Raw genomic sequence first — 56,698 nt, forward strand, 5'->3', positions numbered from 1 at the left:
GCGCTGATCGCCGCCGGCGTGGCGCGCGTGGTCGCGGCGATGCGCGATCCGTTCGAACAGGTCGACGGCGCCGGTTTCGCCAAGTTGCAGGCGGCGGGCATCGCGGTCGAGAGCGGCCTGATGGAAACGCAGGCGCGCGCGCTCAATCGCGGTTTCCTGTCGCGGATCGAACGCGGGCGTCCGTGGCTGCGGGTCAAGCTGGCGTCGAGTCTGGACGGACGCAGCGCGATGGCCAGCGGCGAATCCAAGTGGATCAGCGGCGAAGCCTCGCGTCTGGACGTGCAGCACTGGCGCGCGCGCAGCGGCGCGATCGTGACCGGCGCCGGCACCGTGCTCGCCGACGATCCCTCGCTGACCGTGCGTCTGGGCGACGACACCGCGTTCGTCGCGCCGCTGCGGGTGGTGCTCGATCCGGGCCTGGCCACGGTCGCGCGCGGCCGCGTGCGCGAGGGCGATGCGCCGACCCTGTACCTGCACGCGCCCGACGCCAAGCCGTCGCGCTATTTCGACGCCGCGCATGCGGCGGTGCCGATGATCGAGGGCCGGATGGATCTGAGCGCGGTGCTCAGGCTGCTGGCCGAACGCGGCGTCAACGAAATCCAGCTCGAAGCCGGCGCGACCCTGGCCGGCGCGTTCCTGGCCCAGGGACTGGTCGACGAAGTGCTGCTGTACGTCGCGCCGGTGCTGCTGGGCGAAAACGCGCGGCCTTTGTTCGGCGGCCTGGGCATCGAGGCGATGACCAGCAAGCTGCAGCTGGACGTGATCGATGTGCGCCGGATTGGCGAGGATACGCGGGTTTTGTTGCGGCCTCGGAAGCAGGAGTGAGTGAAGAAGCAGGAATGAGTGAAGAGGAGTGAGCAACGAGTAGGGCATTCGACGGCGGTGTGTTCGCGCGCGCAGACCGATGCTCGACTCGGCAACCCTCACGCCCCCTTCGCCCACGCTTTTGCTCACTCCTCACTCTTCTCCACTCATTCCTCATCGATGTGCGCCGGATTGGCGAGGATACGCGGGTGTTGTTGCGGCCGAGCAAGCAGGAATGAGTGCAGAGGAGTGAGGAACGAGTAGGGCATTCGACGGCTGTGTGTTCGCGCGCGCAGACCGATGCTCGACCCGGCAACCTCACGCCCGCTTCGCTCCCGCTCTGACTCACTCCTCACTCCTCTGAACTCACTCCTCGCTCATGACTCAGAACGCCTTCAAGGACCATTTCTCCGCGATCGCCGGCGCTTACGCCGCCGCGCGTCCGGAGTATCCCGACGCGCTGTTCGACACCATCGCCGCGCAGGTGCCGGCCGATGCGACGGTGTGGGAACCCGGCTGCGGCAGCGGCCAGGCCACGCGCGGGCTGGCGGCGCGGTTCGCGCGGGTGCATGCGAGCGATCCCAGCGTCAAACAGCTCGAACAGCACTGGGCGCACGAGGCCTCGCTGCGCGGCGAAGGCACGGTCAGCCTGAGCGTCGCCCCGGGCGAACGCAGCGATCTGGCCGATGGCAGCGTGCAACTGATCGCGGTCGCGCAGGCCTTGCACTGGTTCGAGCGCGAACGGTTCTTCGCCGAATGCGAGCGCGTGCTCGCGCCCGGCGGGGTGTTGGCGGTATGGGCCTATGGCGATTTCCTGCCGCCGCCGGGGATGGAAGTGGCCGTCGCCGATTTTCGCGCCCGCATCGATCCGTTCTGGCAGCGCGAAAATGACGAAATCCGCGCTGGATATCCCGATTACCAATGGCCGCTCGAGGCCGTGCCCGCGCCGCCGTTGTTGTTGACCGCGGAGTGGGGGCTCGGGCGTTTTCTGGGTTATCTCAACAGTCTGTCCGCGACCGACCGCTGCCGCGCCGCGACCGGCGACGACCCGGTCGCGCTGAACCGCCCGGCGCTGTCGCAGGCCTGGGGCATGGCCGAGGACGTGCGCACGATTCAATGGCCGCTGACCTTGCATTTGCGGCGCAAGGCGGGTTGATGGGTGATTTGTGGCGGTGAGGGTGGTCGCGATGGGTCGCGGGGGCGGGAGCGATAGGGCGTGATAGGTCGCGCCGCTTGGGCGGCGGTCCACCGAATCTCACCAGAGCGTCATCCCCGCGAAGGCGGGGGTCCAGAGACTTCAGCGCTATTTCTCAAGATCGTCATTCCCGCGAACGCGGGCTCTGCTGTACTTCGGCGAAGCCGAACATCCAGCGACTTTCGTGCGAGAACGCTTGAAGTCACTGGATTCCCGCCTTCGCGGGAATGACGAGCAAAAGCAACGCCGGATGCTTTGTTGGGTTTGCCAACTTCGGCGATTTCTGGGTGCAACTCCCGAACTTCGAACTCCTAGTCCGAACCCCAATCCCCCCACCCACAGAACAAACCATCCACCCGCCCCCCATCCCAAGCCCCCAGCCGCCCAGCCCCCGGGTGGTAAACTCCCCGCGCCGGTTCGCCGGTACCACCAGTAACGTCTTCAGGGCGGGGCGAAACTCCCCACCGGCGGTAGGCGCGGCAACGCGCGAGCCCGCGAGCGCCTTGCGCGGCAGCCGAACCTCGGCCGCCAAGCGCAAGGGTCAGCAGATCCGGTCCAATGCCGGAGCCGACGGTCACAGTCCGGATGAAAGAAGACGGCTACGCGCGAGCCCTCCGCGAGGATGGGCGAGACGACTCCCGCGGCCCGGCCGCGCGTCGTGCGTTGTCTTCAAAGCCTTGAGGCGTTTTTCGCTCACTTCTTGCGGGAAACGTTTCATGACCCAGTTCAATCGCAACACCGGCGCGGGCTTGCGCCGTCGCGGTCTCCGTCAGGAGGTCCGCTGATGTTCACCGGCATCATCGAAGGCGTCGGCAGCATCGCCGACAAACGCGATCTCGGCGGCGACGTGCGCCTGCGCATCGCCACCGGCAGTCTGGATTTCACCGAACCCAAGCTGGGCGAAAGCATCGCGGTCAACGGCGTTTGTCTGACCGTGATCGAATTCGGCGCCGATTGGTTCGACGCCGACGCGTCCAACGAAACCCTGTCGCTGACCACGCTCGGCGCGCTCAAGCCCGCCGCGCGGGTCAACCTGGAACGCGCGATGCGGCCGAGCGACCGGCTCGGCGGGCACATGGTCAGCGGCCATGTCGACGGCGTCGGCGCGGTGCTGTCGATCCACGACGACGCGCGCGCGCAGCGCTGGCGTTTCAAGGCGCCGGCGCCGCTGCTGCGCTACATCGCCAAGAAAGGCTCGATCTGCGTCGACGGGGTCAGCCTCACCGTCAATGAGGTCGACGCCGAAGGTTTCGAGGTCGCGCTGATCCCGCACACCGTGCAGAACACCGCGTTCGCGCAGACCGGCATCGGCGACGCGATCAATCTGGAAATCGACTTGGTCGCCCGTTATGTCGAGCGTCTGCTCGGCGATCGCCAGACCGGAGGTGCGGCATGAGTTTCGCGAGCGTTCCCGAATTGCTGGAGGAAATCCGCGCCGGCCGCATGGTGGTGATCGTCGACGACGAAGACCGCGAAAACGAAGGCGACCTGATCATGGCCGCCGAGCTGGTGCGTCCGGCCGACATCAACTTCATGGTCACCCACGCGCGCGGCCTGGTGTGTCTGTCGCTGATGCGCGAGCGCTGTTTCCAATTGGGTCTCGGGCCGATGGTTCGCGACAACACCTCGCCGCACCACACCAACTTCACCGTCAGCATCGAAGCGGCTGAAGGCGTCACCACCGGCATCTCGGCCTACGATCGCGCCCACACCGTGCGCACCGCGGTGCGGCCCGATGCCAAGCCGTCCGACCTGGCCCAGCCCGGCCACATCTTCCCGCTGATGTCGCAGCCCGGCGGCGTGCTCAGCCGCGCCGGCCACACCGAGGCGGCGAGCGATCTGGCCCTGCTGGCCGGCCTGGAACCGGCCGGCGTGCTGGTCGAGGTGCTCAACGCCGACGGCAGCATGGCGCGGCGGCCCGAATTGGAGGCGTTCGCGGCCGAACACGGCTTGAAGATCGGTTCGATCGAGGAACTGATCCGCTATCGCCTTGCCACCGAGCACACCATCGAGCGGGTCGACGAGCGCGAGATCGAAACCGAGCACGGCCCGTTCCAGTTGCTGAGCTATCGCGACCGTCTGACCCACGCGCTGCATTTCGCGATGGTGCGCGGCCAGGCCGATGCGCAGATCCCGACCCTGGTGCGGGTGCATGTGCAGAACCCGCTGGCCGACGCGCTGCATTGGCGCCGGTCGGACTTCGGCCCGGCGGTCGGCGACGTGCTGGCCGCGATCGCCCGCGAAGGCCGCGGCGCGCTGGTGCTGCTGGCCGATCATGCCGACGCCGATGCGCTGCTGGCGCGGGTGCGTGGCGGAACCCAGGGGCACGACGCGGCCGAACACGCCGACAGCGAGCCGCCGAACGAGTCCAGCGGCCGGCAGGCCCTGGTCGAGTGGCGCAGGAACGGTGCCGGCGGACAAATTCTTGCCGACCTGGGTTTGGGCAAGTTGCGTGTCATGGGGACACCACGCAGGCAGATCGGCCTCGGCGGCTTCGGTCTGGAGGTCGTCGAGTACGTTTGAAGGCCCCGGACGGGCGGGTAGACTGCCCAACGACCCGCCCTCCGGCGCTGCCGCAAGTTCCTGCCGATCCGATGAAATTGCCCTGGAAATGGCTGCGTTCGCGCGGCGCGGACGCCGTATCTCCATTGACCGCGCAGATGCGCGAATCCTGGGATCGGGACGGCTTGCTGGTCCTGCCGGGCTTCTACAGCCCGGCCGAAGTGGATGAGGCCGAGGCCTCGCTGCGCGAGGCCTGGGAGCAGGGCGCGCCGCGGATCGTGGTCGACGACCTGGTCACCGGCGAACGCCTGCCGCTGGCGCGGGTGAGCGAGCAGGCGCGCCGCGAGCACCGCTTCAAGGTCAGCGACCTCTACCTGGAGCGGGAGGCCGTGCGCCGCCTGGCGCTGAACGAGCGCATCACTCCGATGGTGGCGGCCCTGCTCGGCCAGCCGCCGGTACTGTGCAACTCGCTGAGCTTCGAGCAGGGCAGCGCCCAGCCCGATCACGTCGATTCGCTGTACATGACCCCGCGCACGCCACACCACCTGGTCGCGATCTGGGTGGCGCTGGAGGACACCCACCCGGACGCCGGTCCGTTGCGCTACTACCCCGGCAGCCATAAAATTCCGCAGTACGTCTTCAGCAACGGCAGCCACCATTTCATTCAGGATGAAATGCCGTTGTGGGACAGGCACATGCGGGCGCAGGTCGAGGCCCTCAAGCTGCAACCCGAGGTGTTCCTGGCCCGCAAGGGCGACGTGTTCGTCTGGAGCGCCTATCTGCTGCACGGTGGCAGCGATATCCGCGATCCGGCCCGCACGCGCAAGAGCGTCGTGTTCCACTATCAGTCCAAGCAAGATTGTCTTGCCCATCGACTCGCCCTGGCGCCGGAAGGTCCAGGTTTCTGGCTCTACCGGCAGCATCCCGCCGTGCCAGGCGAGGACGATCCGGCCTGGCCGCCCTTGCCAGCCACTCCGCTCATAAGGCCGTAATCCATGCCCCATTTCGAAGGCGATCTGCGCAGCCCCCCGGGCGCGCGCTACGCCATCATCGCCAGCCGCTGGAACCCGCGCATCACCGACACCCTGGTGGCCGGCGCGCGCAAGACCTTCGCCGAACACGGCGTCGCCGAGGACGCCATCGACGTGATCCGCGTCCCCGGCGCCTGGGAACTGCCGGTCGTCGCCCGCCGCCTGGCCGTGGCCGGCCGTCACGCGGCGGTGGTCGCGCTGGGCTGCGTCGTGCGCGGCGACACCCGCCATTACGAACAAGTCGCCGACGGCTGCTCCGACGGCCTGATGCGCGTCTCGCTCGACCACGGCCTGGCGATCGCCAACGGCGTGCTCGCGGTCGAACGCCACGAAGACGCCGAGGCCCGCGCCGGCGGCAGCCACGGCAACAAGGGCGAGGAAGCCGCGCAGGCCGCCTTGGAAATGAGCCATTTGCTGGGACAACTGCCATGACCCGTCGCCGTCAGGATGGAATCGACCCGGTCGCGCGTTCGCGCGCCCGCCGCCGCGCGCTGCAGGCTGTGTACGCCTGGCAGATGTCCGGCTCCAAGGTCAACGAGGTGATCAGCCAGTTCGCCCACGAACAGGCCCACGAAGTCGCCGATCTGGAGTACTTCGAAGACCTGGTGCGCGGTGTCGACAAGCACCAGGAAGAGCTCGATACCGCGCTCGCGCCGTTCCTGGACCGCGACATCGAGCAGGTCGATCCGATCGAGCGCGCGACCTTGCGCATCGCCGCCTACGAACTGCGTCTGCGTCCGGACGTGCCGTACCGCGTGGTGATCAACGAGGCGATCGAGACGGTCAAGCGCTTCGGCGCCGAACACGGCCACACCTACGTCAACGGCGTGCTCGACCATGCCGCGGCGGACTGGCGCGCGGTCGAATTCGGCGCGTCGAAGAAGAAGTGATCGGTTCGCGTCGCGCCTGTGCGCGACGCGACGCGGTCGCTGCCTGCTCCCGCCGATAGCCCTTCCACCGATGATGCCGCCGCGATGAGCGCCGCCGAATTCGACCTGATCGCGCGCATCCGCGCGCGCGTGGGCAGCCGCGACGACGTGGTGCTCGGCATCGGCGACGATGCCGCGCTGCTGCAACCGCCGGCCGCCATGCAGCTCGTGGTCGCCACCGACACGCTCAACGGCGGCGTGCATTTCTTCGAAGACGCCGCACCGGGCGACATCGGCTGGAAATCGCTGGCGGTGAATCTGTCCGACCTCGCCGCGATGGGCGCGCTGCCGGCGTGGGCCACGCTGTCGTTGTCGCTGCCGGCGCAGCCGGGCGATGCGATGCAGGCGTTCGTCGACGGGTTTCTCGATGGCTTTCTGCAACTGGCCACGCAGCACCGCGTCGCCCTGGTCGGCGGCGACACCACGCGCGGGCCGTTGTCGGTGTGCGTGACCGCGATGGGTTTCGTCGAGGCCGGCGCTGCGTTGCGCCGCGATGCCGCGCAAGCCGGCGACGAGATCTGGATCACCGGCACGCCCGGCGATGCCGCCGGCGCGCTCGCCCTGGCCGGCGTCGCACCGTACCGCGACGCGCAAGTGCTTCGTTGCGCCGGCGATCCGCTCACCGATCACGCGCGTTTGTTCGAACGCCTGCAACGGCCGACGCCGCGGGTCGCCGCCGGCCGCGTGCTGGGTTCGCTCGCGCATGCCTGCATCGACGTGTCCGATGGCCTGCTCGCCGATCTGGGTCATGTCTGCGCGGCATCGAAGGTCGGCGCGCGTATCGATGCGGCCGCACTGCCGGTGTCGCCCGCGCTCGCGGCCGCCTGCGAGGGCGAATCGCGCTGGTCGCTGCAACTGGGCGGCGGCGACGATTACGAACTGTGCTTCACCGCCGCGCCGTCGCGGCGCGAGGAGATCGCTTCGGCGTTGCGCGCGGTCGATACGCCGGTTTGCGTGATCGGCCGGATCGAGGCCGAACCGGGCGTGCGGGTGTGGCGGGCCGATGGTTCGCAGTGGACGCCGCCGCGGCGCGGGTATCAGCATTTCGGCTGAGTTGTCGGCTGCGGCGCGGCTGCGAGTACGTCGCGAAGTTTCTACGTGCGGGGCGTAAACCCTGACGCTTCCGTTCCGATGAAGCGATCCGACCGAAGTGTCGTGGCCGATGCCTCCGCAAATGACCTGTCAGCCTCGTGTCGAGGGCTTGTGCTCGCACGAGTTGGCGCGATTGCTTACGACCACCCATGCCATCAGTTGGGTCGGACCAGCGCGAAAGTTCAGACCGCTTTCATTGCGCCGGTGCGAGCCTGATCCGACTTTCCCATCGCCTGCCGTCATGCGCCCAGCCGCGTCGATCCCCGCTACTTTCCATCGGCGTCGCATGAGCCGCGTGGCCATCGCTTGTGTCGTCGCCACGGTCGCTGGTGGATTGAGCGGTTGCGGCCCGATGCGCTCGTTGGTCGGGATCAATACCGTGCATCTGGGCGAGGCGCAGGTCAGCGCCATGCAGGTCGACATCGGCCCGGGCATCAACACCATCTGCCCGCGCCAGCCGGTGCAGATGCATGCGACGGTGACCGCGCAATTGCCGCGCGAAGCGGCGCCATCGACCTACGAAACCTGGCGCGGAGGCAACGGCACGCGCCGCAACGGCATGCTGGATTTTCGCAACTTCGCCTTCGCCAGCGCGCAGGGGCGGTTCGACGAACTGGGTTGGTTCGCGCCCGATCCCGATGTGCTGGCGACCGTCGACAGCGGTTTCGCGATCAGCGCGCAACTGCTGCACCCGCGCGCGCAACTGGCGCAAACCCTGCATTACGACCCCGATTATCGTTGCATCGTCAGTGCCGGCGCGCCCGGTGGACCGGGCGCGGACGGGCCCGACGGCGCCAGCGGTTACGGCGGCCACGATGGCCGCAACGGTTTCGACGGCCAGGACGGCGGCGACGGTGCGCGCGGCGGCGATGGCGCGCCGGGCGGCAACGGCTTCAACGGCCCGCATCTGCGCGTGTATGCCTCCTATGCGAGCACGCGGCTGTATCCGAAGCTGATCGTGGTGCGGGTGCTCGGCGATATCGAAGACCTCGTGCTCGCGCCGGCCGATCGTCCGCTGACCTTGATCGCCAGCGGCGGCCGCGGCGGTGCGGGCGGCGATGGCGGAAGCGGCGGCAGTGGTGGCGACGGTGGTCGCGGCGAAGGCGACAAGGAGCGCGCGGGGTACGGCGGCGATGGTGGTCACGGCGGCGACGGCGGCTTTGGTGGGCCGGGAGGTATCGGCGGCGACGGTGGCCGCATCGAATTGGTTTACGACCGGCGTTATCCGGAGCTCGCGCAGCTGCTGCGTTTCGATGTGTCGGGCGGCTCGCCGGGAGCCGGCGGCAATGGCGGCAGTGCCGGTTCGCGCGGCGATGGCGGCAACGGCGGCGCGGGTTCGGGTCGCGACGGGTACTCGGGCAACTACGGTGGATCGGCGCCCGAGGGCGGGTTCGGCCGGCCCGGCGATGCGGAGATGACGGCGGGCGAGGTGTCGGTGTATTTCCGCGATCTGCCGGGTGTGCGGGTGCTTTGAGTAGGGCGCCGCGAGCTGCATCGCAGGCTGACTTTTCAAGCGCGGACTGTCGATGTCGAGATGCTTTCGCCTTTTGAGAAAGGAGAGCAGGGGGATTTTCTCTTGCTCTGCAATGCACTGCATCGACCAAGGCAAAGTCAAAAGCTCAAATCCCCCGCGTCTGCTGCGCAGACGCCGCCCCCTTTTCTAAAGTGGGCAAAAGCAGATGCGCCGCTTTATTAGGATGCGCGCGCTGCGGTGAGTTACGGCGGACGCTCGTCCGGCGGCAGTTCACGACCAGTCGCTTCACCTCACTCGTCCGGCAGCAACTTGCCCGGATTGAGGATGCCGTCGGGGTCGAACACCGTCTTCAACTGACGCATGACCGCCAAGGTCTGCGCGCCCACCGCCTGCGGCATGAAGTCGCGCTTGGCCAGGCCGATGCCGTGTTCGCCCGACAAGGTGCCGCCCAATGCCAGCGCCAGTTCGAACACGCGGCCCATCGCGGCATGCGCGCGGTCGTTCTGCGAAGAGTCGGCGGGATCGTAGAGCAGGTTGACGTGCAGGTTGCCGTTGCCGGCATGGCCGAAGCACACGATCGGCAGGGCGAATTCTCGCGACAGCCCCTGCACGCCGTCGACCAGTTCGGGGATGCGCGACACCGGCACCACCACGTCTTCGTTGATCTTGCCCGGCGCCAGCGTGCGCAGCGACGGCGACAGCGCCTTGCGCGCGGCCCAGAGTTTTTCCCGCGCGGTTTCGTCGGCGGCATCGTCGAGCGAGAGCAGGCCGTCGCCGGACGCGGCTTGCTTCAAAGATTCGATTGCAAACGGTAGCGTCTGCGCATCGCCGTCGGCTTCGATCATCAGCAAGGCACCGGCCTCGTGCGGCAGATCGGCGCCGCCGACGTCGCGCGCCAATCGCACCGCGTCGCCGTCCATGAATTCCAGCATCGACGGCGTCACCGGTTGCGCCATCAGCCGCGCGACCGCGAGCGCGGCGGTGGAAACATCGCGATAGGTCGCGCGCAAGGCCGCGCGCGCCGGCGCGGTCGGGGTCAGGCGCAGGCTGGCTTCGACGATCAGCGCGAGCGTGCCTTCGCTGCCGACCAAGAGCCGATGCAAGTCGTAGCCCGTAGAGCCCTTGGTCGTAGCCGTACCGCACACGATCAATTCGCCCGCGCCGGTCACCGCGGTCAGCGCGAGCACGTTGTCGCGGCTGGCGCCGTATTTCACCGCGCGCGGGCCGCCGGCGTTGCAGGCCAGATTGCCGCCGACCGTGCTGAATGCGGCGCTGGTCGGGTCGGGCGGCCAGAACAGACCATGCGCTTTCAGCGCGGTCTGCAGATCGCCGTTGAGCATGCCGGGTTCGACGATCGCGCAACGATCGCCGGGGCGGATCTCGACGATGCGGTTCATGCGTTCGAACGAGACCACCACGCCGCCGGCGATCGGCACCGACGCGCCGGTGGTGTTGGTGCCGCGACCGCGCGCGACCAGCGGCACGCGATGGCGCCGGCATGCGCGCACCAGCGCCAGCACCTGCTCGCGCGACTGCGGCAGCGCGACCGCGTCGGGCAACGATTGCCGGCGCGAGTTGTCGTAGGCGTAGGCGAGGCGTTCGCCGGGATCGGTCAGCCAGCCGGCGCCGAACAGCGGCGCCATTTCCTCATGCAGCGCGGGCGGCAGGCCGATGGCGAACTCAGTGCGCATCGTGGCTCACCGCGCGCGCCGCGCCGCGCGTGCTGATGCGCCGCAACAGCGCGCCGACCGCGCCGAGCGCGAGCGCCGGCATCACCACCCAGCGCGCTTCCGACAGCAGCACTTCGACGCCGCGCATGCTGAAGAAACGCGCGCCGATCGGCGAGACCTCGATCGGCCGCCACGGCGCGAAGATGCGCGCGTCCGACCACGGCCAGTACAAGGCGACGCCGAGGCCGCCGTCGGTCAGGGCATCGAGCAAGGGGTGTGAGGCGGCGCAGACGAACAGCCACAATGCCGCGCGCCATGGCGGCACGCGCAGCCAGCGCGAGCACAAGGCGCCTAGCGCGGCGATCACTGCGGCGAATACGAACGAATGGCTGGCGCCGCGATGGCCGAAGTCGTCGGCGTAGGCGATGCCGAGCTTGAACGCGACCACGTCGGCATCGGGCAGCATCGCGGCGAGCGCGCCGGCCACGAGCAGTCGCGGCGGAATCGTGCGCGATCCGAGCGCCCATCCCAGGGCAAGCGGAACTACGGCATGGGTCATTACGGTAGGCATGGCCCATGGTATCGCCGCGAGGCGGCGGCCGCGCGTTCGCCGCGGATTTGAGTCGACGAAGCAAGCCAGTCTCATCGCGATAGGCGCGATACTTTTTTAGGTGGGGCTTAGGCCCGGCGCTTGCTCTGTTGCGATCGGTTCCGATGATCGGAACAAAGGCATCGGGGCCAGAGCCCTTCCCACAAGAGTGAAGGCTGCTCGCCACAGCCGAGTTGCGAGCGCTAGATATCGTCAGCGCGAAACGCATCGCGCAACCAGTTCAAGCCCGGCTGCGCCGGATCGCCATCGGCCTCGATCACGTCGAAGCGGCAGGGGCTATCGGCGTAACCCGGATGAGCGAGCAAAAAGGCCTGCGCGGCGAGCACCAGTTTGCGCCGCTTGCGCAGATCGACCGAGGCCGCGCCGCCGCCGAAGCGGTCGCTGCGCCGATAGCGCACTTCGACGAAGACGACGGTCGCGCCGTCGCGCATCACCAGGTCGAGTTCGCCGAAGCGGTAGTTCGCGTTCGCGGCGATCTCGCGCAGGCCGTGTTCGAGCAGATGGGCGCGCGCGGCGGCTTCGACCGCGGCGCCGCGGCTGCGGCGGTCCGACGCGCGCGGCGCCGGACCGTTATCGGGCTCAGCGGCGCGCGGCATCCGCCAGCGGCACCGGCACACCGCTGCTGAAGGTCGACCACGCCGGGGTGCGCAGCACCGAGCCGCCGCCGTCGATACGCAACACGCCGGTGGCGCCGTTGATGAACGCATCCGGGCGCGTGGCCAGCCGTTCCAGATACGCCGACAGCTGCCAGGCGTCGTAGCCGAACGCGAACAGGCGCGCCGCGCCGGGTCCGCGCGCGGTCGGCAGGGTCTGGGCGACGCCCACCGCCGGCGGCAGGCCGCGGATGCCGCCGCTGGTCCACGATTCCGACGGGAACGCGAGGCCGTCGAGCACGCGGTCCTGCTCCGGCTTGCCGGTGCCTGACAGCAGCTGCGAGGTCGCCACGCGCGGCTTGTCGGACAGACCGACGATCGCGAGCTTGGGAATCAGGGTGCGCGCCGCGCTGCCCTTGACCGCCAGAAACACCGCGTCGACGCCACCGGGCTTGGCCACGAACGGGCCCAGGTCGGCGGTGCCTTCGCCGATGGTGTCGCTGATCTGCGCGCCGCGTCCGGCCAGGCGCTCCTTGAGCGCGGCGATCGCGCGGCGCTGGCCGTCGTCGCTGCCGCCGATCGCGAGCACGCGCTTGGCGCCGCGATCGAGCAGGAAGTCGGCCGCGGCGATGCCTTCGTCCTCGGGCGTCAGCGAGAAGCTGACGTTGCCGCTGGGCGGGGCGACGTTGCCGCGGTTGAGCGCGAGCACCGGTACTGGCAGCGTGCCCTTGGCGAACACCGCACTGACTTCGTCGCGGCCGAGCGGGCCGATCACGAAGTCGTTGCCGTCGGCGACCGCCTTGTCGTACGCGGCCACCGCGCCGGCGGCGTTGCTGCCGGTGTCGTAGAACAGAATGTCCGGGCGACGCCGGCTTTCGCCGTAGTAAGCGCTGCTCAGGCCGTCGCGCACCGAGGCGCCGGCGACCGCGGAGGCGCCGGTTGCCGGCAGCAGCACCGCGAGTTTCATCGGCGGGCGGTAGCCGTCGGCTTCGGCCGGCGGGCGCTGGCCGGCGTTGAAATTCCAGTCGGAAGTGCGGTCGAACGGACGCGGCAGCGGCAGGCCGCGCTGCATCATCACCTTGCCCATGAAGTTGTAGAGCGGATCGCCGACCGGCAGCGCGGCGGCTTCGCGGCTCAGCGCGGCGTCGTCGAGCTGGCCGAGCAGGCGGTTGATCTGCTGTTCGTTGTCGCTGCGCGCCGCGCCGCTCAGGCCGGCGTGTTCGCGCGCGAGGTGCCCGGCCTGGGCGATCAGCGGATTGGAGGCGTTGGTCGCGGCGGTCGGGCGGGTTTCGACGCTGGCGCAGCCGCCGAGCACCGCGGTCGCCGCCAACAGGCCGATGAACGTCCATGTCAAAGCGGGCCGGTTTTTCTTATGAGTCATCGGCTTGCATTCGCCGCGCAGCGGCGTTCCTGTGGGACCGGTTAGGATTCTACCCGGCCTTGAACCCTGAGCACGATGCAGACCTTCGGCACCCTTCATATTGTCGCCACCCCGATCGGCAACCTCGGCGACCTGTCGCCGCGCGCGCTGGAAACCCTGCGCACGGTCGCGGCGATCTGCGCCGAGGACACCCGGCATACCCGCCAGCTGCTGTCGCATTTCGGCCTGGAACGCCCGCTGCTGGCGCTGCATCAGCACAACGAGGAGCAGCAGGCGGCGCAGTTGGTGGCGCGTCTGCAGGGCGGGGATTCGCTCGCCTTGGTGTCGGATGCGGGCACGCCCTTGGTCAGCGATCCGGGCTATCGCCTGGTCCGCGCCGCGCGCGCGGCCGGCATCCGGGTCTCGCCGGTGCCCGGCGCCTGCGCCGCGATCGCCGCGCTCAGCGTCGCCGGGCTGGCCTCGGACCGGTTCAGTTTCGAAGGTTTCCTGCCGGCCAAGACCTCGGCCCGGCGCGAACGCCTGACCCGGCTCGCGGCCGAGCCGCAGACCCTGTTGTTCTACGAATCCTCGCACCGGATCGAGGAAACCCTCGACGACATGATCGGCGCGTTCGGCCCGACGCGCCGCGCGGTGCTCGCGCGCGAGCTGACCAAGTTGTTCGAAACCGTGCTCGACGGGTCGCTCGAAGCGCTGGCGGCGCAGGTCAAGGCCGATCCGAATCAGCGCAAGGGCGAGTTCGTGGTCGTGGTCGAAGGCGCCGGCGACGACGCCGACGCCAAGGTGATCGAAGGCAAGCGGCTGTACGCCAAGCTCAGCGAGCATTTGCCGCCGTCGACGGCGGCGAAGTTGGCGGCGGAGTTGAGCGGGGCGCCGCGCAAGGCCTTGTATGGCAGCGATTGATGAAACGCAGCGGCAGACTAAAGAGCTTTGGTGGGTTGAATTTGCTCAAAAATATCGACCGGGCTCCGTTCCGGTCGGTAAGCCTGAGAGGTTGGAGCCGCCCGCTCCGGACGTAGTATTCAATACCGAGTCCGGTCGAATTGGCATTGAACTGTCTCAGATCGTTCCGAGGTCTTACGGGCGGTATAACGACCCTGAAATCGAGGCCGCGCAAAAGCGCGCCGTCAAAGAGGCTCAAGCTTTTTATTGGCGGCGTTATAAAGACGATTTATTCGTGAACTTCAATTTCTCACCGGGTGTTTTACCGGTCCGGCGAGAACTGGTCGCTGCCATGACCGAACTGGTGGCTAGGCATCGACCACCGGATACGGCGTCCTTTTCGGCGCTGCCGGGCAGTCGCAACGCATCGAAGCTCCTGCCGAGTTGGTTGCGCGGGTTGAGTATTTTTCATCAGCTCGACTACCTACGGATGGATTGGACCGGGGGATCGGTCTGGAGCACATCTACTCTTCGTTACGAACAAGTTGTCGAGCGAATTGGCGAGAAGGCCTCGAAACTCGCAGGCTATCGAGCCTTTGCGGACGAGGTTTGGCTGCTTTTGGTCTGCGATCAGTTTTCCATTTCCGCCAGCGTCTCCATTCCGCACGCGGCTGCGGAGTGGAAATTCCGGCACCCTTTCGATCGTGTAGTGCTGATGTCAATGCAAGAGTTCTTCATTTATTGAGAGCGGGCTGTGCGACAATGCCGACGCGAAGTAGGCCAGGCAGTCGCGTCATCGGGTCGCAAGATCCGGTGCCGAGGAAAGTCCGGGCTCCACAGGGCACGGTGCCAGGTAACGCCTGGGCGGCGCGAGCCGACGGAAAGTGCAACAGAGAGCAGACCGCCGAACGGCCCGCAAGGGTGCGTGGTAAGGGTGAAACGGTGCGGTAAGAGCGCACCGCGAGTCTGGCAACAGACCGGCACGGCAAACCCCACCGGGAGCAAAACCAAATAGGGAGACTATGTCGCGGCCCGCGATGTCTCCGGGTAGGTTGCTTGAGCGTAACGGTGACGTTGCGCCTAGAGGAATGACTGTCCACGACAGAACCCGGCTTATCGGCCTGCTTCGCGCTTTTCTTCGGCTGCGCCTTCGAAAAGCCCCAAAGTTTGCTTTGCAAACTTCGGGCCCCGCTATGCGCTTCCAAAACCCCGCCCCTTTGGGGCGCCCCCTTTACTAAAGGGGGCTCTCGTACTGGTGGGGCGTGGTTGGCGGGTGGTGGCGCAGCTTCTTTAGTTTCCGCTTTGTCCTTAGCCCTCTCCCGCTTGCGGGAGAGGGTTGGGTGAGGGCACGCGTCGCTGCAATAGCAGACATGAGCCTCAACTTTCCCTCATCCGGCCCTTCGGGCCACCTTCTCCCGCTTGCGGGGTGAGTGGGCGCCGCTCGCGAGCCATTGGCTCGCGCGCCCGCGAACGCCCAAACGCTATGCGTTTGGGCCGGGGCGAATGCCTGCGTGCTTACGGCGTCGCGCCGATCTGCTTCATGAAAGCCTGGTTGTCCCAGAACAGCCACTCCTCGACCATCACCCCGTCCTTCCAGCGGCCGATCGTGGTCATCTCGAGCTTGAACGGTTTGTTTGTCGGAGCCAGGGTCTTGCCGTCGGCCAGCGGCATCGGCTGGCTGAAGGTGCCTTCCATCACCCCCATCACCGCGGTCAGGTCGCCCTGGGCGATCTTGATCGGGTGCTGGCGGATCTTGGTGTCGGGGGCGAACACGAACTGCGGTTTGAGTTCGGCGATGTGCGCGTCCAGGCCGGTGGTGGTGTGGCCGTCGGGGTAGTGGACGACGATGTTCGGGGCGTGGCTCTTGTGGAAGTCCTGCCACTGCTGGCCGCTGTAGTGGACGAAATCGAGTTCGTCGAAGGTCTGCAGGTGCTGGTCCTCGCGGGCCTGCTCGGCCTGCCAGCGCTTGAGCAGTTCGGCATCCGCCGCCGCCGCGGTCAGGGGCGGCCGGTCGGGTTCGCCGCGGCCGCAGCCGGCCAGCAGGGCGACCGCCAGCAGGGCCGACGGCAGGCCGGCGCGCAAGGCGCGGCAGCCGGAAAGGGCGGGTGGGGACATCGGGTGGCTCCAGGGCGCAGGAAAACTTCACGCTAGGCGCGCCCACGTGAACCGGGTGTCGGAATGCGTCGCCCGGCGCCGCGTGCGCTTCTTCCCATGGACAGCGGCGATCGCGCCGTCTTTTTCGATCTTCTGCGCTGATCGGCGTTTCGTGTTGCCCCGCAACAACGACGCGGCAACTGTGACGGAGTTCGCGCGAGGGTCACTTTGTGACGTTCAGAGTCTCAAAATATGAGACGAAACAAAGGCTAGTGGATAAGTCTTGAATAAGACTCTGAAGTTCGCTGCAAGCCATTGATGTGCCTAGCGAAATTTACCCCGGAAAGTTGTTGACAACCCTGAGCACCCTGCTAATGTGGGCTTCCGAGGGAAAACCTGGGTTTTTGTGGGTTTTCGAAGGACTACCGCCCAGCCGGGTGAACGAACGAGGTGACCCGTCCGGTAGAGACGGGAACCCCAAAGGTGCGCAATGTTCCAGGGCGAAACCGCCATCACGATCGACGACAAGGGACGGCTGGCGGTACCCACCGCTTACCGCGATCTTGTCGCGCGCGAATGCGACAACCGCCTGGTCATCACCTACAACCCGTTCGAGTCGGGCTCGCTCTACCTGTATCCGCTGTCGATCTGGGAACGCGTCCGCGACCAGGTCAACAAGCTGCCCAAGGTCAAGCAGGTCAATCGCAACATGCAGCTCAAGCTGGTCGGCGCGGCCGCGTTCGTCGAACTCGACGGCAACGGCCGCATCACCGTGCCGGCCAGCCACCGCGCCGCGGTGGGCATCGAGAAGAAGGCGGTGCTGCTGGGCATGGGCGACAAATTCGAACTTTGGAGCGAGCAGGCGCACCACGCGCAGATCCGTCAGACCATCTCCGACGACGATCTGAGCGACGAACTGCTCGACCTGCAGCTATGACGGGCGGTGGCATGGATCGCACGCTGACGCGCTCCGGCCACCTTCCCGTGATGTACCGGCAGGTGCTCGACGGCCTGCGGGTACACGGGAATGGAGCCTATCTGGACGGAACGTTCGGACGCGGCGGGCATGCCCGCGGCGTGCTCTCGCAATTGCAGGCCGGAGGCCGACTGCTGGTGATGGACAAGGACCCCGAAGCGATCGCCGTGGCCGAACGCGAGTTCGGCGACGACGCGCGCGTGTCCATCTACCGCGGCAGCTTCGCCGACATGGCGAACTGGGACGCGACCGCGACCGGCCTGGACGGCGTGCTGCTCGACCTGGGCGTGTCCTCGCCGCAGCTCGACGTGGCCGAGCGCGGTTTCAGCTTCGGCAAGGACGGCCCGCTGGACATGCGCATGGACCCCGACAGCGGGCTCAGCGCGGCGCAGTGGCTGGCCACGGCCGGCGAGAAAGACATCGCCGACGTGCTGTGGACCTATGGCGAAGAGCGCCAGAGCCGCAAGATCGCCCGCGCCATCGTCGCCCGCCGCGACGCCCAGCCGCTGACCCGCACCGCCCAGCTCGCCGACCTGATCGCCTCGGTGATGCCGCGCGGCGACCAGAAGATCCATCCGGCGACCCGCAGCTTCCAGGCGATCCGCATCTTCATCAACCGCGAACTGGCCGATCTGGAACTCGGCCTGGACGCGGCGCTGTCGCGGCTCAAGCCCGGCGGCCGGCTGGCGGTGATCAGCTTCCATTCGCTGGAAGACCGCATCGTCAAGCAGTTCATTCTGCGTCACGCCAAGGCGCCGCCGGCCAACCGGCGCATGCCGGTCGAGGTCGCCTTCACCCCCGACCTGCTGATGATCGGCGGCGCGCAGAAGGCCGAGTACGACGAAACCTCCGAGAACCCGCGCGCGCGCAGCGCGGTGTTGCGGGTGGCTGAGAAGCTGGGATTCGGGATTCGGGATTCGGGATTCGATGAAACTTCGGACCCCGCGGCCTCGCTCGACCCAATCTCCAATCCCCAATCCCCAATCCCGGCGCCACCGCCAGGAGGCGCCCCGTGATGCGCCTGCTGCTGGCCCTGCTGATCGTCGCCAACGTCGTCTCGGCGCTGTTGGTGGTGTTCGCGCGCCATGAGCATCGGCAGCTGTTCGTGCAGCTCAACAAGCTGCAGCGCGAGCGCGACGAGCTCAATATCGAATTCGGCCGGCTGCAGCTGGAACAGGCGACCTGGGCCGAGAGCAACCGCATCGATCAGGTCGCGCGCGAGCGGATCGGGATGAAGTTCCCGGAAGGCGCCGAAACCGTGGTGATCCGGCCATGACCGGCCGCAAGAACAAGCGGCCCGGCCGCAGCGGTCCGCTCGATCGCGTGCTCGGCGAGCGCAGCCGTCACGGCGGCGGCTTCGACCGGCTGGTCGAAAACCTCGGCGAAGGGTTCGCGCGCCTGCGCGAGGACCGCGCGCGCGCCGGCAACAAGCCGCGCGGCCGCAGCGCCCAGTTCAACCTGCGCAACCGGCTGATCCTGGTCGGCGGCACGCTGGGCCTGTGCGCGGTCGCGCTGATCGGCCGCGCGCTCGACCTGCAGGTGATCCACAACGATTTCTATCGCCAGCAGGGCGACGCGCGCTCGCTGCGCGAAATCCCGATCCCGACCTCGCGCGGCATGATCACCGACCGCAACGGCGAACCGCTGGCGGTGTCGACGCCGGTCGAGTCGATCTGGGGCAATCCGAAGGAACTGGCCAAGAGCCCCGAGCGCCTGCCGGCCCTGGCCAAGGCCCTGGGCGTGGCGCCGGACGAACTGACCCGCAAGCTGTCGCAGCGTTCGGGCAAGGAGTTCATGTACCTCAAGCGCCGGATCAATCCGGATGAGGCCAAGCGGATCCTCGCCTACAAGATTCCCGGTGTGTTCTCGCAGCGCGAATTCCGTCGCTTCTACCCGCAGGGCGAGGCGATGTCGCACGTGTTGGGCTTCACCAACATCGACGACCGCGGCCAGGAAGGCCTGGAGCTCGCGTTCGATCACGAACTGCGCGGCAAGCCCGGGGTCAAGCGGGTGATCCGCGACGGCGCCGGCCGCATCGTCGAGAACGTCGATCTGGTCCAGACCGCCGAGCCGGGCAAGGACATCACGCTGACCTTGGATCGGCGCATCCAGTACCTGACTTACCGCGAACTGCGCCGCGCGCTGATCGACACCGGCGCGAGCAGCGCCTCGGCGGTGGTGCTCGATATCGAAACCGGCGAAGTGCTGGCGATGGCCAACCTGCCGACCTACAACCCGAACCTGCTCGGCGCGGGCAATCGCGATACCCATCGCAACCGCGCGATCACCGACGTGGTCGAGCCGGGCTCGACGATGAAGCCGATCACCGTCGCCGCCGCGCTGAATGCCGGCACGGTCAAGCCGACCACCCTGGTGCACACCGAGCCGGGCTGGATGCCCAATGGCCGGTATCGCATCACCGACACGCATAACAACGGCACCCTGACCGTCACCGGCGTGATCACCAAGAGTTCCAACGTCGGCGCGGCCAAGCTCGCGCTGCCGCTGCCGAACGATTACTACTACAAGTTCATCCAGGGCTTCGGTTACGGCCGCAAGCCCAACAGCGGTTTCCCGGGCGAGTCCTCGGGCCTGCTCGCGCCGCCGTCGCGCTGGAGCGGCACGACCAAGGCGACCATGTCCTACGGTTACGGTCTGTCGGCCACGCCGATGCAGATCGCGATGGCCTATGCGGCGATGGCCAACGGCGGCAAGTTGATCCAGCCGACCTTCGTCAAGGGCCAGCGCAACGAGCCGCAGCAGGTGCTCGATCCGGCCGTGGCCGGCCAAATCATGCACATGATGCAGACCGTGACCGAGCCGGGCGGCACCGCCAAGCAGGCCGCGATCCTGGGTTATCACGTCGCCGGCAAGACCGGCACCACGCGCAAGTTCAGCGCGACCGGCGGGTATTCGAAGAAGTACGTGTCGCTGTTCGCCGGCGTCGTGCCGGTGGAGAAGCCGCGCTTTTCGATGGTGGTGGTGGTCAGCGAACCCGATCCGACCAAGAAGGGTTATTACGGCGGTTCGGTGTCCGGCCCGGTGTTCCGCAACGTCATGGACGGCGCGTTGCGGCTGATGGACGTGGCGCCCGACGACATCGAAACCTGGCTCGCGGTGCAGGCCGCGGCCGAAGCCAAGCGACTCAAGCAGAACGGCGGCAAGCCGAGCGGTCCGGTGCTGCCGGCGGCAACCCAAGAAGCCGCGCCGCCACCGCCGATTGCGGCCGGCGCGCTGGCCCCGGGAGGCGTGCGATGAGCCGCCTGATGCCGTTGGCCGACCTGCTGCCCGACATCGCCGGCATCCCCGGCGATCTGCGCATTTCCGGTCTGGTGATGGACAGCCGCGCGGTGCGTCCGGGCGATGCGTTCGTGGCGATCGCCGGGTTCGGCGCGCACGGATTGAAATTCGTCGAGCAGGCGCGCGCGCAGGGCGCGGTCGCGATCCTGTTCGAACCGCCCGCGCCCGACGATCTGCCGGCGCCGGCCGATGCGATCGCGGTGCCGGGTCTGCGTTCGCGTCTGGGCGAAATGGGCGATGCCTTCCATGGCCGCGCGAGCGCGGCGATGACCGTGGTCGGCGTCACCGGCACCAACGGCAAGACCTCGACCGTGCAGCTGATCGCGCAGGCCTGGACCTTGCGCGGCATTCGCTGCGGCAGCGTCGGCACGCTCGGCGCGGGCCTGTACGGCGCAGTCGTGCCGAACGGCTTCACCACGCCGCTGGTGCTGCCGTTGCACGAATTGCTCGCCCACATGCGCGATGCCGGCGCGACCGCGGTGGCGATGGAAGTCAGCTCGCACGCGCTCGATCAGGGCCGCGTCGCCGGCGTGCATTTCGACGTCGGCGTGTTCACCAATCTGACCCGCGATCATCTCGATTACCACGGCGACATGGCGAGCTACGGCGCCGCGAAAGCGCGCTTGTTCGACTGGCCTGGCCTGCAGGCGGCGGCGATCAATCTCGACGACGAGTTCGGCCGCGAACTGATCGCGCAACTGCCCAAGGGCGTGCGTGCGATCGGGTTGAGCTCGCGTGGCCGCGACGGCGCCACCTTGCGCGCCGACGCGCTGAGTTTCGACAGCCGCGGCATCGGCTTCGATCTGGTCGTCGCCGGCAAGGCGCACCCGGTCGCTTCCAAGTTGCTCGGCCGTTTCAACGTCGACAACCTGCTCGCGGTGGCCGGCGCGCTGTACGCGCTCGACGAAGCACCGGCGCGGATCGCCGAAACCCTGTCGCAACTCGAACCGATCCACGGCCGCATGAACCGCCTCGGCGGCGACGGCGTGCTGCCGCTGGTGGTGATCGATTACGCGCACACCCCCGACGCGCTGGAGCAGGCGCTGGCCTCGCTGCGCGCGCATGCCAACGCGCGGCTGATCTGCGTGTTCGGCTGCGGCGGCGATCGCGATCGCGGCAAGCGTCCGCAGATGGCGGCGATCGCCGAACACGGCGCCGATCTGGTGATCGTCACCGACGACAACCCGCGCTTTGAAGACGGCGACGTCATCGTCGCCGACATTCTCGAAGGCCTGCGCGCGCCGCAGCGCGCGGTGGTGCTGCGCGACCGCCGCGCCGCGATCGAACATGCGATCGGCGAAGCCGGTCCCGACGACATCGTGCTGGTGGCCGGCAAGGGCCACGAGCCTTACCAGGAAATCCACGGCGTGCGCCATGCGTTCGACGACACCCTGATCGCGCAGGCGGCACTGGAGGCGCGCTCATGAGGCGTCTGATGCTGTCCGAAATCGCGCGCATGACCGGCGGCCGCCTGCACGGCGAGGACGCCGCGATCGACCTGCTGAGCACCGACAGCCGCGCGCTGCCGGAAAGCGGCGCGGCGCTGTTCGTCGCGCTCAAGGGCGAACGCTTCGATGGCCACGATCATGTCGCCAAGCTGCTCGGCACCAGCGTGGCCGGCGCGCTGGTCTCGCGCGAGATCGACACGGCCATGCCGCAGGTCATCGTCGCCAATACCGAGCGCGCGCTGGCGGATCTGGCCACCACCGTGCAGTCGACCCGCGACACCCGGGTGATCGCGATCACCGGCAGCAACGGCAAGACCAGCGTCAAGGCGCTGACCACCGCGATCCTGGAGCAGGCCGCGCCGGGCCGGACCTATTCGACCCCGGGCAACCGCAACAACGAAATCGGCCTGCCGCTGGCGGTGCTCGATGCGCCGGAAGACGCGTTGTTCGCGATCTACGAAATGGGCGCGGGCAAGCCCGGCGACATCGATTACCTGGTGCGCGTCGCGCGTCCGCAGGTCGCGGTCGTCAACAACATCGCCGCCGCGCATCTGGAGCGCATGGGCAGCCTGCTCGGCATCGCCGACACCAAGGGCGCGATCTACGACGCGCTGCCGTCGTACGGCGTGGCGGTGATCAATGCCGACGATGCGTTCGCGCCGTACTTCGACAATCGCGCCTCGGGCCGGCGGATCATCCGCTACGGCATCGACGCCAGCGCGGACGTGACCGCGAAGGACGTGCGCGTCGGCGCGGAGGGTTCCAGCTTCGTGCTGGTGACGCCGCAGGGCGAGGCACAAGTCGCGCTGAAGCTCAGCGGCCGCCACAACGTGCGCAATGCGCTGGCCGCCGCGGCGCTGGCGCTCGGCGCCGACGTGTCGCTCGCCGCGATCGCCGCCGGCCTCAACGCCGCGTTGCCGGTCGACGGCCGGCTGATCACCCATCGCCTCGACAACGGCGCGGTGCTGATCGACGACAGCTACAACGCCAATCCCGGTTCGACCGCCGCGGCGATCGACACCCTGGCCGAGATGGGCGGCGCGGACAAAACCTCGGAAAGCTGGCTGGTCCTCGGCGCGATGCGCGAGATCGGCCATGAAGAAGTCGCCATGCACGCCGACATTGGCCGCCGCGCCAAGGCCGCCGGCCTGCGTCGCTTGTTCGCGCTCGGCGAACTGCCGGCCGCCGCGGCCCAGGCTTTCGGCGACGGCGCACAGGTGTTCGACAGCCACGACGCGCTCGCGCGCGCGCTCAGCGAGCAGTTGCGCGAAGGCGTGCGGGTGTTGGTGAAAGGTTCGCACAGCAGTGCGATGGACAAGATCGTGACGGCGTTGCTGTCCGCGCATAAGCCCGCACAGGGGAAGGGGACCACGCATGCTGCTTGAACTCACTCGTTGGCTGGAGCAGTTGCAGAGCCTGTTCGGGCTGTTCGGCTATCTGACCTTTCGCGGCATCCTCAGCGCGTTGACCGCGCTCGCCCTGTCGTTGTGGTGGGGCCCGGCGGTGATCCGCAAGCTCGCCCAGTACAAGGGCGGCCAGCCGATCCGTCAGGACGGCCCGCAGACGCATTTCTCCAAGGCCGGCACGCCGACCATGGGCGGCGCGCTGATCCTGATGACGGTGCTGGCCTCGGTGCTGCTGTGGGGCGACCTGCGCAACAGGTATGTGTGGCTGGTGCTCGGGGTGATGCTGTGCTTCGGCGCGATCGGCTGGTACGACGACTGGATCAAGATCGTGCGCCGCGATCCCAACGGCCTGAAGTCGCGCTGGAAGTATCTGCTGCAGTCGATCTTCGGTCTGGCCGCGGGCGCCTTCCTGTACTTCACCGCCGATCCGGCGGTGGTCGCGAGCACGACGTTCTACGTGCCGCTGATCAAGGCGATCGCGATTCCGCTCGGCGCCGGCCTGATCGTGGTCGCGTACTTCTGGATCGTCGGCTTCTCCAACGCGGTCAATTTGACCGATGGTCTCGACGGGTTGGCGATCATGCCGACCGTGCTGGTCGCCTGCGCGCTGGGCGTGTTCGCCTACGCCTCGGGCCATGCCGAATTCTCCAAGTACCTGCAGATTCCGCAGGTGCCGGGCGCGGGCGAGCTGGTGATCATCTGCGCGGCGATCGCCGGCGCGGGCCTGGGCTTTTTGTGGTTCAACACCTATCCGGCGATGGTGTTCATGGGCGACATCGGCGCGCTGGCGCTGGGCGCGGTGCTCGGCACCATCGCGGTGATCGTGCGCCAGGAACTGGTGCTGGTGATCATGGGCGGCGTGTTCGTGATCGAAACCCTGTCGGTGATGATCCAGGTCGCCTCGTTCAAGCTCACCGGCAAGCGCGTGTTCCGCATGGCGCCGATTCATCACCACTTCGAACTCAAGGGCTGGCCCGAGCCGCGCGTGATCGTGCGTTTCTGGATCATCTCGGTCGTCCTCGTGCTGGTCGGTCTGGCCACTCTCAAGGTCCGTTGATGGAAAACTCCGCGCGCCAGGCAACCCGACTCGACGCCATCCACGGTCGCTACGACCCGTGGTTGTTGTTCGTGTCCATTGCCTTGGCCTGCACCGGCGTGGTCATGGTCGGCTCGGCCTCGCTCGGGGTCGCCGCGACCCACGAGGTCGACGCGTTCTACTTCCTGACCCGCCACCTGATCTTCCTCGGCGTCGGCCTGGGCATGGCGTTCTGGCTGATGCGCACCGAGCTCAAGACCATCGAACAGCACAACCAGTGGCTGCTGCTGGTCTGCATCGTGCTGCTGTTGCTGGTGTTCGTGCCGGTGATCGGCAAGCAGGTCAACGGCGCCAAGCGCTGGATCAATCTCGGCCCGGTCGGTTTTCAGGCGGTCGAGGCGGTCAAGCTGCTCTACATCGTCTGGCTGGCGAGCTACCTCAAGCGTTTCAGCGAAGACATCTCGGCGACCTGGGGCGCGATGCTCAAGCCGATCGGCGTGGCGACCGTGCTGGTCGGACTGTTGCTGATGCAGCCCGACTTCGGTTCGTCGTCGCTGCTGCTGGCGATCACCGCCGGCATGCTGGTGCTCGGCGGCGTCAACATGCCGCGCATGTTCGGACCCGTGCTGATCGGCCTGCCGATCCTGGCGGTGATCGCCATCGCCGAGCCGTACCGCGTGATCCGCCTGACGTCATTCATGAATCCGTGGAGCGATCCGTTCGGCACCGGTTACCAGCTGACCAATGCCTTGATGGCGGTCGGTCGCGGCGAATGGACCGGGGTCGGGCTGGGCGCGTCGGTGCAGAAGCTGTCGTACCTGCCCGAGGCGCATACCGACTTCATCATGGCGGTGATCGCCGAGGAATTCGGTTTCGCCGGCGTGTGCGCGGTGGTCGGCATGTACGCGCTGCTGACCGGGCGCGCGCTGTGGATCGGACTGAAGTGCGTGGAGATGCGTCGCCACTTCTCGGGCTACGTCGCGTTCGGCATCGCCTTGTGGATGGGGCTGCAGAGTTTCGTTTCGATCGGGGTCAACCTGGGCCTGTTGCCGACCAAGGGCCTGACCCTGCCGATGATTTCCTCCGGCGGCTCCAGCGTGCTGATGAGCTGCGCGGCGCTGGCGGTGTTGCTGCGCGTGTCCTACGAACTCGATCGCGCTCAGCGCCAGGTCGCGCGTCTGCGCGGTGAAGCGGCGCAGGCCGGCGCGCCGGCCGCGAGCGGCGCGCCTTCGACCGCGACGCCGACGCCCGCGGCTGCCGGCGTTGCTCGCAACAGCGACGCCGCGCGCGGCACCAGCCGTCTGCGCGAACGCGTCGAGCCGTCGTTCGGGAGGTCCGCATGAGCGAGCTTCGTACGAATGATCGGCCGGTGATGATTCTCGCCGGCGGCACCGGCGGGCATATCTTCCCGGGGCTGGCGGTGGCCAAGGCCCTGCTGTCCCGCAACGTGCCGGTGTCGTGGCTCGGCGCCGACGGCGGCATGGAAACGCGGCTGGTGCCGCAGCACGGCATCGAGATCGACACCATCGCGATCAGCGGCGTGCGCGGCAAGGGCTTGGCGACGCTGTTGCGCGCGCCGTTCCGGCTGGCCGCGTCGGTGCGCGCCGCGCAGCGCGTGCTGCGCGCGCGTCAGCCGCGCGCGGTGATCAGCTTCGGCGGCTACGCGGCCGGTCCCGGCGGCCTGGCCGCGCGACTGGCCGGTGTGCCGCTGATCGTGCACGAACAAAATCGCGCCCCGGGCATGACCAACCGCGTGCTATCGCGTTTCGCGCGCCGCGTGCTGACCGGCTTTCCGGACACCTTCGCCGGTGGCCAGGAAGAAGTGGTCGGCAACCCGGTGCGCGCCGAGATCGCCGCGGTCGCGCCGCCCGCGCAGCGTTTCGCCGAACGTGGCGGTCCGTTGCGCTTGCTGGTGCTCGGCGGCAGCCAGGGCGCGCGCGCCCTGAATCAGGCCGTGCCGGCCGCGATCGCCGGCCTGCGCGGCCGCGTGCCCTGCGAAGTGCGGCATCAAAGCGGCGAGAAGCTGCGCGCCGACGCCGAACAGGCGTATGCGAACGCCGACGTGATCGCCTCGGTCGAACCGTTCATCGCCGACATGGCCGCCGCCTATGCCTGGGCCGACTTGGTCGTATGCCGCTCCGGCGCACTGACGCTCGCCGAACTGTGCGCGGCCGGCGTCGGCAGCGTGCTGGTGCCGTTCCCGCAGGCGGTCGACGACCACCAGACCAAGAACGCGCGTTTCCTGGTCGATCGCGGCGCCGCGCAATTGCTGCCGCAGGCCGGCGACGACCTCGGCGCGCGCCTGTCGGCGACCATCGAGATCCTCGCCGAACGCGGCGTGCTGCTGCAGATGGCCGAAGCGGCGCGAAGCATTGCAAAACCCGACGCGGCCGATCGGGTCGCGCAGATTGTGTTGGAGGTAGCGCGATGAAGGCCGGGATTCGGGATTGGGGATTCGGGATTCGCAACGGCGAGTTCGGTCAACGCCCAGTCGATTCGCTGGTTGCTGCCGTGTCTTCATCGAAATTCCGGAAGTCCGTAGTGCCGCAGTCGCTTTTTGATTTTTCCAATCCCCAATCCCCAATCCCGAATCCCGGACGTCAAGCATGAGCACCGCACTCCGCCGCCGACTGCAGCACACCGGCGATCTGGCCAAGGCGTTTCCGCGCGTGCATTTCGTCGGCATCGGCGGCACCGGCATGAGCGGCATCGCCGAAGTGATGTGCACGCTCGGCTATCAGGTGTCGGGTTCGGATACGGCCGACAACGCCGTCACCCGTCGCTTGACCGCGATGGGCGCCAACGTGCATCGCGGCCACGCCGCGTCGAACGTGCTCGGCGCCGACTGCGTGGTAGTGTCGAGCGCGATCAAGCGCGACAACCCCGAATTGATGGAAGCGCGCGCGCAGCGCATCCCGGTGGTGCCGCGCGCGGAAATGCTGGCCGAGCTGATGCGTTTCCGCCGCGGGATCGCGGTGGCCGGCACCCACGGCAAGACCACGACGACCTCGCTGGCCGCGAGCGTGCTGGCCGAAGGCGGCATCGATCCGACCTTTGTGATCGGCGGCAAGCTGCTGGCGGCCGGCGCGAACGCCGGGCTCGGCGGCGGCCAGTGGCTGGTGGCCGAGGCCGACGAGAGCGACGGCAGCTTCCTGCGCCTGAATCCGCAGATCGCCATCGTCACCAACATCGACGCCGATCACCTGGAAAACTACGGCGGCGATTTCGCCAAGGTCCAGGCCGCGTTCGAGGAATTCCTGCACCGGCTGCCGTTCTACGGCTTGGCGGTGCTGTGCATCGACGACCCCAACGTCGCCAAGCTCGCCGCGGAAACCCCGCGCCATGTGATGACCTACGGCTTCGACGAAACCGCCGACGTGCGCGCCGAAGACGTCAGCCAGAGCGGCGGCGCGATGCATTTCACCCTGTGCCTGCCCGATGCGACCCGCACCGCGGTGACCTTGGCGCTGCCGGGCCGGCACAACGTGCAGAACGCGTTGGCGGCGTGCGCGGTCGCCTGGCAACTCGGCGTGCAGCCCGACGCGATCGCGCGCGCGCTGGAAAAATTCGAAGGCATCGGCCGTCGCTTCAATCTGCTGGCGCAGCTGCAGACCGACAAGGGCGCGACCGTGCAACTGGTCGACGACTACGGCCATCACCCGAAAGAGCTCGAGGCGGTGTTCGCCGCGGCGCGCGGCGGTTGGCCGGACAAGCGGTTGGTGGTCGCGTTCCAGCCGCATCGCTACAGCCGCACGCGCGATCTGTTCGACGATTTCGCCGCGGTGCTGTCGTCGGTGGATGCGCTGGTGCTGACCGAGGTGTATCCGGCCGGCGAAGCGCCGATCGCCGGCGCCGACGCCAAGTCGCTGGCGCGCGCGATCCGCGCGCGCGGCCGCATCGACCCGGTGGTGGTCGGCGGCGCGGGCGATCTCGCCGGCGTGTTGCCGGACGTATTGAACGACGGCGATCTGCTGTTGCTGATGGGCGCCGGCGATATCGGCGCGGCGGCGCAGCAGCTCGCCAGCCAGGGTTTCCAGGGAGAATCGAAGTGAGTCTGCAGTTTGCCCCGCTCCGCGTCACCGATCCGGCCGTGTTCGGCCGCGTCGCCGTGCTGATGGGCGGCACCAGCGCCGAGCGCGAGGTGTCGCTGGATTCCGGTCGCGGCGTGCTCGAAGCGTTGCGTTCGCGCGGCGTCGACGCGTTCGCGGTCGACGGCATTCCGGCGCTGATCGAAGCCATTCGCGCGGGCAGTGTCGATCGCGTGTTCAACATCCTGCACGGCAACAAGGGCGGCGGCGAAGACGGCGTGCTGCAGGGCGTGCTGGAAGCGCTCGGCGTTCCCTACACCGGCTCGGACGTGCTCGGCTCGGCCCTGGCGATGGACAAGATCCGCACCAAGCAGGTGTGGATGGCGGCCGGCCTGCCGACTCCGCGCTATCGCCGCATCGCCAAGGGCGACGACGTGCATGCCGCGGCCCAGGCGATCGGCCTGCCGGTGATCATCAAGCCGTCCAGCGAAGGCTCCAGCGTCGGCGTGTCGCGCGTGCTCAAGGACGCGGACATCGACGAAGCGGTCGAACTGGCCGCGCGCTATCCCGGCGAAATGCTGATGGAGCAGATGGTGATCGGCGACGAACTCACCGTCGCGGTGCTGATCAACGGCGACGGCTACAGCGCGCTGCCGTCGATCCGGATCGTGCCGAAGGGCGAGTGGTACGACTATCACGCCAAGTACATCGCCGATGACACTCAATATCTGTGTCCCGGCCTGGAAGGCGTCGACGAAGCCGAAATCCGCCGCATGGCGATGGAAGCCTTCGTCGCCGCCGGCTGCAAGGGTTGGGGCCGGGTCGACGTGATGCGCGACCGCGACAGCGGCCAGTTGTATCTGATCGAGGTCAACACTGCGCCGGGCATGACCAGCCATTCGCTGGTGCCCAAGGCCGCGCGCCAGATCGGGATCGAATACGACGAACTGTGCTGGCGCGTGCTCGAAGCAACCGTGGTCATGCCGTCCGCGACCGATACGGCCGCGGTAGGAGGTGCGACGGCGTGAACGCCATGCTCCGCCTCGTCGGATGGTTGCTTGCGCTGGCCCTGGTCGCGCTGCCGGTCGTCGCCGTGCTCAACGGCTGGATCGGCGCGAACCAGTGGCCGCTCAAGCGCCTGCGCGTGACCGGCGAGTTCGAGCGGGTGGATGCGACGGCGTTGCGCAAGACCTTGCTGCCGTATGCGCAGCGCGGCTTCTTCGCGGTCGATCTGGCGTCGGCGCAGGTCGCGGTCGCCAAGCTGCCGTGGGTCGGTCACGCCGAAGTGCGCAAGCGCTGGCCCGATGTGCTGGAAGTGACCGTGATCGAGCACAAGCCGTTCGCGCGCTGGGGCCAGGATCGTTTGTTGTCGGAGCAGGGACGTCTGTTTCCGACCGCCAACATCCAGGTGCCGGCCAACCTGCCGCAGTTCGCCGGGCCGGAAAGCCGGATCAAGGACGTGGTGGCGCTTTACAACGAATCGCGCGAGTTGTTCGCGCCGGTGGGACTGGACGTGCGTCAGGTCGAAGTCGACCAGCGCGGCAGCTGGACCCTCGGCCTGGCCAACGGCGCGCAGATCGTGGTCGGCCGCAACGAGGCGCGCGCGCGCCTGAGCCGCTTCGTCAAGCTGCTGCCGCAGTTGATGGCGCAGCGGGTGCAGGTGCTGGCGCGCGCCGACCTTCGTTACACCAATGGTTTTTCGCTGTCGTGGGCGCCCGTACAGGCGCCCGCGGCCGCACCGAAACAGCAGCAAGGACAGTCATGAACCGCAAAGGCGACAAGTCGCTGATCGTTGGCCTCGACATCGGCACCTCCAAGGTGGTGGCGCTGGTGGGCGAGTATTCGCCTGGCAACCCCATCGAAGTCATCGGCATCGGCTCGCACGAATCGCGCGGGCTCAAGCGCGGCGTGGTCGTCGACATCGAGTCGACCGTGCAGTCGATCCAGCGCGCGATCGAGGAAGCCGAGCTGATGGCCGGCTGCGAAATCCGCTCGGTCTACGCCTCGATTTCCGGCAATCACATCCAGTGCCGCAACTCGCAGGGCATCGCCCCGATCCGCGACGGCGAGGTCACCTACGGCGATCTCGACCGGGTGCTGGACGCGGCCAAGGCGGTGGCGATCCCGGCCGACCAGAAGATCCTGCACGCGATCCCGCGCGACTACGTGCTCGACGATTCGCAGGAAGGCATCCGCAATCCGGTCGGCATGACCGGCGTGCGCCTGGAGGTGCATGCGCATCTGGTGGTGTGCGCGCAATCGGCCGCGGCCAACATCAGCAAGTGCGTGCAGCGCTGCGGGTTGCAGGTCGACGATCTGATCCTCGGCGTGCTGGCCTCCAGCAACGCCGTGTTGACCAACGACGAACGCGAGCTGGGCGTGGTGCTGGTCGATATCGGCGCGGGCACCACCGACATCTCGGTGTTCGTGCAGGGCGCGATCGCGCACAGCGCGTCGTTGCCGATCGCCGGCGACAAGGTCACCGAAGACATCGCCCACATGCTGCGCACGCCCACGCCGGAAGCCGAACAGATCAAGGTGCGTTACGCCTGCGCGCTGGCGCAGATGGCGACCGCCGAGGAATCGATCCAGGTGCCGAGCGTCGGCGATCGCCCGCCGCGGCGCATGCCGCGTCACTCGCTGGCGCAGGCGGTGCAGGCGCGTTACGAAGAAATCTTCGAAATGATCCAGGCCGAACTGCGCCGTTCGGGCTTCGAACATCACGTTCGCGCCGGCATGGTCCTGACCGGAGGCGCGGCCAAGATGGAAGGCGTGGTCGAACTGGCCGAGGAAATGCTGCAGATGCCGGTGCGCGTGGGCATCCCGCAGCACGTCACCGGCCTGGGCGAAGTGGTCGGCAACCCGGTTCACGCCACCGGCGTGGGTCTGTTGCTGATGGGCAGCCAGATCGAAAACCCGCGTCGCCCGGTGATCTCCACCGGCCGCGCCGGCAGCTTCTTCAACAAGATCAAGAACTGGTATCGCGGCGAATTCTGACGGCCGGGATTCGGGATTTGGGATTCGAGATTAGTAACAGCAAGAGCAACAGCAAGAGCGTTAGCAACAGCACTGGCAGGTTGTGGCAGCGGCAACGGCAACACATAGCAACTTAAAACCAAAAACGTCGAAGACGAGGGTATCGAGACAGGGACGGAGCGCTTTTCCGAATCCCAAATCCCGAATCCCAAATCCCGGCACTTATAAGAGGACGAGAACATGGCACATTTCGAATTGGTTGAAAAAATGGCCCCGAACGCGGTCATCAAGGTCGTTGGCGTGGGCGGCGGCGGCGGCAACGCCGTGGCGCACATGGTCAGCGGTAATGTCGATGGCGTGGAATTCATCACCGCCAATACCGACGCGCAGGCGATCAAGAACTGCGGCGCCAAGCTGCAGCTGCAGCTCGGCAGCAACGTCACCAAGGGCCTGGGCGCCGGCGCGAATCCGGAAGTCGGCCGTCAGGCGGCGCTAGAAGATCGCGAACGCATCATGGACGCGCTGACCGGCGCCGACATGGTGTTCATCACCGCCGGCATGGGCGGCGGCACCGGCACCGGCGCGGCGCCGGTCGTCGCGCAACTCGCGAAAGAGATGGGCATCCTGACCGTCGCGGTCGTGACCAAGCCGTTCCCGTTCGAAGGCCGCCGCCGCATGCAGGTCGCGCTCAAGGGCATCGAGGAGCTGTCGCACCACTGCGATTCGCTGATCACGATCCCCAACGAGAAGCTGATCACCGTGCTCGGCCGCAACGCGACCATGATCCAGGCCTTCCGCGCCGCTAACGACGTGTTGCTCGGCGCGGTGCAGGGCATCGCCGATCTGATCGTGCGTCCGGGTTTGATCAACGTCGACTTCGCCGACGTGCGCACGGTCATGAGCGAGATGGGCCTGGCGATGATGGGCACCGGCGCGGCACGCGGCGACGATCGCGCGCAGGCCGCGGCCGAGTCGGCGATCCAGAACCCGCTGCTCGACGACGTCAACCTGGCCGGCGCCAACGGCATCCTGGTCAACATCACCGCCGGCCCGGACTTCACCATGGCCGAGTTCGACGAAGTGGGCCGCACCATCGAAGGCTTCGCTTCCGAAGACGCGACCGTGGTCATCGGCACCGTGCTCGATCCGGACATGCAGGACGAAGTCCGCGTCACCGTGGTCGCCACCGGCCTCAACCGTGTCGCCACCAAGCAGTCGGTGCGCGGTTCGGGTTACGAGCGCGAATCGCAGCGCGCGCCGATCCAGCTGGTGCGCAACGCGACCACCGGTCAGCCCGAGTTCGGCGCGATGGACGACGTCGGCCATGCGCCGATGCCGAGCTTCGGCGGCAGCCTGCGCGGCAGCTCGCGCCAGGAACCGACCGGCCCGGCCGTGGCCGATTTCGGCAGCGACAACAGCTACCTGGATATCCCGGCGTTCCTGCGCCGCCAGGCGGACTGAAAATCAGGAACGAGTAGGGAAGAGTGAGAAACGAGTAGAAGCCTCGCTCCTACTCACTCCTCACTCCTCTGAACTCGTTTCTGCTGTAAAGCACCAAGGGCCGGACTCGTCCCCGGCCCGAGGCATCTTGCCCCGGCGTAAGCGCGGGGCCTTGGGCCGGTCGGCCCGACCCGTAAAGGCGGGCCGACCGGTCAGTTTGACGAGCGCTGTTGACAACGGCGGGACGCTGTGTCCTTTTCGTTCAGGTTCAGCTACCCCCGTGCTAATCTTGCGCGGTTTCGTGCCCGTCCCCATTAGCTATCCGTCCGTCCGGACCGGTTTCGGCCGTCGGTCGGCCAGCCAGCAGAACCAGAACACTCGCGGAAGAAGTCCCCACGACCATGCTGCGTCAGCGCACCCTCAAGAACGTGATCCGCGCCACCGGCGTGGGCCTGCACAGCGGCGACAAGGTGTTCCTCACCCTGCGCCCGGCCCCGGTGGACACCGGCATCGTGTTTCGCCGCACCGACCTCGACCCCGTGGTCGAGATGCCCGCGCGCGCCGACCTGGTCACCGAAACCACTTTGTGCACCGGTCTGACCTACGGCGTCGGCAAGGTCATGACGGTCGAGCATCTGCTCTCGGCCATGGCCGGCCTGGGCATCGACAACTGCATCGTCGAGCTGTCCGCGCCGGAAGTGCCGATCATGGACGGCTCGGCCGGTCCGTTCGTATTCCTGCTGCAGTCCGCCGGCATCGCCGAGCAGGACGCGCCGAAGCGGTTCATCCGTATCAAGCATCCGGTGGAAGTGCGCGAAGGCGACAAGGTCGCGCGTTTCGAGCCCTTCGACGGCTTCCGCCTGGGCTTCACCGTGGTCTTCGACCATCCGGCGATCCCGGCCTCGCAGTCGCGCGCTGAAGTGCGGTTCTCCACCGAGAACTACATCCGCGAAGTCAGCCGCGCCCGCACCTTCGGTTTCATGCGCGATCTGGAATACATGCGCGAACGCAACCTCGGCCTGGGCGGCTCGATGGACAACGCGATCGTGCTCGACGAATTTCGCGTGCTCAACGACGACGGCCTGCGTTACGCCGACGAATTCGTCCGTCACAAGATCCTCGATGCGGTCGGCGACCTGTACCTGGCCGGCCACGCCATCATCGGCGCCTACGAGGGCTACAAGTCCGGCCACGCGCTCAATAACAAGTTGGTGCGCGCCCTGCTGGCCGAGCGTTCGGCCTGGGAACTGGTCAGCTACAGCGGCTCCGAGCCGGTGCCTGTGGCTTACGGCGAGCCGGCGCTCGCCTGAGCAAGAAAAGAGTGCAGAGGAGTGAGGAGTGAGTAAGAGCCACGCGGCTCTACTCGTTCCTCACTCCTCTGCACTCGTTTCTCCAGGCCGCCCCGCGTCCGCCCAACCTGAACGCGCACCCCCAGCGGCCTGTGACGCCTGCCCGGGAAAGTCAGGAACGTTAACTCGATCACACTCGTGAACGGTACGTGACGACTTAACTAATTTCTAACGAAACTTTTCCGGAAAGCTAGTGAAGGCTTAACAAAACCCCCGGGTTGGGCCAGTAGGATGCCCCGACCCCGACACTCGGACCCCCGTCGGTACGCATCCCACCATGCGGCCCTACCGAGTGTCAGCCGGCATCGCTGGACCCCGACGGATCGGGTTTCTTCAGCGATGCCAGCGCGGCCTGCAGCGACATGAGCGTCGCGGCCGACATGGGTTTGGCCTTCCGTACCGGTGCTGCCACCGGGTTCGGGATCGTCGTCTTGACGACGAATTCGGCCGCGTCCAGTCCGATGGATCGGGCTGCGTCGAGCAGTTCCGGAGCCGCGAGCCGCAACTTGGCCCGCCACACCGGAGCATCGACGACAAACACGAGCCTGCCGCGTTCGAAGTTGGCCAGCCGCGCATGCGCGGCGAGCGAAGGCGGCAGGTAGGGGCGTAACCGACGGTCCAATCCTTCCAGCCACAGCGCTCGGCGGATCGGGTTGTTGCCAGCGGGATCTTCGAGCAAGGCATCCATGGCGATGCGCGGCGTCGAGGACTTCCGCGGCGGCGACTTCGGCTTGGGCTTGTAATCAGACATCGGACACATGACCTATCAATCCATCGTAAACAACACGCGCGCCAGGCTGGACCATCTGTTCCAGCAGGCCGGCCGGATCGGCGCCCGCCGTCCCGCCCTCGCCATGGCGCTGCTGCTCGGCACCGGCGTCGCGGTCGGTGCCGGCGCCGGCCTCGCCGACAACCGCATGCTACGCGCCGAACTGGCCCAGCAGCACGCGCAGATCGCCGCCACCAAGCTCGACGCGCAACGCGAGATCAACGCCCTGGCCGCGCGCATGGGCGAACTGCAGGCCGAGGCCAACCGCCTCAACGCGCTCGGCGAACGCCTGACCCGCATCGGCCAGCTGCAGGACGGCGAATTCGATTTCGACAAGCCGGTCGGCGTCGGTGGCGCGGGCCCGGTCCGCGACATGGCCAAGCCCGAGCTCAACGCCGGCATGGACAAGCTCGCCAGCCAGTTCAAGGCCTCCGGCGAACAGCTCTCGGTGCTCGAGTCGCTGCTGTTCAACCGCCAGATCGATATGAACGCGGTGCCTTCGCGCGCTCCGATCGCCAACAGCTACATCACCTCCGGCTTCGGCGGCCGCGCCGATCCGTTCAACGGCGGCGCCGCCTTCCACAAGGGCATCGATTTCGAAGCCGACGTCGGCGACCCGGTGCTGGCCGTGGCCGACGGCGTGGTCAGCTACTCGGGCGTGCGCTCGGGCTACGGCAACGTGGTCGAGATCGATCACGGCAACGGCTACGTGACCCGCTACGCGCACAACTCGCGCCTGCTGATGAAGGTCGGCGAACTGGCGCGCGCGGGCCAGGAGATCGCCAAGGCCGGCTCCAGCGGCCGTTCCACTGGCGCCCACGTGCATTTCGAAGTCTGGGAAAGCGGCCGCGTGGTCAATCCGGTCAAGTTCCTCAATCAGCAGTCGCCGCTTAAGGGGTGAAACGGGGCGCTCGCGAGCCACTGGCTCGCGCCCCGTTGAACGACCGCCGCACCGCGGCGGGCCGGGGTCGCAGTTCCAAGCTCGCCGGCCAGCCGGCGACCCGACGCACCCAAACGCCGTAAAAGCAGCAGCGGGCTAGAACGACCGCCGCACTGCGGCGGGCTGGGTGAAGCGGGCTTGCTTGCGAGCCACTGGCTCGCAGCCCGTTGAACGACCGCCGCACTGCGGCGGGCCGGAAGCACACTCCCAATTTCGCCGGCCAGCCGGCGACCCGACGCACCCAAACGCCGGAAAAAGCCGCAGCGGGCTAGAACGACCGCCGCACCGCGGCGGGCCGGGCGCACACTCCCAATCTCGCGGCCAGCCGGCGACCTGACGCACCCAAACGCGGCAAACGCAGCAGCGGGCTAGAACGACCGCCGCCAGCAGCGCGTCACGGCCACGATCCCAAGCTGATCAGCAGCCGGCTGCCCTAGCCGTAAGCCGCCAAGCAAGCGACCTCAACGCCCCGCCGTCCGGATACCCCAAGCCCCAAACTGTGGAATCGGGCAAAGTCCCACATTCGATCGGCGCACATCCCCCTTGATACCGTTCAGCACGCCCCCCACGCTAGAATGCGTGTGGCCAAAGACCAGGCTCGATCCGATCGGGGGCGCACGGCGCCCCTGATTTCGTTTTGCTGATTTCGTTTGGGGACACCGAAGCGAACGGATCGAGCCGGTTGTCTGGATTCCCTGGGAACTTGCCGGCGCAGACGCGCTCTTAAGCGTCCCGCCTGTGCAATCCCCGTTCGCTTTACACGGACCCGTTCATGCTCAACAGCTTGCTTACCCGCGTTTTCGGCAGCCGCAACGATCGCCTGCTGCGTCAACTGCAACGATCCGTCGTCAAGATCAATGCGCTCGAGCCGGAGATGGAAAAACTCTCCGACGCGCAGCTGCAGGCCAAGACCCCGGAGTTCCAGCAGCGCATCGCCGACGGCGAGTCGCTCGACAAGCTGCTGCCGGAGGCGTTCGCGGTCTGCCGCGAAGCGTCCAAGCGCGTGCTCGGCATGCGTCACTACGACGTGCAGCTGATCGGCGGCATGGTCCTGCACCTGGGCAAGATCGCCGAGATGCGCACCGGCGAAGGCAAGACCCTGGTCGGTACGCTGCCGGTGTATCTCAACGCGCTCGAATCCAAGGGCGTCCACGTGGTCACGGTCAACGACTACCTGGCGCGTCGCGACTCGGCGTGGATGGGCAAGCTGTACAACTGGCTGGGCCTGAGCGTCGGCGTGGTCTATCCGGGCATGCAGCACAGCGACAAGCATGCCGCCTATGCCAGCGACATCACCTACGGCACCAACAACGAATTCGGCTTCGACTACCTGCGCGACAACATGGCGCTGTCGAAGGACGACCGCTTCCAGCGCGGTCTGCATTACGCGATCGTCGACGAAGTCGACTCGATCCTGATCGACGAAGCGCGCACCCCGCTGATCATTTCCGGCCCGGCCGACGAGTCGCCGGAGCTGTACATCAAGGTCAACCGCATCGTTCCCTCGCTGACCCGCCAGGAAAAGGAAGACGGCGACGGCGATTACTGGGTCGACGAGAAGGGCAAGCAGGTCTATCTGTCGGAAGCCGGCCAGGAACACGCCGAGGAACTGCTGCGCAAGGCCGGCATCCTGTCGGAAGACGACGATTCGCTGTACGCCGGCCACAACATCTCGGTGGTCCATCACCTCAACGCGGCGCTGCGCGCGCATGCGATCTATCAGCGCGATGTCGATTACATCGTGCGCGACGGCGAAGTGGTGATCGTCGACGAATTCACCGGCCGCACCCTGCAGGGTCGCCGCTGGTCCGACGGCCTGCATCAGGCGGTCGAAGCGAAGGAAGGCGTGCCGGTCCAGCGCGAGAACCAGACGCTGGCCTCGATCACCTTCCAGAACCTGTTCCGCATGTACAAGAAGCTGTCCGGCATGACCGGCACGGCCGATACCGAAGCCTACGAATTCCAGAGCATCTATGGCCTGGAAGTGATCGTGATCCCGACCAACCGGCCGATGCAGCGCAAGGATCACTCCGACCAGGTGTTCCTCAACCGCCCGGGCAAGTACCGCGCGGTGCTCGGCGAGATCAAGGCCGCGCACGAACGCGGGCAGCCGGTGCTGGTCGGCACGACCTCGATCGAAGTGTCGGAGATGCTCAGCCAGCAGCTCACCGAGGCCGGCGTCGCGCACGAAGTGCTCAACGCCAAGCAGCACGAGCGCGAGGCGAACATCATCGCCCAGGCCGGTCGTCCGGGCGCGATCACCATCGCCACCAACATGGCCGGCCGCGGCACCGACATCGTGCTCGGCGGTTCGCTGGAAAGCGAACTGGCCGAACTGGCCGCGCAGAACAACGGCGAGCCGGTCGACGAAGTCACCCACCAGCGCCTGAAGGCGGCATGGCAGGAACGTCACGACGCGGTCAAGGCGTCCGGCGGTCTGCACATCGTCGGCACCGAGCGCCACGAATCGCGCCGCATCGACAATCAGCTGCGCGGTCGTGCCGGCCGTCAGGGCGACCCGGGCTCCTCGCGCTTCTATCTGTCGCTCGAAGACAACCTGATGCGCATCTTCGCGGCCGACTGGGTGCAGCGAGTGATGGCGCGCATGGGCCTGAAGGAAGACGACATCATCGAAAGCCCGCTGGTGACCAAGCAGATCGCCAACGCGCAGCGCAAGGTCGAGGCGCATAACTTCGACATCCGCAAGAACCTGCTCGATTTCGACGACGTCAACAACGATCAGCGCAAGGTGATCTACGGCCAGCGCGACGAATTGCTGGAAGCCGAAAGCGTCAACGAGAACGTCGAGGGCATCCGCGCCGACGTGGTCGCCGACATGGTCCAGCGCCACGTGCCGGCCAATTCGGTCGACGAGCAGTGGGACCTGCCGGGCCTGGAGGCGACCATCGCTCAGGAGTTCAACGTGCAGGTGCCGCTGGTCGAGATGGCGAGCAAGGCCGAGGAGCTCGACGCCGAGTCGATCGCCGCCAAGGTCCAGGACGCCGTCGCCGAGCATTTCGCCGCGCGCGAGGTCCAGCTCGGCAGCGAAACCATGCGCATGCTCGAAAAGCACATCATGCTCAACGTGCTCGACCAGAACTGGAAGGAGCATCTGGCGCGCATGGACTACCTGCGCCAGGGCATCCACCTGCGCGGTTATGCGCAAAAGCAGCCCAAGCAGGAATACAAGAAGGAAGCCTTCGAGTTGTTCTCGGAGATGCTCGACAAGGTCAAGCGCGAGGTGGTGACCCTGCTGGCGCGCGTGCGCATCCAGAGCGAAGAGGAAGTCGCCGCGCTGGAAGCCCAGGAACGCGCCCAGGCCGAGGCGCAGTTGCAGCAGATGCAGTTCCAGCATGCGAGCGCCGGCGGTTTCGGCGCCGACGAGGAAGCCGCGGAAGTGTCCGAGGAAGCCTTCGCCAATGTCGGCCGCAACGACGCCTGCCCGTGCGGCAGCGGCAAGAAGTACAAGCATTGCCATGGGCAGTTGGGCTGAGGAAACCGGGAGTCGGGAATCGGGAGTCGGGAATGGCAAGGCGAAAGCCGAGTCGGTCCCGACGGATAACGCGGCCGCGGCCACCGAATCCCGAATCGCGAGTCCCAAATCCCGGGTAGTGCATGTCGTCGCGGGCGTGATCCGCGACGCGCGCGGGCGCATCCTGCTCGCGCGCCGCACCGAAGGGCGCGATCTGGCCGGGCTGTGGGAGTTTCCCGGCGGCAAGTGCGAGCCCGGCGAGACGCCGCAGGCGGCGTTGTCGCGCGAGCTGCATGAAGAACTCGGCATCGAGGCCGAGGTGGGCGCGCAGATCATCTGCGTGCCGCAGGCCTATTCCGACAAGCGACTGATTCTGGACGTGCGCGAGATCCGCGCCTGGCGCGGCAGCGCGCGCGGCCTCGAAGGCCAGGCTCTGGCCTGGGTGCCGTCGCACAAGCTCGCCAGCTATGCGATGCCGCCGGCCGATCGGCCGGTGGTAGCGGCATTGGGGCAGCCCGAGCACTACCTGGTCACGCCCGAGCCCGGCGACAGCGACGATGCGTGGCTGGCGGCGCTGTCGCGTTCGCTGGCCGCCGGTGTGCGGCGCGTGCAGCTGCGCGCGCCGGGTATGGTCGAAGATCGCTGGCAGGGTCTGGCGGCCGCGGCGGTCAAGCGTTGCCGTGCTGCGAAGGCCGAGGTGCTGATCAACGGCGATATCGCGTTGGCCCAGCGCCTGGGTGTCGGCCTGCATCTGCGCGCCGCGCAACTGCGCGATTTGCGCGAACGTCCCGTCGCCGCGGAACTGCCGCTGGCCGCGTCCTGCCACGATGCCGACGAGTTGCGCGCGGCGCAGCAACTGGGCTGCGATTTCGTCGTGGTCGGTTCGATCAAGCCCACGCCGAGCCACCCGAGCGTGCTGGGGATCGGCTGGGAGGCCTTCGCGGCATTGCGCGAGTCGGTTTCGCTGCCGATCTATGCGATCGGCGGATTGGGGCCTGAGGATCTGGGCGAGGCTCGCCGGCACGGAGCGCAGGGTATCGCGGCGATCCGGAGTCTGTGGGCGAACGCCTGAGTCGGGCCGGGTAGGGCGCGATCCGGGATCGGAGCGCATCGGGCTTCAAGACGGTTTTGCTGGATCGTCAAAGCGCCGAAGGCTGCGTCGTGAAGTTCTTGCCGGAGCGTCTTGAGGCCTTGTTGGTACCGGCCCGATCCACTCGCATCCTAGGCCCGCGGACTTGCCGCCAATGCGCGATAGCGCCGATCCAGCGCCTCGACTTGAGCCTGCAGCGCCTCTAGCGCCCCGTCGTTGACGATCACATCGTCGGCGATCGCCAGCCGCGCCTCGCGCGTGGCCTGTGCGTCGATCATGCGCTGGGCCAGCTCGGCATCGATGCCGTCGCGACGCATAACCCGTGCCTGCTGCACCGCCACCGGCACGTCGACCACCAGACAGCGATCCAGCCACGGATAAGCCTCGCGTCCGCCGCCCTCGGCCAGCAGCGGGATCGCCGCGATCGCATACGCGCCGGCCGCGGCCGCGCATTGCTCGCGCAGCATGGCGCGCACCAGTGGATGGACGATGGCTTCCAGACGTTTGCGCGCGGCCGGGTCGGCGAACACGATCCGGCGCATTGCGGCGCGATCGAGCGCGCCTTGCGGGTCCAGGATGTCGCTGCCGAACGCCGCGACCACCTGGGCCAGGCCCTCGCTGCCGCCGGCGACCGCGGCGCGCGCGGCCAGATCGGCATCGGCGACGACAATGCCGAGCGTTTCGAAACGACGGGTGACCTCGCTCTTGCCCGAGGCGACACCGCCGGTGACGCCGACGCAGAATCCCGCCATGGCTCAGCCGAGCCCGGAAAACCGCAGGTAAGCCTGAAGCAGGGATTCGCCCCAGAAAAACACGATCCAGCCGGCGATGGCGAGATACGGTCCGAATGGAATCGGGATGCCCATGTCGCGGCCTTTCACCGCCAGCCAGATCGAACCGATCACCGCGCCGACCAGGGACGACATCAGGATCGCCGGCAGCACGCCCTTGAGCCCGACCCAGGCGCCGATCGCCGCGAGCAACTTGAAGTCGCCCTGGCCCATGCCTTCCTGCGGGTCCTTGACCCGTCGCACGACCACTTGGTACTGCTTGTAGATCCAGTTGACCAGCCACAGGCTCATGTACCCGGCGATCGCGCCGAGCACCGCCGGTTTGACCTGGAAATACAGGTTGTCGCTGGCGGCGATGATGCCCAGCCACATCAGTGGCAGGGTCAGGCTGTCCGGCAACAGCTGCGTGCGCAGGTCGATGCCCGACAGGATGATCAGGAAGCTGGTGAACACCATCGCGCCGAACCCCTGCCAGCCGAAGCCGAAGCGGGCCACGCAGGCGACCATCAGCAGCATGGTCAGCAGTTCGACCGCAGGGTATTGGATCGAGATCGGCGCCTTGCAGTGGCGGCACTTGCCGCCCAGCACCAGATAGCTGAATACCGGGATGTTCTCGTACCAGGACAACTGGTGCTTGCAGTGCGGGCAGTGCGAGCGTTCGACCGCGATCCCTGGCGGTGGCGGATCGTAGATCTCCGGCAGATCAAGCGCGTCGCGCGCGTCCTTCTTCCACTCCCACTCCAGCCGCTTGGGCAGACGCAGGATCACCACGTTGTAGAAGCTGCCGAGCAACAAGCCGAGACCGGCCGCGAGCGGATACCCGAGGCCGGGGTTCTGATCTAGAAATGCCATTGGATGAGAATACTTCGCCGATCAGATGGTCGCAGCAAGTTTGAAGATCGGCAGATACATGGCGATGACCATGCCGCCGACGATGACGCCGAGGATGACCATGATCAACGGCTCCAGCAGGCTCGACAGCGCGTCGACCGCGTTGTTGACTTCCTGTTCGTAGAACTCGGCGACCTTGACCAGCATGGTGTCGAGCGCGCCGGCCTCTTCGCCGATCGCGGTCATCTGCACCACCATGTGCGGGAACAGATTGACCTGCTTCATCGCCATGTTGACCTGATAGCCGACCGAGACGTCGTCGCGGATGCGGTAGACCGCCTTTTCGTAGACCACGTTGCCGGTCGCGCCGGCGACGGTATCGAGCGCTTCGACCAGCGGCACGCCGGCGCGGAAGGTCACCGCCAGGGTGCGGGCGAAACGGGCGATCGCGGCGTTGTGCAGGATCTGCCCGACGACCGGAATCTTGAGCATGGCCCGGTCGAGGAAGTGGGCGAAGGCCGGCGAGCGGTTCTTGGCCATGATGAAGGCGACCACCGCGCCGATCACCAGCGCCAGCACCGCCCACCACCACTTGATCATGAAGTCGCTCATGCCGATCACCATCAAGGTGAAGGCCGGCAGGTCGGCGCCGAAGCTCTTGAAGGTGGCCTGGAACTGCGGGACCACGAAGATCAGCAGGATGGCGCTGACCAGGATCGCCACGGCCACGACCGTGGCCGGGTAGAACAGCGCCTTCTTGATCTTGCCCTTGAGGGTTTCGATGTTTTCCTTGTAGTTCGCGACCGTGTCGAGCACGGTCTCGAGCACGCCGGCCGATTCGCCGGCCTTGACCAGGTTGCGGTAGAGCTCGTCGAACTGGACCGGGTGCTTGGACATGGCCTCGTGCAGGGACGAGCCGCTTTCCAGGTCGGCGCGAACAGTATTCAGCAGCTTCTTCATGCGCGGGTTCTTGTGCCCTTCGCCGATGATCTCCAGCGAGGTCACGATCGGCACGCCCGACTTCATCATCGTCGCGATCTGACGGCTGAAGATGGCGATTTCACCGGGGGTGATCCGCTTGCCGGCGGCGCCGAACAGCGGCTTGCCCTTGGGCTTGACCACGGTCGGGGTAATGCCCTGGCGACGCAGTTCGGCGCGCAGCATGTTGGCGTTCTTGGCCGCCTGCTCGCCCTTCATGGTGATGCCGCGCTTGTCGGTGCCTTGCCAGACGAAGACGTCCAGGGGATTGGCGCGGCGTACCGAGGCGGGGGTTTTGGTGGCGGATCGAGTCGCGGACATGGGTTAGTCCTTGGTTACGCGGTTGATTTCGGCCAGGCCGGTGACGCCGTTCATCACCTTGATCAGCGCGGAGCGACGCAGATCGGGCACGCCCGATCGGATCGCGGCGGCGGCGATCTGCATCGCATTGCCGCCTTCGAGCACGATGGCCTGGATTTCGTCGGTCATGGGCATGACCTGATAGATGCCGGTACGTCCCTTGTAGCCTTCGGTGCAGTCCGGACATCCGACCGGCTCGTACAACTTGAATCCCGACGCGATCTCCTCGTGGGTGAACCCCTCGGCGAGCAGCGCGTGTTCGGGCAGATGCACTTCGCGCTTGCAGTCGTGCAGACGGCGGGCGAGGCGCTGTGCGATCACCAGGGTGACCGACGAGGTGATGTTGTACGGCGCCACGCCCATGTTCATCAGGCGGGCGATGGTCTGCGGCGCGTCGTTGGTGTGCAGGGTCGACAGCACCATGTGGCCGGTCTGGGCGGCCTTGATCGCGATCTCGGCGGTCTCGAGGTCGCGGATTTCGCCGACCATGATCACGTCCGGATCCTGGCGCAGGAAGCTGCGCAGTGCGGCGGCGAACGTCATGCCGCGCTTGACGTTCATCTGCACCTGATTGATGCCCGGCACGCGGATTTCGACCGGGTCCTCGACCGTGGAGATGTTGCGTTGTTCGTCGTTGAGGATGTTCAGCGCGGTGTACAGCGACACGGTCTTGCCCGAGCCGGTCGGGCCGGTGACCAGCACCATGCCGTAAGGCTTGACCACCGCGTTGACGAACAATTCCTTCTGATAGTCCTCGTAACCGAGCTTCTCGATGCCGAGCCGGGCCGCGCTGCCGTCGAGGATACGCAGCACGATCTTCTCGCCGAACAGGGTCGGCAAGGTGCTCATGCGGAAGTCGATCTGCTTGGTCTTGGACAGGTTGAGCTTGATGCGCCCGTCCTGCGGCACCCGCTTCTCGGCGATGTCGAGCTGCGCCATGACCTTCAGGCGCGCGGCGATGCGCGGGTGCAGCTTGTTGGGCACCTTGGCGACCTGCTTGAGCAGGCCGTCGATGCGCAGGCGCACCCGGTAGTCGGTTTCGTAGGGTTCGAAATGGATGTCGGACGCGCCGCGACGGATCGCGTCGACCAGCACCTTGTTGATGAACTTGACCACCGGGGTGTCGTCGCCCTTGGCGTCGATACCGGTGTCGCTGGTGGCGCTGAGGTCGTCGTCCTTGCCGATCTCCAGGTTGTCCAGGCCCTCGCCGTCGCCGACCGCGTCGCCGAGCGCGTCGGAGGTCTCCAGCCAGCGGTCCAAGGTGCGGCGGATCAGTTCCTCATCGACCAGGATCGCCTCGACCGCGGCATTGGTCTGGAACTTGATCTCGTCCAGGGCCTTGGTGTTGGTCGGATCGGCCAGGCCGATGAACAGCTTGTTGCCGCGCTTGAACAGCGGCAAGGCGTTGTGCTTGCGGATCAACTCTTCGCTGATGGCGCGGATCGGGGCCTGGCCCGGGTCCATGGTGCTCGGGTCGAACAGCGGCACGCCGAACTCGATCGAGTTGGCGGCGGCAAGCTGGGCCGAGGTGGCCAGGCGGTGTTCGGCCAGATAGGAGGCCAGCGGCTTGCGTTCGGCGCTGGCGGCGGCCATGGCTTCGCGCGCCTTGACCTCGTCCAGAGCCCCATCCATGACCAAACGCCGGGCAATGCCGGTGATTCCCACCAAGTTGGCGGTCGCGACAGTGGACATTACATCCCTCAGTTTTCCCCACCCTGACTTTACCTCAATCTCAGCTCTTGGCGAGCTGACCGCTGTCGCTATTCCGCGGATGGGCGGTGTCGACTGCGTTGAGGACAGGCTATTCTGCGCTCCCGGGGAGGTGGCATGCACGTATCAATTGTTTTACCGGCCAAGAACGAGTCGGAGGGGCTCCGGCGCACATTGCCGGCATTGCGTCAGGCATTTCCGTCGGCCGAGGTCATCGTGGTCGACGACGGCTCGACCGACGACACCGCTGCGATCGCGGCCGAACTGGGCGCCCGCGTGCTCTCGTCGCCGTACTCGATGGGCAATGGCGCGGCGATCAAGCGCGGTGCGCGAGCGGCCTCGGGCGAGGTCATCGTGTTCATGGATGCCGATGGCCAGCACGACCCGGCCCATATTTCCCTGCTGCTGGAACGGCTCGACCATGGCTACGACATGGCCGTGGGCGCCCGCAACGCGGGCGGTCAGGCCAGCGTCGGCCGCGGCGCGGCCAATGCGCTCTATAACCGGCTGGCCAGCTGGATGACCGGGCACAAGGTCCAGGACCTGACCTCGGGCTTCCGCGCCGTGCGCGCATCCAAGTTCCGCGAGTTCCTGCATCTGTTGCCGAACGGTTTCAGCTACCCCACGACCAGCACGATGGCGTTCTTTCGCAGCGCCTATCCGGTGACCTACGTGCCGATCGAGGTCTCTCGCCGGGTCGGTACCAACAGCCATATCCGTCCCCTGCGCGACGGTGTGCGTTTTTTGTTGATCATCTTCAAGATCGCCACGTTGTATTCGCCGCTCAAGCTGTTCGCGCCGACCGCGGTCGGCTTTGCGTTGCTGGGGTTTGGGCATTACGCGTGGACGTTCGCGACCGAGGGGCGATTCACCAATATGAGCGCATTGATGCTCAGCGCGGCGGTGATCGTGTTTCTGATCGGTCTGGTATCCGAGCAGATCACCGGCTTGACCTACCTGCATGGGCGGGATGCCGGGATTGATCCGGACGAGAAGCCGGAATGGCGCTAGGCGCGGGCAACGGCGGACTGCGTGACCGTTTCAGGGGCTATTCCGGCGCGCGCCCCGATGTCGTTCGACTGCTTCCCGCCGAGGCGCGGCGCGTGCTGGACGTGGGATGCGGCGCGGGCATGACCGCGACGCTGATCCGAGAACGTTGCCCCGAGGCGCATGTAATCGGCCTTGAGCCGTCCCAGGAACTCGCAGCCCACGCGGCAAAGCAAGTCGACGAAATCATCGTTGGCCGGGTCGACGACGATTCCGTCCTTGGTGCTCTCGCGGCCCAGGCGCCTTTCGACGTGATCATCTGCGCCGATGTGCTTGAGCACTTGGCCGAACCGTTGCCGGTGTTGCAGGCCCTGGTTGGACGGTTGTCGCCCGGCGGCTGCTTGATCACCAGCATCCCCAACGTACGGCACCTTTCCACGTTCATTGCATTGGGTTTGCTTGGAACTTGGCCGGCGCGCGATCGCGGCATCCACGATCGCACCCATCTGCGATTTTTCGCGCGACGCGACATCCTGCGGCTGGGCGCCGAGGCTGGATTGAAACCGAGTTGCGAGCGGCGCAACGTCCGACTGATCGAGTCCAAGGCGTGGACCCTTGTGCTGGCCAAGCTCATGGATTTCTGGCCCATGCGCGGCTTTGTCACCTTCCAGTATCTGCACCGGTGGACGCGGACTGTCGACGAACGTGGCGCCTGACCGAAAAACATGGTGGCGGTTGGTGGCGGGTTATGTGCTGGCCTTGTTGGTCCTGGCTTGTGCAATTCACTACCTGGGAGTGCAAAGCGACCGCTTCGCCTCTGCCTTGGGCGCTCTTTCCATCGAGAGGGTGGTGTTTGCGCTGCTGTTGTTCGCGTTGACGCTGGCCATCAATGCAACAGCGTTCGTATTCGCGAACCGCGCCTTCGGCATCGCGGCTGGCGGCCTTGCCTTGTATGGCGCGTGGTTGGCGACCTTGCTGGCGAAGTACGTTCCAGTCGGTATCGGCCATGTACTGGGCCGTGGATTTGTACTGTCGAGTTACGGCGTGTCTTCGCGCGCGACCGTAGTCGTCGGCCTGCTGGAGCAAGTAGTTTCGCTGGGACTTTGCGTCGCGATCGCCTTGTTGGCGTTCGCATGCCGAAGTGACGCGGCGATGCCGGGTTGGCTCTTGCTCAGCTTGGTCATCGTGATGGCGGTCGGCGCTGTCATTGTGCTGCGCAAGTATGCAGCGGTGAAGGCGGGGGCTTTGCTTGCATCGTTGGCAGGCTATGCGGCCGCAATGCTGCCGTATTGCGGCGCTTACTTGGTTCTGGTCGATCCGGCAGAGCCTGTTCGCTTCGTCCAGGCATTGTTCGCCGGGACGGTCGCTGGCGTGCTGGCGATATTGGTTCCTGGTGGGGTAGGTATTCGTGAGTCGGTTACGGCTGCGTTATCTGGTGGCGAAAACGCCGAGACGGTATTGGCCGGTGTGGTGGCGGCCAGGGCTTTGATCCTCGCGTCCGAAGTTCTGGCTTCGATCTTCGGTCACTGGTGTTTACGGCGAGCACGCGCGGCATATGAGAATTGAACGGCTAATCGTCGCGGGCTTGCGTGCTTCCGGGTCGGGCTATCCGAATGCCGATCAAACGCTGAAATTGTTGAGCGACGATGGCCAGGTCGCTGTTTGTGATCTGGGAAAGCCGCTTCCGCCCGATCTGCATCTGTGGACGTTGCGCACGCTGCCCACGCGTAAGAAGATGCTTGCTTTGGTCAAGTTGGGTTTGGGCAATCTGCTCAGCCTGATTCGCGTGATCGGCGCCACGCGTAGCCGGAAAGACCCGGTATATGTTCCGTACCCGAGTCTTTTCTTCATGTGGCTGGCATCATGGATGCCTGCCTCGATACGGCCGCATTGCATCGTCGATGCCTATATCTCGGTATGGGACACGATGTTCAGAGATCGTAGCCGTGCCCTGGAGCGTTCGCTTGCATCGCGCTGGGTCAAGCGCATTGAAGCGCGGGCCTTGCGCGCCGCCACGCTGGTTCTTGTCGACACGCAGGCTAATCGAGCCTGCCTGATTGACGACTTTGGACTCGACCCCGAGCGTGTGCGTTCGTTGCCTCTGGCCATTGATGAAGACGTCTTTCTGGTGGTGCCATCGCGCCCAGCGGCGAACGGTGACGATGTCGTGCGCGTGTTGTTCGTGGGCACTCTGATTCCATTGCACGGCGTTTCCGTCATCCTCGCCGCGACGCGGCAATTGCTGGACGATCCATCGCGGCGTGACCGGTTTCACTTTCGCTTTATCGGCGATGGGCAGCTAGGCTCTTTGCTGGAAGAGTTCGTAGCTCACCATGATGCTCGCCACGTGAGTTGGGTGCGCGAGTGGCACCCACTTCAGGCCATCGCAAGCGAGATTGAAGGTTCTGACATTTGCCTGGGCGTATTCGGCGGCGCGGGCAAGGCGGCCCGGGTGCTCCCGTTCAAGCTCTATATGTATATGGCCGCGGGTCGAGCGATCATCAGCCAGACTGCGATGTCGTTGCCGGCCAATGCGCCGATGCCGCCCGTCGTGCTTGTCGAGCCGACTGACGAAGCTGCATTGGTCGATGCACTGACTGCACTGGCCACGGATCGGGAGCGTCGCCATCGTTTGGCGGAAGACGGACGAGCCTACTATCTAAATTGGCTCAGCGGCGAACGTGTGCTCGATGCTTGGCGACAGAATCTTTCGTAGTGAAATTGTCCTGCGAGTGCCGGGCGACGACCTATGGCGGGGTTTTCCGCAAGGTGCACTGCGGCTTTACGGATCGCCAGCCGGCGTGCGCATCTGGTCGATGAGTTTGCGAGCCTGATCGGCCTGCCTGCGCGCAGATACATCGCTTGCGCGCAGGTTTCGCTGCACCTCATCCAGCGTCTTCGTGGCTGCGGAAAGATCGCCGCTCTTGGCGTACGCCTTGGACAGGAATATGCCAACGTCCGCCGTCTTTCCCGATTGCCAGGCGATCGTCGCCTGATGGATCGCCGCATCCCATTGTTTCGCTCGGTTATGAACGATCGCGGTGAGGAAGCGGAACTGTTGCTTCGGCAGAGCGGTTTCGGGTTGCGACATGGCTATTCGCAGTTGGCGCTCCATGGATGCAGCGATGGCCGCATCGGTCAGTGGCGCACAGCCACCGTTGCGATTGGACTGGAACAAGACGTTGAATGCCTGGAGTTCGCCGACGGTGATCTTGGCTTGCGCATCGGCCAATGTTTTCTCGAAGTAGTCGATTGGCACGCCGCGGGAGGAGACGCAATTCACCGTGGCCAAGTCGATCTTGGCTTGAAAACGGTGGCGAGGACGGTCTCCCGAGGCGATATGGCTAAGTATCGCAATACTGTCGTCTGTCATGCCGGCGTTGAGTTCGCGCATGGCCTTGGTCTGGCTGGCGCGCAGCGAATCGGGGTGATGTTTCAGGGCCAGGTCGACGATCGCATCCTTGTCCCTCCACACCGCAGCCCGTCCCCATGTGAGCCATCCCGAGGTCAGTGTCAGAGCGACCGCCGCGGCGACAATGATTCGGCGCGCCATCCGCGCCTCGCTCCGGGCCGCGATCGCAACCGCGCTGAATACGGCGAGAAACAATCCGATCGACGGCAGATAGTTGCGATGCTCGTAGTAAAGCTCCAGCGGCAGAATTGTGGACTCGATGCAGTGCGAAAGCAGGAAAAACAGCCAGCCAGCGACCAGGCTCGGCCAGCGCTTGCGCAACGCTATCGCGGCGCCGGTGATAGCAGCCAGGGCTGCGATGCTGACGACGGTGGTATGCGGGGAAAACAGACCGGTCGAAGCCCTGAAATCGTCGGTGTACAGGCTCATCTCGGCGGTGCGCGGCAGCAGTAACTGGCCGAGGTAGTCCATGACTACGCGCGATTGAGTCAGCAGTCGTTGCCCCGGGCCGAAGTCCAGGACCGCGTAACCGCCGAGCGGGCGCTCGGGGAAAAAGATAAAGGTCGCTGCGACCAGAAGCGCGGGAATCGCGAGAAACAGTGCGTAGAACGCGGTGAGAATGCGCCTGCTTCGGTCATCTCGGCGATGATAGGCCAGCTCGAATACCGCGCATAAGGCCGGGGTGACGGCCGCGTTTTCCTTGCTCAGCAGTCCGGCCACGAGTAGCGCAGGGAACCAGAAAAACAGTTTAATCGTCGCGGCTTTTACATCGCCGGACGACAGTTGTTGCCGAGCGTCCAGGTAAACCAGGATCGGGCCCAACGTGAACAAGGTGCTGAGCTGTGCCATGCGCTGCACCGCGTATAAAACCGTGCTGGCGTGCAATGGGTGCAACAGCCACACAGACGCGATTGCGACCGCGACCACGTCCGCGTGCGCGGACAGGCGAGAATCGAGGGCAAGCACACGTCGCATCACCTGCCACACGAGCCAGCCACAGGCCAGGTGCGTCAGCAGGTTTCCAAGTTTGAATGTGAACGGGTCGTTGCCGAGCGGGCCGGAGGTGAGCAGAAAACTGGCCATCGAAACGGGTCGGCCGAGCGCTCCGGAATAGTTGCCGAACACGGCTTCGTGCCAGGACACACGACCATGCGCCCATTGCTGTACAGGGCCCAGGTTGGCCAGATCATCCAGCAGGAATGGGCCGTCGAGACCAGCCCAGTACACGATGACCGTGATGACCAGACTTGCGATCATCAAGTGTTTGGCTTGCATCGTCATTGTATTCTCAATCGGCCAGTCGGGAGCCTGCGCCCTAGTAAGGCTCAGGGCTGATTGAGTAGGGCGCGGGTCTTCTCAAGCTCACCTTGGCCGACTTTGTCGTACGGCCCCATGCGCTCATTCAAGATCGCAACGAGTTGCTCCGCTTCCAAGCGCATCTTGCGAACGGCGTAGATCCGCGACAGCAGGGCGCCCACCGGCAGATTTCCGCTGGCGTTCCAGGCCAGTTCGGCTTGCTTTTGCGCCTCTTCTATACGGCCATTGCGCAGCAGCACTTCCGCCGCAAGAAATCGCGTCAGCCATTTCGAACGCGACTTGTCCGACTGGAGACTAGCTTTGTCGATCAACGCAGTCAGACCGTCGGCGATCTCCGAGTCAGTAAGCTGGCCGCAGCCGCCCCTGTCCTTGCTGACTCGGGCCAGCAAGCGCAAGGGAGAGACTTCGACCGGACTCAAGCTCGGGCTTGCCTCATGGATGACGCGTTGCAGGTCGGCCTTAGGTACGTCCATGCCCTGGATGCAGTCGAGCGTGAGCCAGCTCAGGCGCCCAACCATGCGACTGCGGCGGTTTTTACTCGACAGCAGGTCGGCGAATGCATCATAGGCTCCGGTGATATTGCCTTGACGCTGGGAGATGTTCGCCCGGGCCAGTTGCGCGCGCCGCGAGTCGGGGTGGTGCTTGAGACTCTGTTCGAGAATCCGGCCTTCGGCCTGCCAAACGTTGGCGCGACCGCCGGTGGCGAATGCCAGGGAAGCGATGAATCCACCAGCGACCAGCAGGCCCAGCTGCCTCGGCGTGAATACATTGACTGGCAGCTCTTTGGGTGCCAGCGCGACCAGGCCGACCAATGCAAGGATCAGGCCGAATCCGGGCAGGTAGTTGCGATGTTCGAAGTAGAGTTCGAGCGGGAAGATGCTCGACTCCATTAGGTGGGCGACCAGAAAGAAGAACCAGCCGGCGAAGAAACTGGGAGCCCGCTTGCGCAGCATTACCGCAGCGGCGCTGATCAGCAGCAACGCCAGGATGCTGAGCGAGGTGGTCGCTGGATCAAACAAGCCGCGTGATGGGACGAAGTCGTCCGTGTACAGCCCCATCAGTGGCGTACGCGGAATCAGCATGGTTCCGATGTAGTCCATCAGCGCGCGCGATTGCGACAACAAGCGCTCGACCAAGGTGAAATCGCGCTCGCTGTAGCCGCTGAAAAAGCGATCTGGACGCAGCATCATGCCGACCATGCCCAACACGCCTGGCAACAGCAGGAAGACGCCGAAGAACACTTGGCGGATGCGTTTGTGTTCCGTGGCGCCCAGGAAATACGCCAGTTCTATCACCAGGCACAATGCTGGGGCGACCGCTGCATTTTCTTTGCTGAGAAGCCCGGCCAGCACCGAGAGGGGAAACAGCGCAAACAGGCCGAATAGTGCTCTGCCGGTACGTTCTTGCGCCAACTGCTCACGAGCGAGCAGATAGACCCACAGCGAGACAAGCACGAAAAAAGAGCTGAGTTGAGCCATGCGCTGCACCGAATACAGCACGGTGCTCACATGGATCGGATGCAGCAGCCAAATCGCCGTCACGACAGTTGCCAGCAGATCGGCCCGATCCTTGAGCCGATCGTCCTGGGCCAGCAGGCGGCGCATCACTTGCCAGCCCACCAGGCCGCAAAGCAAGTGGACAATCAGGTTGCCAAGCTTGTAGGCATAGGGCGTATGGCCACCGAGCTCCGCGCTGAGCAGGAAGCTCGCCATCGATAGTGGCCGCCCTAACACCCCGGACTGATTCCCGAACATCACCGTCTGCCAGGTTATATCGCCCGTCAGCCAGGATTGAACAGGGTTCAGATTCGGAGCATCGTCAAACATGAAGGGGCCCGAGAGCCCCGTCCAGTAGACGAGCACGGTCAATGCGAGTGCAGCGAGCAAGGCAATACGAGCCGACATGAAGAGCCTGTCCTTAAAGCAATTGACGGGAACTATACGGGGCTCTTCGGTTTTGCAGACGGCTGCTTGGACGCTGTGTGATGGTCTTCGCTAATCCGGAGGCGGACGCTATGCCTACCTGCACTCTGCCGGCACCAGGGTCAGATCAGTCCCGCCCGGAACGCTGCAATCCCATTCGAGGGAGCCGGCGGTCGAGGTCGGACGCAAAGTGAACACGACCGAAGAATTTGGCGTCGAGGTGGTTGCGGTGATCACGCCGCGCGCTCCGATATCGATATCGGCGCAATAGGACGAAGCGGCGAAGCTGTAGCCGGTGTTGGTCGCATTGACCAAGCTGAGCGACCCCCGATCCTGGGCGGTTTCCGATACCGACAGTTTGGCCGAAGCGGCCACGTTGAGGCACTCGCTGTTCTTGGCCCGGGCGACATAGTCCAGGTAGGCCGGCAAAGCGATGCTGATAAGAATGCCGATGATCGCGATCACGATCATCAGCTCGATCAATGTGAAGCCCGATTGGCGTTTCATGCGGATACCCCTTTGAAATCATTGCTCGAACTACAAGCCTAGGAGGCGGACCGTCAGGGGGGTGATCCGGTTTGCGGGCGACTGTGTTTGCGAGGAGCCTGTTTTAAGAGAAACCCCGGCATGCCGGGGTTTCTGGTACAGCACTGTGGTCTGCATGATTCGGGCCGGGTGCGATAAACGCACCCGAGCCGAATGATGGCGACTATCAGCTCAACTTACGGACGGCATTCGGCCGGGATCTGCGAAGCCTTGCCGGTGCCGCGGCATTCCCATTCCAGGCGGCCAGCGGCCGAGGTCGGGGTCAGGGTAAACACGGACGCGGTGGCCGCACCGGTGTTCTGGGTGGTCGCGGTGATCACGCCGTTCGCGCCGATCTCGACGTCCTGGCAGTAGGACGATTCGTCGAAGCTGTAGCCGGCGTCGGCATCGCTGTTGACGGCGGTCAGGGTGCCGCGATCCTGAGCGGTTTCCGAAACGGCGAGCTTGGCGCCGGCGGAGACGTTGATGCACTCAGCGTTCTTGGTACGGATCGTGTAGTCCTGGTACGCCGGCAGAGCGATGGCGATCAGGATGCCGAGGATCGCGATGACGATCATCAGTTCGATGAGGGTAAAGCCTTGCTGCTTCTTCATGGTGTATCCCCTAGGAGTGGTGATGGAGTTGCTTCACGTGCCAACAGGCTCGGTTATTCGATCCTTCGGCATGCCGTGCATGCTGCACGTGCATGTATGTAGTACGCACAAGTTGTGCCAACTCTGGGGCGTGCAGGCCGTGGAGTGAAATTGCCAATGCAGTCACGCATCAAGGGCTTGGGAGCAATGGCGGAGTGACGCTTAGCGGCAGTCCATGGGGCGGGTGGGTGACCAAAAATGTCATGTTGGATGGGATGGGTCTGAAAGCGTGACGGATATCAATAAACGCCCGCGAGCAGTTCTCGCGACGTTTACCCGGCCGAGCGTCTGGATGCGCACGGTGGCTGTCGACTAGCCGCGGCGTCATTGGGTCTGTAATGCGGCGGGTCGACGTATGCGCATTGGGCAATAGCGCAAAGGAAGGCGGGCGGCCTCGCACTCGTGCCTGGCGATCCCGGAATGGACGCGAGGCCGGTCTGCTGCGTGATGAGGTCGTCGGCGGCTCAGTGCGCCGCTCTGACAGGATATTCGGAAGCCTGCAGGCCGCTCGATCGAGGCGTGCATGGCCAGGTCTGGGGCTGAAGCGTCCGCCGCGTATGGCGGCGCGCGCCCTGTCATGCGGTTCGGCGAACGCGCAATGCTGGCTGTTGAGATACGCGAGCCGTTCGGGTCGCATTGACACCGGCATTCTGCCGGCGGTCCGGAAGCGCATCGGCGGCGCGTTTGTGGGCCCGACTGCTAACGAGCCGGCTGCAAAAGAAAACGCCAGCTCTTGCGAGCCGGCGTTTTCGGTCAAACTGTTCGAACGTGTTGCTTCAGGTTCTCGGGCTCAATGGAATCCCGACCTGGAATCCTGCATTCATCAGCCGCGGCATTCGCCCGGGATCTGCGACTTCTTGGCGCCGGCGGTCTCGGTGCAAACCCAGTCGACACGGCCGTCCTCGAGTTTCGGCTCAAGCTGGAACTTGGCTTCGACATCGGCACCGGTGTCCCGTGCTTCAGTGGTGATCAGGCCTTTCGCGCCGACGGCGACGCTCGCGCAATATTTGCTGGCCGTGAAGCCGTAACCGGCGTCATCGTCGCTGTTGACGGCTCCCAGGCTGCCTCGATCCTGGGCGGTTTCACCCACGGCAAGCTTGGCGGCGGCGGCGACGTTCAGGCACTCGGCGTTCTTGGTGCGGATGGAGTAGTCCTGGTACGCCGGCAGGGCGATGGCGATCAAAATGCCGAGGATCGCGATGACGATCATCAGTTCGATCAGGGTGAAGCCTTTTTGCTTGTTCATGGTGAGCCCCTAGGAGAGTGGATTATTTCTCGTGCCTCTAGGCACTGCTGCCGAATATTCAGCAGGCTGATGTGCTTCTGGCTCCCGGGGTCACGCATGACCCGTGCCAAGATAATGTGATGTGGTATTTATGATTATTTTTTACACGAAATAAATGATTAATATGTGTGCTTGTTTTAATGCCACTGGGTTGCGGAATGTTCAGGAGGTTCAGTGTGCCTGTGTATTAATTTTTATTATTTATAAGGCACAAAAAATACTTGTGTAATGACCTGCAGTGGCAAGGCGCATCGGCGTGGCTGCGGTGAGGGAAGTTGCCGCCATCAATGGCGCGCCCTGGATGATCTGGGCAAGCGAGGAGATAGTCGGCGCGGCCAGCGGTAATCGCGGACATGTGCTGAAAGTGAGGCGGTTACGAACGCCGCGTCGAGGCTATTGCGGGAGGGGGCGGGGGTGCTCAGGGGTCAGCCGGTGCGGTTCGCACCAGTCCTGTAGCGTGGTTGCCGGGTGCTCGTGAGAGTAGTCGTCGGTCTGGGCGCGGACGTCGCCAAAACCGCTGACGACTACTTGGATGCGACTCATGTCCTTTGCACCCGGCCCAACGAAAAACGCCAGCTCTCGGTGAGCTGGCGTTTTTCGTCGGCGTGCTGTTTCGATCAAGCCACCCGCGAGCTCAATCGATCCCAAGCTTCTTGAGCTTGTAGCGTAGCGCGCGGAAGGTGATGCCCAGGGCCGCGGCGGTGCGGGTCTTGTTGTAACGGTTTTCCTGCAGCGCCTGCTGGATCGCGGCGCGCTCGATTTCCTCGATGTACGAGGGCAGGGCGCTGGTCGCGGTGTCGCGGGGGTTGAGGGTGCGCGGGTCGACGGCGCCGGGTTGCGGCGCCGGGTTGCCGGGCTGGACCGCGTGGGCCGGCAGCGGTGGCGGCTGGGTCGACAGGCGCGGCAGGCGCAGGTCGCTGGCGTTGAGGACTTCGCCTTCGGCCAGGGCCAGGGCGCGTTCGAGGATGTTTTCCAGTTCGCGCACGTTGCCCGGGAAGCCGTAGGCGCGCAGCGCTTCGAGCGCGTCCTCGCCCAGGCGCGGCACCGGCCGGCCCTGGTTGCCGGCGAGCCGGTGCAGGATCTTCGAGGCCAGGCCGGGCAGGTCGTCGAGCCGTTCGCGCATCGGCGGCACGCGCAGCTCGATGACGTTGATGCGGTAATAAAGGTCCTGGCGGAAGCGGCCGTCGGCGACCAGCGCGGCGAGGTCCTTGTGGGTCGCCGAGAGGATGCGCACGTCGACCACCAGTTCGGCTTGCGCGCCGACCGGGCGGATCGACTTTTCCTGGATCGCGCGCAGCAGTTTGACCTGCATCGGCAGCGGCAGCTCGGCGACTTCGTCGAGGAACAAGGTGCCGCCGTCGGCGGCCTGGAACAGGCCGGGCTTGTCGGCGTGGGCGCCGGTGAAGCTGCCTTTCTTATGGCCGAAGAATTCGCTTTCCATCA

At 66.1% G+C, this 56,698-nt stretch carries 48 protein-coding genes, 1 other RNA gene, 1 pseudogene and 1 riboswitch (2 of these 51 running past the window's edge); of the genes and pseudogenes, 34 read left to right on the plus strand and 16 right to left on the minus strand.

Annotated elements, in window-relative coordinates:
* The 9 genes from ribD to AC3A4T_RS11610 all read left to right on the plus strand — a co-directional run.
* On the plus strand, nt 1-825 hold the 3' portion of the coding sequence (ribD, locus tag AC3A4T_RS11570) for a bifunctional diaminohydroxyphosphoribosylaminopyrimidine deaminase/5-amino-6-(5-phosphoribosylamino)uracil reductase RibD (RefSeq protein ID WP_487675515.1). The gene continues 276 nt to the left of window position 1, outside the view; only the last 825 of its 1,101 coding nucleotides appear in the window; its start codon lies beyond the left edge, outside the window; the stop codon is at nt 823-825.
* 358 nt (nt 826-1,183) lie between these two features.
* Nucleotides 1,184-1,960, plus strand: coding sequence for a class I SAM-dependent methyltransferase (locus AC3A4T_RS11575; RefSeq protein WP_487675516.1), 777 nt, complete (start codon nt 1,184-1,186; stop codon nt 1,958-1,960).
* Between the two features lie 472 nt (nt 1,961-2,432).
* A riboswitch (FMN riboswitch) is annotated at nt 2,433-2,600 on the plus strand.
* Between the two features lie 183 nt (nt 2,601-2,783).
* Nucleotides 2,784-3,395 (plus strand): riboflavin synthase, encoded by a 612-nt coding sequence (locus AC3A4T_RS11580; protein ID WP_487675517.1) that lies wholly within the window; start codon nt 2,784-2,786, stop codon nt 3,393-3,395.
* On the plus strand, nt 3,392-4,522 hold the full coding sequence (gene ribB, locus AC3A4T_RS11585; protein ID WP_487675518.1) for a 3,4-dihydroxy-2-butanone-4-phosphate synthase: 1,131 nt from the start codon (nt 3,392-3,394) through the stop codon (nt 4,520-4,522). Before AC3A4T_RS11580 ends, ribB begins: the two co-directional genes overlap by 4 nt.
* 137 nt (nt 4,523-4,659) lie before the next feature.
* Nucleotides 4,660-5,493 (plus strand): phytanoyl-CoA dioxygenase family protein, encoded by an 834-nt coding sequence (locus AC3A4T_RS11590; protein ID WP_487675519.1) that lies wholly within the window; start codon nt 4,660-4,662, stop codon nt 5,491-5,493.
* Between the two features lie 3 nt (nt 5,494-5,496).
* Complete coding sequence (ribH, locus tag AC3A4T_RS11595; protein ID WP_487675520.1) at nt 5,497-5,964, plus strand: 6,7-dimethyl-8-ribityllumazine synthase; 468 nt, start codon at nt 5,497-5,499, stop codon at nt 5,962-5,964.
* The gene (nusB, locus tag AC3A4T_RS11600; RefSeq protein WP_487675521.1) at nt 5,961-6,422 is read left to right on the plus strand and encodes a transcription antitermination factor NusB; all 462 of its coding nucleotides are present in this window, start codon (nt 5,961-5,963) and stop codon (nt 6,420-6,422) included. Before ribH ends, nusB begins: the two co-directional genes overlap by 4 nt.
* Before the next feature lie 84 nt (nt 6,423-6,506).
* Nucleotides 6,507-7,514: a thiamine-phosphate kinase gene (thiL, locus tag AC3A4T_RS11605; protein WP_487675522.1), complete on the plus strand. Its 1,008-nt coding sequence runs from the start codon at nt 6,507-6,509 to the stop codon at nt 7,512-7,514.
* Between the two features lie 325 nt (nt 7,515-7,839).
* Entirely contained in the window at nt 7,840-9,027 is a 1,188-nt protein-coding gene (locus tag AC3A4T_RS11610; protein WP_487675523.1) for a hypothetical protein, read from the plus strand.
* Between the two features lie 290 nt (nt 9,028-9,317).
* Here the strand turns inward: AC3A4T_RS11610 and AC3A4T_RS11615 are convergent, their stop codons facing one another.
* The 4 genes from AC3A4T_RS11615 to AC3A4T_RS11630 form a co-directional block, all read right to left on the minus strand.
* A complete protein-coding gene (locus AC3A4T_RS11615) occupies nt 9,318-10,718 on the minus strand; it encodes an FAD-binding oxidoreductase (RefSeq protein ID WP_487675524.1) in 1,401 nt (466 codons plus the stop codon).
* Nucleotides 10,708-11,268 carry a metal-dependent hydrolase gene (locus tag AC3A4T_RS11620; protein WP_487675525.1) on the minus strand — a complete coding sequence of 187 codons (561 nt, stop codon included), beginning with the start codon at nt 11,266-11,268 and terminating at the stop codon, nt 10,708-10,710. The genes AC3A4T_RS11615 and AC3A4T_RS11620 overlap by 11 nt, the downstream gene beginning before the upstream one ends.
* A 221-nt stretch (nt 11,269-11,489) precedes the next feature.
* On the minus strand, nt 11,490-11,903 hold the full coding sequence (locus AC3A4T_RS11625) for a YraN family protein (RefSeq protein ID WP_487675526.1): 414 nt from the start codon (nt 11,901-11,903) through the stop codon (nt 11,490-11,492).
* A complete protein-coding gene (locus tag AC3A4T_RS11630; RefSeq protein ID WP_487675527.1) occupies nt 11,887-13,281 on the minus strand; it encodes a penicillin-binding protein activator in 1,395 nt (464 codons plus the stop codon). The genes AC3A4T_RS11625 and AC3A4T_RS11630 overlap by 17 nt, the downstream gene beginning before the upstream one ends.
* 75 nt (nt 13,282-13,356) lie before the next feature.
* On the opposite strand from AC3A4T_RS11630, the gene rsmI reads away from it, so the two are divergent.
* From rsmI to rnpB, 3 genes are all read left to right on the plus strand, one after another.
* Nucleotides 13,357-14,181: a 16S rRNA (cytidine(1402)-2'-O)-methyltransferase gene (rsmI, locus tag AC3A4T_RS11635; RefSeq protein WP_487675528.1), complete on the plus strand. Its 825-nt coding sequence runs from the start codon at nt 13,357-13,359 to the stop codon at nt 14,179-14,181.
* Complete coding sequence (locus tag AC3A4T_RS11640) at nt 14,168-14,905, plus strand: hypothetical protein (RefSeq protein WP_487675529.1); 738 nt, start codon at nt 14,168-14,170, stop codon at nt 14,903-14,905. The genes rsmI and AC3A4T_RS11640 overlap by 14 nt, the downstream gene beginning before the upstream one ends.
* Before the next feature lie 27 nt (nt 14,906-14,932).
* An RNA gene (rnpB, locus tag AC3A4T_RS11645) (RNase P RNA component class A) lies at nt 14,933-15,292 on the plus strand.
* A 383-nt stretch (nt 15,293-15,675) separates the two neighbouring features.
* Here the strand turns inward: rnpB and AC3A4T_RS11650 are convergent.
* On the minus strand, nt 15,676-16,275 hold the full coding sequence (locus AC3A4T_RS11650; protein WP_487675530.1) for an ester cyclase: 600 nt from the start codon (nt 16,273-16,275) through the stop codon (nt 15,676-15,678).
* Between the two features lie 469 nt (nt 16,276-16,744).
* Between AC3A4T_RS11650 and mraZ the strand changes: the two genes are divergently transcribed.
* From mraZ to lpxC, 15 genes and pseudogenes are all read left to right on the plus strand, one after another.
* Nucleotides 16,745-17,191, plus strand: a complete 447-nt coding sequence (gene mraZ, locus AC3A4T_RS11655) for a division/cell wall cluster transcriptional repressor MraZ (RefSeq protein ID WP_036104630.1) — start codon at nt 16,745-16,747, stop codon at nt 17,189-17,191.
* Nucleotides 17,192-17,202: 11 nt separating this feature from the next.
* Nucleotides 17,203-18,246, plus strand: a complete 1,044-nt coding sequence (gene rsmH, locus AC3A4T_RS11660) for a 16S rRNA (cytosine(1402)-N(4))-methyltransferase RsmH (protein WP_487675531.1) — start codon at nt 17,203-17,205, stop codon at nt 18,244-18,246.
* On the plus strand, nt 18,243-18,506 hold the full coding sequence (gene ftsL / locus AC3A4T_RS11665) for a cell division protein FtsL (protein WP_031371593.1): 264 nt from the start codon (nt 18,243-18,245) through the stop codon (nt 18,504-18,506). Before rsmH ends, ftsL begins: the two co-directional genes overlap by 4 nt.
* Nucleotides 18,503-20,488, plus strand: a complete 1,986-nt coding sequence (locus AC3A4T_RS11670) for a peptidoglycan D,D-transpeptidase FtsI family protein (RefSeq protein WP_487675532.1) — start codon at nt 18,503-18,505, stop codon at nt 20,486-20,488. The genes ftsL and AC3A4T_RS11670 overlap by 4 nt, the downstream gene beginning before the upstream one ends.
* Nucleotides 20,489-20,496: 8 nt before the next feature.
* The gene (locus tag AC3A4T_RS11675; protein WP_487675602.1) at nt 20,497-21,957 is read left to right on the plus strand and encodes a UDP-N-acetylmuramoyl-L-alanyl-D-glutamate--2,6-diaminopimelate ligase; all 1,461 of its coding nucleotides are present in this window, start codon (nt 20,497-20,499) and stop codon (nt 21,955-21,957) included.
* The gene (locus tag AC3A4T_RS11680) at nt 21,954-23,363 is read left to right on the plus strand and encodes a UDP-N-acetylmuramoyl-tripeptide--D-alanyl-D-alanine ligase (RefSeq protein ID WP_487675533.1); all 1,410 of its coding nucleotides are present in this window, start codon (nt 21,954-21,956) and stop codon (nt 23,361-23,363) included. Before AC3A4T_RS11675 ends, AC3A4T_RS11680 begins: the two co-directional genes overlap by 4 nt.
* Entirely contained in the window at nt 23,353-24,441 is a 1,089-nt protein-coding gene (gene mraY, locus AC3A4T_RS11685; RefSeq protein ID WP_036104620.1) for a phospho-N-acetylmuramoyl-pentapeptide-transferase, read from the plus strand. Before AC3A4T_RS11680 ends, mraY begins: the two co-directional genes overlap by 11 nt.
* Nucleotides 24,441-25,763 carry a putative lipid II flippase FtsW gene (gene ftsW, locus AC3A4T_RS11690; RefSeq protein WP_487675534.1) on the plus strand — a complete coding sequence of 441 codons (1,323 nt, stop codon included), beginning with the start codon at nt 24,441-24,443 and terminating at the stop codon, nt 25,761-25,763. The genes mraY and ftsW overlap by 1 nt, the downstream gene beginning before the upstream one ends.
* Entirely contained in the window at nt 25,760-26,851 is a 1,092-nt protein-coding gene (gene murG, locus AC3A4T_RS11695; RefSeq protein WP_487675535.1) for an undecaprenyldiphospho-muramoylpentapeptide beta-N-acetylglucosaminyltransferase, read from the plus strand. The genes ftsW and murG overlap by 4 nt, the downstream gene beginning before the upstream one ends.
* A gap of 175 nt (nt 26,852-27,026) precedes the next feature.
* The gene (gene murC / locus AC3A4T_RS11700; protein WP_487675536.1) at nt 27,027-28,472 is read left to right on the plus strand and encodes a UDP-N-acetylmuramate--L-alanine ligase; all 1,446 of its coding nucleotides are present in this window, start codon (nt 27,027-27,029) and stop codon (nt 28,470-28,472) included.
* Nucleotides 28,469-29,476 (plus strand): D-alanine--D-alanine ligase, encoded by a 1,008-nt coding sequence (locus AC3A4T_RS11705; RefSeq protein ID WP_487675537.1) that lies wholly within the window; start codon nt 28,469-28,471, stop codon nt 29,474-29,476. The genes murC and AC3A4T_RS11705 overlap by 4 nt, the downstream gene beginning before the upstream one ends.
* Nucleotides 29,473-30,153, plus strand: a pseudogene (locus AC3A4T_RS11710) (cell division protein FtsQ/DivIB); the annotation flags it as partial. The gene AC3A4T_RS11705 and the pseudogene AC3A4T_RS11710, both read left to right, overlap by 4 nt.
* 56 nt (nt 30,154-30,209) lie before the next feature.
* Nucleotides 30,210-31,445, plus strand: a complete 1,236-nt coding sequence (gene ftsA / locus AC3A4T_RS11715) for a cell division protein FtsA (RefSeq protein WP_056105815.1) — start codon at nt 30,210-30,212, stop codon at nt 31,443-31,445.
* A gap of 219 nt (nt 31,446-31,664) precedes the next feature.
* Nucleotides 31,665-32,885, plus strand: a complete 1,221-nt coding sequence (ftsZ, locus tag AC3A4T_RS11720; protein ID WP_036104606.1) for a cell division protein FtsZ — start codon at nt 31,665-31,667, stop codon at nt 32,883-32,885.
* 380 nt (nt 32,886-33,265) lie between these two features.
* Nucleotides 33,266-34,174: a UDP-3-O-acyl-N-acetylglucosamine deacetylase gene (lpxC, locus tag AC3A4T_RS11725; protein WP_056105813.1), complete on the plus strand. Its 909-nt coding sequence runs from the start codon at nt 33,266-33,268 to the stop codon at nt 34,172-34,174.
* Nucleotides 34,175-34,508: 334 nt separating this feature from the next.
* Here lpxC and AC3A4T_RS11730 read toward each other — a convergent pair whose 3' ends face one another.
* Nucleotides 34,509-34,964 carry a DciA family protein gene (locus tag AC3A4T_RS11730; protein WP_096415560.1) on the minus strand — a complete coding sequence of 152 codons (456 nt, stop codon included), beginning with the start codon at nt 34,962-34,964 and terminating at the stop codon, nt 34,509-34,511.
* Between the two features lie 7 nt (nt 34,965-34,971).
* Between AC3A4T_RS11730 and AC3A4T_RS11735 the strand changes: the two genes are divergently transcribed.
* The 3 genes from AC3A4T_RS11735 to AC3A4T_RS11745 all read left to right on the plus strand — a co-directional run bounded on the left by AC3A4T_RS11735 (nt 34,972) and on the right by AC3A4T_RS11745 (nt 40,466).
* A complete protein-coding gene (locus AC3A4T_RS11735) occupies nt 34,972-35,883 on the plus strand; it encodes a peptidoglycan DD-metalloendopeptidase family protein (RefSeq protein WP_487675538.1) in 912 nt (303 codons plus the stop codon).
* Nucleotides 35,884-36,694: 811 nt separating this feature from the next.
* Nucleotides 36,695-39,415, plus strand: coding sequence for a preprotein translocase subunit SecA (gene secA, locus AC3A4T_RS11740; RefSeq protein ID WP_487675539.1), 2,721 nt, complete (start codon nt 36,695-36,697; stop codon nt 39,413-39,415).
* Complete coding sequence (locus tag AC3A4T_RS11745; protein ID WP_487675540.1) at nt 39,342-40,466, plus strand: Nudix family hydrolase; 1,125 nt, start codon at nt 39,342-39,344, stop codon at nt 40,464-40,466. Before secA ends, AC3A4T_RS11745 begins: the two co-directional genes overlap by 74 nt.
* Nucleotides 40,467-40,615: 149 nt before the next feature.
* Here the strand turns inward: AC3A4T_RS11745 and coaE are convergent, their stop codons facing one another.
* From coaE to pilB, 4 genes are read right to left on the minus strand one after another with little or no spacing between them, the layout of a single operon-like run.
* Nucleotides 40,616-41,236 (minus strand): dephospho-CoA kinase, encoded by a 621-nt coding sequence (coaE, locus tag AC3A4T_RS11750; protein ID WP_487675541.1) that lies wholly within the window; start codon nt 41,234-41,236, stop codon nt 40,616-40,618.
* 3 nt (nt 41,237-41,239) lie between these two features.
* Nucleotides 41,240-42,127, minus strand: a complete 888-nt coding sequence (locus tag AC3A4T_RS11755; RefSeq protein WP_487675542.1) for a prepilin peptidase — start codon at nt 42,125-42,127, stop codon at nt 41,240-41,242.
* Between the two features lie 21 nt (nt 42,128-42,148).
* Nucleotides 42,149-43,405, minus strand: coding sequence for a type II secretion system F family protein (locus AC3A4T_RS11760; RefSeq protein ID WP_487675543.1), 1,257 nt, complete (start codon nt 43,403-43,405; stop codon nt 42,149-42,151).
* 3 nt (nt 43,406-43,408) lie between these two features.
* Nucleotides 43,409-45,136, minus strand: coding sequence for a type IV-A pilus assembly ATPase PilB (pilB, locus tag AC3A4T_RS11765; protein ID WP_487675544.1), 1,728 nt, complete (start codon nt 45,134-45,136; stop codon nt 43,409-43,411).
* A 135-nt stretch (nt 45,137-45,271) separates the two neighbouring features.
* On the opposite strand from pilB, the gene AC3A4T_RS11770 reads away from it, so the two are divergent.
* Genes AC3A4T_RS11770 through AC3A4T_RS11785 form a run of 4 tightly spaced genes read left to right on the plus strand, consistent with a single transcriptional unit; the run spans nt 45,272 to nt 48,857 of the window.
* On the plus strand, nt 45,272-46,165 hold the full coding sequence (locus AC3A4T_RS11770) for a glycosyltransferase family 2 protein (protein ID WP_487675545.1): 894 nt from the start codon (nt 45,272-45,274) through the stop codon (nt 46,163-46,165).
* Nucleotides 46,156-46,857: a class I SAM-dependent methyltransferase gene (locus tag AC3A4T_RS11775; RefSeq protein WP_487675546.1), complete on the plus strand. Its 702-nt coding sequence runs from the start codon at nt 46,156-46,158 to the stop codon at nt 46,855-46,857. Before AC3A4T_RS11770 ends, AC3A4T_RS11775 begins: the two co-directional genes overlap by 10 nt.
* Before the next feature lie 22 nt (nt 46,858-46,879).
* Complete coding sequence (locus AC3A4T_RS11780) at nt 46,880-47,707, plus strand: hypothetical protein (RefSeq protein ID WP_487675547.1); 828 nt, start codon at nt 46,880-46,882, stop codon at nt 47,705-47,707.
* Nucleotides 47,697-48,857, plus strand: a complete 1,161-nt coding sequence (locus AC3A4T_RS11785; RefSeq protein WP_487675548.1) for a glycosyltransferase — start codon at nt 47,697-47,699, stop codon at nt 48,855-48,857. The genes AC3A4T_RS11780 and AC3A4T_RS11785 overlap by 11 nt, the downstream gene beginning before the upstream one ends.
* A gap of 66 nt (nt 48,858-48,923) precedes the next feature.
* Here the strand turns inward: AC3A4T_RS11785 and AC3A4T_RS11790 are convergent, their stop codons facing one another.
* From AC3A4T_RS11790 to AC3A4T_RS11815, 6 genes are all read right to left on the minus strand, one after another.
* Complete coding sequence (locus tag AC3A4T_RS11790) at nt 48,924-50,834, minus strand: hypothetical protein (RefSeq protein WP_487675549.1); 1,911 nt, start codon at nt 50,832-50,834, stop codon at nt 48,924-48,926.
* Between the two features lie 44 nt (nt 50,835-50,878).
* Nucleotides 50,879-52,774, minus strand: coding sequence for a hypothetical protein (locus AC3A4T_RS11795; RefSeq protein WP_487675550.1), 1,896 nt, complete (start codon nt 52,772-52,774; stop codon nt 50,879-50,881).
* Nucleotides 52,775-52,888: 114 nt separating this feature from the next.
* Nucleotides 52,889-53,299 carry a pilin gene (locus tag AC3A4T_RS11800; protein ID WP_487675551.1) on the minus strand — a complete coding sequence of 137 codons (411 nt, stop codon included), beginning with the start codon at nt 53,297-53,299 and terminating at the stop codon, nt 52,889-52,891.
* A 215-nt stretch (nt 53,300-53,514) separates the two neighbouring features.
* Nucleotides 53,515-53,931, minus strand: a complete 417-nt coding sequence (locus AC3A4T_RS11805; protein ID WP_487675552.1) for a pilin — start codon at nt 53,929-53,931, stop codon at nt 53,515-53,517.
* 862 nt (nt 53,932-54,793) lie between these two features.
* Nucleotides 54,794-55,216: a pilin gene (locus AC3A4T_RS11810; RefSeq protein ID WP_487675553.1), complete on the minus strand. Its 423-nt coding sequence runs from the start codon at nt 55,214-55,216 to the stop codon at nt 54,794-54,796.
* 673 nt (nt 55,217-55,889) lie between these two features.
* Nucleotides 55,890-56,698 carry the 3' portion of a sigma-54-dependent transcriptional regulator gene (locus tag AC3A4T_RS11815; protein ID WP_487675554.1) on the minus strand. 601 nt of this gene lie beyond the right edge of the window, so 809 of the gene's 1,410 nt are visible here — the last part of the coding sequence; its start codon lies off the right edge, out of view; its stop codon occupies nt 55,890-55,892.

It is taken from the genome of Lysobacter sp. Soil_N_51, from assembly GCF_057655755.1.

Excerpts from the sequence above, each read along its gene's own strand:
- AC3A4T_RS11575 (WP_487675516.1), top strand. The coding sequence starts at position 1,184 with ATGACTCAGAACGCCTTCAAGGACCATTTCTCCGCGATCGCCGGCGCT.
- AC3A4T_RS11580 (WP_487675517.1), top strand. The coding sequence starts at position 2,784 with ATGTTCACCGGCATCATCGAAGGCGTCGGCAGCATCGCCGACAAACGC.
- ribB (WP_487675518.1), top strand. The coding sequence starts at position 3,392 with ATGAGTTTCGCGAGCGTTCCCGAATTGCTGGAGGAAATCCGCGCCGGC.
- AC3A4T_RS11590 (WP_487675519.1), top strand. The coding sequence starts at position 4,660 with ATGCGCGAATCCTGGGATCGGGACGGCTTGCTGGTCCTGCCGGGCTTC.
- ribH (WP_487675520.1), top strand. The coding sequence starts at position 5,497 with ATGCCCCATTTCGAAGGCGATCTGCGCAGCCCCCCGGGCGCGCGCTAC.
- nusB (WP_487675521.1), top strand. The coding sequence starts at position 5,961 with ATGACCCGTCGCCGTCAGGATGGAATCGACCCGGTCGCGCGTTCGCGC.
- thiL (WP_487675522.1), top strand. The coding sequence starts at position 6,507 with ATGAGCGCCGCCGAATTCGACCTGATCGCGCGCATCCGCGCGCGCGTG.
- AC3A4T_RS11610 (WP_487675523.1), top strand. The coding sequence starts at position 7,840 with ATGAGCCGCGTGGCCATCGCTTGTGTCGTCGCCACGGTCGCTGGTGGA.
- AC3A4T_RS11615 (WP_487675524.1), bottom strand. The coding sequence starts at position 10,718 with ATGCGCACTGAGTTCGCCATCGGCCTGCCGCCCGCGCTGCATGAGGAA.
- AC3A4T_RS11620 (WP_487675525.1), bottom strand. The coding sequence starts at position 11,268 with ATGCCTACCGTAATGACCCATGCCGTAGTTCCGCTTGCCCTGGGATGG.
- AC3A4T_RS11625 (WP_487675526.1), bottom strand. The coding sequence starts at position 11,903 with ATGCCGCGCGCCGCTGAGCCCGATAACGGTCCGGCGCCGCGCGCGTCG.
- AC3A4T_RS11630 (WP_487675527.1), bottom strand. The coding sequence starts at position 13,281 with ATGACTCATAAGAAAAACCGGCCCGCTTTGACATGGACGTTCATCGGC.
- rsmI (WP_487675528.1), top strand. The coding sequence starts at position 13,357 with ATGCAGACCTTCGGCACCCTTCATATTGTCGCCACCCCGATCGGCAAC.
- AC3A4T_RS11640 (WP_487675529.1), top strand. The coding sequence starts at position 14,168 with ATGGCAGCGATTGATGAAACGCAGCGGCAGACTAAAGAGCTTTGGTGG.
- AC3A4T_RS11650 (WP_487675530.1), bottom strand. The coding sequence starts at position 16,275 with ATGTCCCCACCCGCCCTTTCCGGCTGCCGCGCCTTGCGCGCCGGCCTG.
- mraZ (WP_036104630.1), top strand. The coding sequence starts at position 16,745 with ATGTTCCAGGGCGAAACCGCCATCACGATCGACGACAAGGGACGGCTG.
- rsmH (WP_487675531.1), top strand. The coding sequence starts at position 17,203 with ATGGATCGCACGCTGACGCGCTCCGGCCACCTTCCCGTGATGTACCGG.
- AC3A4T_RS11670 (WP_487675532.1), top strand. The coding sequence starts at position 18,503 with ATGACCGGCCGCAAGAACAAGCGGCCCGGCCGCAGCGGTCCGCTCGAT.
- AC3A4T_RS11675 (WP_487675602.1), top strand. The coding sequence starts at position 20,497 with ATGCCGTTGGCCGACCTGCTGCCCGACATCGCCGGCATCCCCGGCGAT.
- AC3A4T_RS11680 (WP_487675533.1), top strand. The coding sequence starts at position 21,954 with ATGAGGCGTCTGATGCTGTCCGAAATCGCGCGCATGACCGGCGGCCGC.
- mraY (WP_036104620.1), top strand. The coding sequence starts at position 23,353 with ATGCTGCTTGAACTCACTCGTTGGCTGGAGCAGTTGCAGAGCCTGTTC.
- ftsW (WP_487675534.1), top strand. The coding sequence starts at position 24,441 with ATGGAAAACTCCGCGCGCCAGGCAACCCGACTCGACGCCATCCACGGT.
- murG (WP_487675535.1), top strand. The coding sequence starts at position 25,760 with ATGAGCGAGCTTCGTACGAATGATCGGCCGGTGATGATTCTCGCCGGC.
- murC (WP_487675536.1), top strand. The coding sequence starts at position 27,027 with ATGAGCACCGCACTCCGCCGCCGACTGCAGCACACCGGCGATCTGGCC.
- ftsA (WP_056105815.1), top strand. The coding sequence starts at position 30,210 with ATGAACCGCAAAGGCGACAAGTCGCTGATCGTTGGCCTCGACATCGGC.
- ftsZ (WP_036104606.1), top strand. The coding sequence starts at position 31,665 with ATGGCACATTTCGAATTGGTTGAAAAAATGGCCCCGAACGCGGTCATC.
- lpxC (WP_056105813.1), top strand. The coding sequence starts at position 33,266 with ATGCTGCGTCAGCGCACCCTCAAGAACGTGATCCGCGCCACCGGCGTG.
- AC3A4T_RS11730 (WP_096415560.1), bottom strand. The coding sequence starts at position 34,964 with ATGTCTGATTACAAGCCCAAGCCGAAGTCGCCGCCGCGGAAGTCCTCG.
- AC3A4T_RS11735 (WP_487675538.1), top strand. The coding sequence starts at position 34,972 with ATGACCTATCAATCCATCGTAAACAACACGCGCGCCAGGCTGGACCAT.
- secA (WP_487675539.1), top strand. The coding sequence starts at position 36,695 with ATGCTCAACAGCTTGCTTACCCGCGTTTTCGGCAGCCGCAACGATCGC.
- AC3A4T_RS11745 (WP_487675540.1), top strand. The coding sequence starts at position 39,342 with ATGTCGGCCGCAACGACGCCTGCCCGTGCGGCAGCGGCAAGAAGTACA.
- coaE (WP_487675541.1), bottom strand. The coding sequence starts at position 41,236 with ATGGCGGGATTCTGCGTCGGCGTCACCGGCGGTGTCGCCTCGGGCAAG.
- AC3A4T_RS11755 (WP_487675542.1), bottom strand. The coding sequence starts at position 42,127 with ATGGCATTTCTAGATCAGAACCCCGGCCTCGGGTATCCGCTCGCGGCC.
- AC3A4T_RS11760 (WP_487675543.1), bottom strand. The coding sequence starts at position 43,405 with ATGTCCGCGACTCGATCCGCCACCAAAACCCCCGCCTCGGTACGCCGC.
- pilB (WP_487675544.1), bottom strand. The coding sequence starts at position 45,136 with ATGTCCACTGTCGCGACCGCCAACTTGGTGGGAATCACCGGCATTGCC.
- AC3A4T_RS11770 (WP_487675545.1), top strand. The coding sequence starts at position 45,272 with ATGCACGTATCAATTGTTTTACCGGCCAAGAACGAGTCGGAGGGGCTC.
- AC3A4T_RS11775 (WP_487675546.1), top strand. The coding sequence starts at position 46,156 with ATGGCGCTAGGCGCGGGCAACGGCGGACTGCGTGACCGTTTCAGGGGC.
- AC3A4T_RS11785 (WP_487675548.1), top strand. The coding sequence starts at position 47,697 with ATGAGAATTGAACGGCTAATCGTCGCGGGCTTGCGTGCTTCCGGGTCG.
- AC3A4T_RS11790 (WP_487675549.1), bottom strand. The coding sequence starts at position 50,834 with ATGACGATGCAAGCCAAACACTTGATGATCGCAAGTCTGGTCATCACG.
- AC3A4T_RS11795 (WP_487675550.1), bottom strand. The coding sequence starts at position 52,774 with ATGTCGGCTCGTATTGCCTTGCTCGCTGCACTCGCATTGACCGTGCTC.
- AC3A4T_RS11800 (WP_487675551.1), bottom strand. The coding sequence starts at position 53,299 with ATGAAACGCCAATCGGGCTTCACATTGATCGAGCTGATGATCGTGATC.
- AC3A4T_RS11805 (WP_487675552.1), bottom strand. The coding sequence starts at position 53,931 with ATGAAGAAGCAGCAAGGCTTTACCCTCATCGAACTGATGATCGTCATC.
- AC3A4T_RS11810 (WP_487675553.1), bottom strand. The coding sequence starts at position 55,216 with ATGAACAAGCAAAAAGGCTTCACCCTGATCGAACTGATGATCGTCATC.